Origin of the sequence: Streptomyces sp. NPDC058289, assembly GCF_042880975.1 — a bacterium.
GTDB classification, from domain to species: Bacteria; Actinomycetota; Actinomycetes; order Streptomycetales; family Streptomycetaceae; genus Streptomyces; species Streptomyces stoeckheimensis.
This window is the reverse complement of the sequence record NZ_JBHVYI010000067.1, coordinates 1-49,958: the sequence shown is the minus strand read 5'-3', so window position 1 is coordinate 49,958 and position 49,958 is coordinate 1. Positions and strand designations below refer to the sequence as shown.

At 71.5% G+C, this 49,958-nt stretch carries 45 protein-coding genes and 1 riboswitch; of the genes, 23 read left to right on the top strand and 22 right to left on the bottom strand.

Annotated features, from left to right (window positions below):
* Positions 1 to 153 precede the first annotated feature (153 nt).
* Entirely contained in the window at positions 154 to 612 is a 459-nt protein-coding gene (locus ACFVX6_RS28915) for a GNAT family N-acetyltransferase (RefSeq protein WP_389696335.1), read from the bottom strand.
* 93 nt (positions 613 to 705) lie between these two features.
* Positions 706 to 2,028, bottom strand: coding sequence for a glycosyltransferase family 4 protein (locus ACFVX6_RS28910; protein ID WP_389696333.1), 1,323 nt, complete (start codon positions 2,026 to 2,028; stop codon positions 706 to 708).
* 234 nt (positions 2,029 to 2,262) lie between these two features.
* Between ACFVX6_RS28910 and ACFVX6_RS28905 the strand changes: the two genes are divergently transcribed.
* Positions 2,263 to 2,955, top strand: coding sequence for a response regulator transcription factor (locus ACFVX6_RS28905; RefSeq protein WP_389696330.1), 693 nt, complete (start codon positions 2,263 to 2,265; stop codon positions 2,953 to 2,955).
* Entirely contained in the window at positions 2,948 to 4,468 is a 1,521-nt protein-coding gene (locus ACFVX6_RS28900) for a sensor histidine kinase (protein WP_389696328.1), read from the top strand. Before ACFVX6_RS28905 ends, ACFVX6_RS28900 begins: the two co-directional genes overlap by 8 nt.
* Before the next feature lie 25 nt (positions 4,469 to 4,493).
* Here the strand turns inward: ACFVX6_RS28900 and ligA are convergent, their stop codons facing one another.
* A complete protein-coding gene (gene ligA / locus ACFVX6_RS28895; RefSeq protein ID WP_389696326.1) occupies positions 4,494 to 6,560 on the bottom strand; it encodes an NAD-dependent DNA ligase LigA in 2,067 nt (688 codons plus the stop codon).
* 266 nt (positions 6,561 to 6,826) lie between these two features.
* Here ligA and ACFVX6_RS28890 point away from each other — a divergent pair, with 266 nt between their 5' ends.
* The 6 genes from ACFVX6_RS28890 to ACFVX6_RS28865 all read left to right on the top strand — a co-directional run bounded on the left by ACFVX6_RS28890 (position 6,827) and on the right by ACFVX6_RS28865 (position 14,081).
* A complete protein-coding gene (locus tag ACFVX6_RS28890; RefSeq protein WP_389696324.1) occupies positions 6,827 to 8,656 on the top strand; it encodes an RICIN domain-containing protein in 1,830 nt (609 codons plus the stop codon).
* A gap of 275 nt (positions 8,657 to 8,931) precedes the next feature.
* Complete coding sequence (gene ectA / locus ACFVX6_RS28885) at positions 8,932 to 9,501, top strand: diaminobutyrate acetyltransferase (protein WP_389696322.1); 570 nt, start codon at positions 8,932 to 8,934, stop codon at positions 9,499 to 9,501.
* Positions 9,502 to 9,567: 66 nt separating this feature from the next.
* Entirely contained in the window at positions 9,568 to 10,836 is a 1,269-nt protein-coding gene (gene ectB / locus ACFVX6_RS28880) for a diaminobutyrate--2-oxoglutarate transaminase (protein ID WP_389696320.1), read from the top strand.
* Between the two features lie 35 nt (positions 10,837 to 10,871).
* On the top strand, positions 10,872 to 11,276 hold the full coding sequence (locus tag ACFVX6_RS28875; RefSeq protein WP_389696318.1) for an ectoine synthase: 405 nt from the start codon (positions 10,872 to 10,874) through the stop codon (positions 11,274 to 11,276).
* 52 nt (positions 11,277 to 11,328) lie between these two features.
* Positions 11,329 to 12,231, top strand: a complete 903-nt coding sequence (gene thpD / locus ACFVX6_RS28870; protein WP_389696317.1) for an ectoine hydroxylase — start codon at positions 11,329 to 11,331, stop codon at positions 12,229 to 12,231.
* A gap of 398 nt (positions 12,232 to 12,629) precedes the next feature.
* On the top strand, positions 12,630 to 14,081 hold the full coding sequence (locus tag ACFVX6_RS28865) for a nucleobase:cation symporter-2 family protein (protein ID WP_389696315.1): 1,452 nt from the start codon (positions 12,630 to 12,632) through the stop codon (positions 14,079 to 14,081).
* 102 nt (positions 14,082 to 14,183) lie between these two features.
* Here ACFVX6_RS28865 and ACFVX6_RS28860 read toward each other — a convergent pair whose 3' ends face one another.
* Both ACFVX6_RS28860 and ACFVX6_RS28855 read right to left on the bottom strand, forming a co-directional pair.
* Positions 14,184 to 14,855: a transcriptional regulator gene (locus tag ACFVX6_RS28860; protein ID WP_389696313.1), complete on the bottom strand. Its 672-nt coding sequence runs from the start codon at positions 14,853 to 14,855 to the stop codon at positions 14,184 to 14,186.
* Between the two features lie 321 nt (positions 14,856 to 15,176).
* A complete protein-coding gene (locus ACFVX6_RS28855) occupies positions 15,177 to 15,500 on the bottom strand; it encodes a plasmid stabilization protein (RefSeq protein WP_389696311.1) in 324 nt (107 codons plus the stop codon).
* A gap of 253 nt (positions 15,501 to 15,753) precedes the next feature.
* Between ACFVX6_RS28855 and ACFVX6_RS28850 the strand changes: the two genes are divergently transcribed.
* On the top strand, positions 15,754 to 16,353 hold the full coding sequence (locus ACFVX6_RS28850; RefSeq protein ID WP_389696309.1) for a hypothetical protein: 600 nt from the start codon (positions 15,754 to 15,756) through the stop codon (positions 16,351 to 16,353).
* A gap of 199 nt (positions 16,354 to 16,552) precedes the next feature.
* Here ACFVX6_RS28850 and ACFVX6_RS28845 read toward each other — a convergent pair whose 3' ends face one another.
* Positions 16,553 to 17,320 carry a CAP domain-containing protein gene (locus ACFVX6_RS28845; protein ID WP_389696307.1) on the bottom strand — a complete coding sequence of 256 codons (768 nt, stop codon included), beginning with the start codon at positions 17,318 to 17,320 and terminating at the stop codon, positions 16,553 to 16,555.
* A 586-nt stretch (positions 17,321 to 17,906) separates the two neighbouring features.
* Here ACFVX6_RS28845 and ACFVX6_RS28840 point away from each other — a divergent pair.
* Complete coding sequence (locus tag ACFVX6_RS28840) at positions 17,907 to 18,104, top strand: hypothetical protein (RefSeq protein WP_389696305.1); 198 nt, start codon at positions 17,907 to 17,909, stop codon at positions 18,102 to 18,104.
* 86 nt (positions 18,105 to 18,190) lie between these two features.
* On the opposite strand, the gene ACFVX6_RS28835 is transcribed toward ACFVX6_RS28840, so the two are convergent.
* Entirely contained in the window at positions 18,191 to 18,943 is a 753-nt protein-coding gene (locus tag ACFVX6_RS28835; protein ID WP_389696303.1) for a class I SAM-dependent methyltransferase, read from the bottom strand.
* Between the two features lie 224 nt (positions 18,944 to 19,167).
* Between ACFVX6_RS28835 and ACFVX6_RS28830 the strand changes: the two genes are divergently transcribed.
* A complete protein-coding gene (locus ACFVX6_RS28830) occupies positions 19,168 to 20,514 on the top strand; it encodes a M20/M25/M40 family metallo-hydrolase (RefSeq protein WP_389696301.1) in 1,347 nt (448 codons plus the stop codon).
* Between the two features lie 58 nt (positions 20,515 to 20,572).
* On the opposite strand, the gene ACFVX6_RS28825 is transcribed toward ACFVX6_RS28830, so the two are convergent.
* The 3 genes from ACFVX6_RS28825 to ACFVX6_RS28815 are packed head-to-tail and all read right to left on the bottom strand — an operon-like array spanning position 20,573 to position 23,437.
* Positions 20,573 to 21,628: a tartrate dehydrogenase gene (locus tag ACFVX6_RS28825; RefSeq protein ID WP_389696299.1), complete on the bottom strand. Its 1,056-nt coding sequence runs from the start codon at positions 21,626 to 21,628 to the stop codon at positions 20,573 to 20,575.
* 57 nt (positions 21,629 to 21,685) lie between these two features.
* Positions 21,686 to 22,585, bottom strand: coding sequence for a LysR family transcriptional regulator (locus ACFVX6_RS28820; protein ID WP_389696297.1), 900 nt, complete (start codon positions 22,583 to 22,585; stop codon positions 21,686 to 21,688).
* Positions 22,586 to 22,588: 3 nt separating this feature from the next.
* A complete protein-coding gene (locus tag ACFVX6_RS28815; protein WP_389696295.1) occupies positions 22,589 to 23,437 on the bottom strand; it encodes an MBL fold metallo-hydrolase in 849 nt (282 codons plus the stop codon).
* A 98-nt stretch (positions 23,438 to 23,535) separates the two neighbouring features.
* On the opposite strand from ACFVX6_RS28815, the gene ACFVX6_RS28810 reads away from it, so the two are divergent.
* Positions 23,536 to 25,023, top strand: a complete 1,488-nt coding sequence (locus tag ACFVX6_RS28810; RefSeq protein ID WP_389696293.1) for a carboxylesterase/lipase family protein — start codon at positions 23,536 to 23,538, stop codon at positions 25,021 to 25,023.
* On the opposite strand, the gene ACFVX6_RS28805 is transcribed toward ACFVX6_RS28810, so the two are convergent.
* Entirely contained in the window at positions 25,020 to 27,128 is a 2,109-nt protein-coding gene (locus tag ACFVX6_RS28805; protein ID WP_389696291.1) for a SpoIIE family protein phosphatase, read from the bottom strand. The two genes, ACFVX6_RS28810 and ACFVX6_RS28805, sit on opposite strands and share 4 nt — an antisense overlap.
* 129 nt (positions 27,129 to 27,257) lie before the next feature.
* Between ACFVX6_RS28805 and ACFVX6_RS28800 the strand changes: the two genes are divergently transcribed.
* Positions 27,258 to 27,392: a hypothetical protein gene (locus ACFVX6_RS28800; protein ID WP_389696289.1), complete on the top strand. Its 135-nt coding sequence runs from the start codon at positions 27,258 to 27,260 to the stop codon at positions 27,390 to 27,392.
* A gap of 80 nt (positions 27,393 to 27,472) precedes the next feature.
* On the opposite strand, the gene ACFVX6_RS28795 is transcribed toward ACFVX6_RS28800, so the two are convergent.
* Positions 27,473 to 27,901, bottom strand: coding sequence for a hypothetical protein (locus tag ACFVX6_RS28795; RefSeq protein ID WP_389696287.1), 429 nt, complete (start codon positions 27,899 to 27,901; stop codon positions 27,473 to 27,475).
* Between the two features lie 211 nt (positions 27,902 to 28,112).
* On the opposite strand from ACFVX6_RS28795, the gene ACFVX6_RS28790 reads away from it, so the two are divergent.
* Positions 28,113 to 28,667 carry a YbaK/EbsC family protein gene (locus tag ACFVX6_RS28790; protein WP_389696285.1) on the top strand — a complete coding sequence of 185 codons (555 nt, stop codon included), beginning with the start codon at positions 28,113 to 28,115 and terminating at the stop codon, positions 28,665 to 28,667.
* A gap of 48 nt (positions 28,668 to 28,715) precedes the next feature.
* Here the strand turns inward: ACFVX6_RS28790 and ACFVX6_RS28785 are convergent, their stop codons facing one another.
* The 3 genes from ACFVX6_RS28785 to ACFVX6_RS28775 all read right to left on the bottom strand — a co-directional run bounded on the left by ACFVX6_RS28785 (position 28,716) and on the right by ACFVX6_RS28775 (position 32,276).
* On the bottom strand, positions 28,716 to 29,078 hold the full coding sequence (locus ACFVX6_RS28785; protein WP_389696283.1) for a transglycosylase family protein: 363 nt from the start codon (positions 29,076 to 29,078) through the stop codon (positions 28,716 to 28,718).
* Positions 29,079 to 29,369: 291 nt separating this feature from the next.
* Entirely contained in the window at positions 29,370 to 31,484 is a 2,115-nt protein-coding gene (locus tag ACFVX6_RS28780) for a hypothetical protein (protein WP_389696281.1), read from the bottom strand.
* 36 nt (positions 31,485 to 31,520) lie between these two features.
* Positions 31,521 to 32,276 (bottom strand): type 1 glutamine amidotransferase domain-containing protein, encoded by a 756-nt coding sequence (locus ACFVX6_RS28775; protein WP_389696279.1) that lies wholly within the window; start codon positions 32,274 to 32,276, stop codon positions 31,521 to 31,523.
* 296 nt (positions 32,277 to 32,572) lie between these two features.
* On the opposite strand from ACFVX6_RS28775, the gene ACFVX6_RS28770 reads away from it, so the two are divergent.
* The 3 genes from ACFVX6_RS28770 (at position 32,573) to ACFVX6_RS28760 (ending at position 34,898) form a co-directional block, all read left to right on the top strand.
* Positions 32,573 to 33,610 carry an AraC family transcriptional regulator ligand-binding domain-containing protein gene (locus ACFVX6_RS28770; protein WP_389696277.1) on the top strand — a complete coding sequence of 346 codons (1,038 nt, stop codon included), beginning with the start codon at positions 32,573 to 32,575 and terminating at the stop codon, positions 33,608 to 33,610.
* A gap of 46 nt (positions 33,611 to 33,656) precedes the next feature.
* Positions 33,657 to 33,725: riboswitch (guanidine-III (ykkC-III) riboswitch) on the top strand.
* Between the two features lie 75 nt (positions 33,726 to 33,800).
* The gene (locus ACFVX6_RS28765; RefSeq protein ID WP_389696275.1) at positions 33,801 to 34,253 is read left to right on the top strand and encodes an Ohr family peroxiredoxin; all 453 of its coding nucleotides are present in this window, start codon (positions 33,801 to 33,803) and stop codon (positions 34,251 to 34,253) included.
* A 69-nt stretch (positions 34,254 to 34,322) separates the two neighbouring features.
* Positions 34,323 to 34,898 (top strand): putative glycolipid-binding domain-containing protein, encoded by a 576-nt coding sequence (locus ACFVX6_RS28760; RefSeq protein WP_389696273.1) that lies wholly within the window; start codon positions 34,323 to 34,325, stop codon positions 34,896 to 34,898.
* Here the strand turns inward: ACFVX6_RS28760 and ACFVX6_RS28755 are convergent.
* From ACFVX6_RS28755 to ACFVX6_RS28725, 7 genes are all read right to left on the bottom strand, one after another.
* Complete coding sequence (locus ACFVX6_RS28755; RefSeq protein WP_389696337.1) at positions 34,888 to 36,297, bottom strand: aminobutyraldehyde dehydrogenase; 1,410 nt, start codon at positions 36,295 to 36,297, stop codon at positions 34,888 to 34,890. The two genes, ACFVX6_RS28760 and ACFVX6_RS28755, sit on opposite strands and share 11 nt — an antisense overlap.
* Before the next feature lie 25 nt (positions 36,298 to 36,322).
* Positions 36,323 to 37,639 carry a flavin monoamine oxidase family protein gene (locus tag ACFVX6_RS28750; protein ID WP_389696271.1) on the bottom strand — a complete coding sequence of 439 codons (1,317 nt, stop codon included), beginning with the start codon at positions 37,637 to 37,639 and terminating at the stop codon, positions 36,323 to 36,325.
* Positions 37,640 to 37,766: 127 nt separating this feature from the next.
* Positions 37,767 to 38,930: an ABC transporter ATP-binding protein gene (locus ACFVX6_RS28745; protein ID WP_389696269.1), complete on the bottom strand. Its 1,164-nt coding sequence runs from the start codon at positions 38,928 to 38,930 to the stop codon at positions 37,767 to 37,769.
* A 5-nt stretch (positions 38,931 to 38,935) separates the two neighbouring features.
* Complete coding sequence (locus tag ACFVX6_RS28740) at positions 38,936 to 39,847, bottom strand: ABC transporter permease (protein WP_389696267.1); 912 nt, start codon at positions 39,845 to 39,847, stop codon at positions 38,936 to 38,938.
* Positions 39,844 to 40,665, bottom strand: a complete 822-nt coding sequence (locus ACFVX6_RS28735) for an ABC transporter permease (RefSeq protein ID WP_389696265.1) — start codon at positions 40,663 to 40,665, stop codon at positions 39,844 to 39,846. Before ACFVX6_RS28735 ends, ACFVX6_RS28740 begins: the two co-directional genes overlap by 4 nt.
* A gap of 103 nt (positions 40,666 to 40,768) precedes the next feature.
* The gene (locus ACFVX6_RS28730) at positions 40,769 to 41,899 is read right to left on the bottom strand and encodes a spermidine/putrescine ABC transporter substrate-binding protein (RefSeq protein ID WP_389696263.1); all 1,131 of its coding nucleotides are present in this window, start codon (positions 41,897 to 41,899) and stop codon (positions 40,769 to 40,771) included.
* A gap of 201 nt (positions 41,900 to 42,100) precedes the next feature.
* Complete coding sequence (locus tag ACFVX6_RS28725; RefSeq protein WP_389696261.1) at positions 42,101 to 43,288, bottom strand: aromatic ring-hydroxylating dioxygenase subunit alpha; 1,188 nt, start codon at positions 43,286 to 43,288, stop codon at positions 42,101 to 42,103.
* Between the two features lie 399 nt (positions 43,289 to 43,687).
* Between ACFVX6_RS28725 and ACFVX6_RS28720 the strand changes: the two genes are divergently transcribed.
* From ACFVX6_RS28720 to ACFVX6_RS28695, 6 genes are all read left to right on the top strand, one after another.
* Positions 43,688 to 44,134, top strand: a complete 447-nt coding sequence (locus ACFVX6_RS28720; RefSeq protein WP_389696259.1) for a hypothetical protein — start codon at positions 43,688 to 43,690, stop codon at positions 44,132 to 44,134.
* Positions 44,131 to 45,459: an NADH-ubiquinone oxidoreductase-F iron-sulfur binding region domain-containing protein gene (locus ACFVX6_RS28715; RefSeq protein WP_389696257.1), complete on the top strand. Its 1,329-nt coding sequence runs from the start codon at positions 44,131 to 44,133 to the stop codon at positions 45,457 to 45,459. The genes ACFVX6_RS28720 and ACFVX6_RS28715 overlap by 4 nt, the downstream gene beginning before the upstream one ends.
* Positions 45,456 to 45,647: a ferredoxin gene (locus tag ACFVX6_RS28710; protein WP_389696255.1), complete on the top strand. Its 192-nt coding sequence runs from the start codon at positions 45,456 to 45,458 to the stop codon at positions 45,645 to 45,647. The genes ACFVX6_RS28715 and ACFVX6_RS28710 overlap by 4 nt, the downstream gene beginning before the upstream one ends.
* Before the next feature lies 1 nt (position 45,648).
* Positions 45,649 to 47,724 (top strand): acetate--CoA ligase family protein, encoded by a 2,076-nt coding sequence (locus ACFVX6_RS28705; RefSeq protein WP_389696253.1) that lies wholly within the window; start codon positions 45,649 to 45,651, stop codon positions 47,722 to 47,724.
* Positions 47,725 to 47,823: 99 nt separating this feature from the next.
* The gene (locus ACFVX6_RS28700) at positions 47,824 to 48,999 is read left to right on the top strand and encodes an acyl-CoA dehydrogenase family protein (RefSeq protein WP_389696251.1); all 1,176 of its coding nucleotides are present in this window, start codon (positions 47,824 to 47,826) and stop codon (positions 48,997 to 48,999) included.
* Positions 49,000 to 49,068: 69 nt separating this feature from the next.
* A partial coding sequence (locus ACFVX6_RS28695; RefSeq protein WP_389696249.1) for an acyl-CoA dehydrogenase family protein occupies positions 49,069 to 49,958 on the top strand: 890 nt, incomplete at its 3' end.

Below are 49,958 nucleotides of genomic sequence, written 5' to 3'. Positions count from 1 at the left end.
CGCACATCCTGGACAACATCCCGGTTCTGTCGGGCAACCTGTCGAACGGAAGCTGACACCCTCGTCCGCCCCGCAGACCGACCGACCCGGCCGCGGCCGCCCGCACGAGCGCCCCGCGGCCAAGGTCCTCGGTCCGCGGGGCCCCGCGTTCGATCAGCTGGCCGGCGCCATGTCGTAGGTGACCCACATCGTGCGGGTGGCCACCTGGTCGTACTTGGCCCGGGCGCGGTGGTTGTCGTCGGCCGTGATCCAGCGGACCACGCTCCAGCCGCGGTCGGCGGCGATCTCCCGCAAGGCCGTGAGCAGGTGATCGGCGGCGCCGGAACCGCGGTGTGCGGGGTCGACGAACAGATCGTCCAGGTACCCGCCGGTGGTGGCCGACAGGGGACGGGCGAACGGCCGGTAGTGCGCCAGGCCGATCAGCCGGCCGTCCGCGGCCTCGGCGACGAGGGCGCTCACCTCGTGGGCCGGGTCGTTCACCCACCCCCACACGCGTTCGGCGGCCTCCTCGGTCTGTTCGACCCGGTAGAAGTCCGCGTAACCGCGGTACAGGGCGCGCCACTGCGGGAAGTCGGCGTCGCGGACTTCCCGGACGGTGATGGTGGTCGGCATGATGCGCACTTTCGTCGTCGCGAACGGTCTTCGACAAAGGATCATGCCCGGTCCGCCCGGTCCCCGGCATCGCCGGAATGTCGAATCCCGCACTCACCCGGTGACGTGGCGTCCGCCTCCACCTCCGCCTCCGGGAGGCGCCGTGCCGTACTTCTCGAGGGCTCCGCGGGCCGTGGAGCGCAGGGCGTGTGCCGCGTCGATCGCGCCGACCCGCGCGCGGTGCGCGGCCTCCCGCGCGGGGCCGAGCGAGCGCCGGCCGGGGCCGCGCCGGAGCAGTTCCCGGTAGAGGTCGAGATGCCGTTCGGCGATGTGCGCCGGATCGAAGCGGGCCGAGTTCCTCAGCGCGGCTCCGCCCATGCGGCGGCGCAGCTCCTCATCGGCCACCAGCTCGAGCAGGGCGGTGGCGATGCCGTCGGTGTCGCCGGGGCGGACGAGGCGTCCGTCGACCTCGTCCTCGATGATCTCGCGCGGTCCCACCGGGCAGTCCGTGGAGACGACGGGGAGCCCGCAGCGCATCGCCTCGACGATGGTCATGCCGAAGGACTCCCGGTCGGACGTGGAAGCGGCGATGGATCCCTTGGCCCACTCCGGCTCCAACGGGTCGGCATTGCCCATGAGGTGCGCCCGGCCGCTCAGGCCGAGCTCTCCGATCAGGGCGGACAGGCCGGCCCGCTCGTTGCCGGTGGCGTCGCCGCTGCCGAAGATGCGCAGCTCCCAGTCCGGATGGTCGGCGACGACCTGCGCGAAGGCCCGTACGAGCAGGTCGTAGCGCTTCGCCGGAGTGAGCCGGCCCGCCGCCACGACCACCTTGCCGGTGCCGTCGGACGGTTCCACGGAGGCGGCGGGCACGCTGTTCGGTATGGCCTCCACCCTCATCGAAGGCGGCCCGAACCGCCGGTAGGCGTGCGCGTCGGCCTCGGTGACGGTGGTGAGGGCGTCCAGGAGCGGATAGCGGTGCCGTATCTCGTGGCGTACGCGGAAGCCGTGGTTCGACAGCGCGAGGTGTTCCTGTCCGACCCGGACGGCGGCGCGGTGCGCCTGTCGGGCGATGTGCACGTTCAGGCCCGGCCTGGTCCCCACGATCACATCGGCGTCCAGTGTCGACAGGTACCGTCCTACGCGCTCGTCGGTGAGCCGGCTGTACTGCCCGTGCCGGCCGTCCGCGCGGGGGAAGATCCCGGCGGGCAGCGCGTGACGCGGGTCCTCACCGTCGTAGTCCGGGGAGTCCGGACGCAGATCGACCAGGGGCGTCAGGCTCACCCCGGGAGGCGCGCCCATGACCGGCACGCCACGGTTGCGAAGAACCGAGATGATCTCCACGTCGTGGTGTTCCGCGAGCGCCGCGGCCAGGTTGAACGTCGACCGGATCGTGCCTCCGATGCCGTAGGCGTTGTGGAGCAGGAAGGAAATACGCATGCGGCGCCGGGCCTTTCGGTGACGGAGGCGGATCGGGCGACGAGCACGGGGTCGGGGTCCGGGGGCCGGGGGTGGGCCGCGGGTGGGCCGCGGGTGGGCCGCGGGTGGGCCGCGGGTGGGCCGCGGGTGGGCGGCCGTACTGCGGGTCGTGCCCCACTGTGCGCAGATCATGCTTAACCGTTCCTGAAGGCCTGTTCGCACTGGTCAGGGGCTCCTGGATGGCATGCTGACATCGTGGACATTTTGCTGGTGGAGGACGATCCGGTCATCGCGGCCGCGGTGCGGGAGGGTCTGGAGGGCGAGGGGTACGCGGTCACCCTCACGTCGGACGGCCTGTCCGCGGTCGAGCTCGGCGCCACGGGCGAGTTCGCCGCGATCGTCCTGGACGTCATGCTCCCCTCCTTGAACGGGTTCGCCGTGTGCGGGCGGCTCAGAGCCCTGGGCGTAGGCACCCCGGTGCTGATGCTGACCGCCAGGGACGGAGAGCTCGACCAGGCGCACGGCCTGGACATCGGCGCGGACGACTACCTGACGAAGCCGTTCTCCCTGCTCGTCCTCACGGCGCACCTGCGCGCACTGATCCGGCGCAGTGCCCGCGAGGCCGCGGGGTCCGGAGCGCAGGACGTGCTGCGGGCCGGTGACCTGTGGCTCGACCCGCAAGCGCGGACCTGTGGGCGCGGCGGTGAGCGCATCGAGGTCACCGGCCAGGAGTTCGCGGTACTGGAGTGCCTGATGCGCGAGCCCGGCCGGGTGCTGTCGAAGGAGACCATCCTCGGCGAGGCGTGGGACATCGCCTACCGGGGCTCCGCGAGCATCGTGGAGGTCTACGTGAGCCTCCTGCGCCGCAAGATCGACCAGCCCTACGGAACCCGGAGCATCGTGACCGTCAGGGGACACGGCTACCGGCTGGACGAAGCACGTGCCTGACGCCGCTCCCCGCAACCCCGCACGGATGTCCGCGTGGTGGCTGCGCCTGTCCACCCGGGCCCGTACGGCTCTTGCCGCGGGTACGGCCGCCCTGGTCCTCTCCGGCGCCGGCGCGTGGTGGCTGCACCACCACGTGTACACCACCGAGATGGACGCGGCACGGGGCCTCGCCCTGGGCCAGTCCCGCGCCACCGCCCTGGAGTTCGCCGGTGTCCAGGCCAGGGACCGGGAGGCCATCGGCGACATCCTCGCCGATTCGCCGGTCCTGATCATCGGCCCGGACGGCCCCTTCGCGTCCTGGCTCACCCGGGCGTTCCCCGAGGCCGTGAAGGAGCTCCCGCCCGCGCCCGCATCGGCGCGGCCCGCATGGGCGACCGTCCGGTCGGTCCGCTTCGGCGACCCGGCCCCCTCCTGCCGGCAGGACCCCTCCCACACCTCCACCGGGCAGCCCGTCCCCGGCTGCCTCTCCCAGGCCGCGGACCTGGCGCGGCAGACCGTCGACATGGCCGGCACCACCATCGAAGTCCGCTCCCCCGCCGCCCCCGGTCCGTCGGCGCCACCGGCCGGGCGCTACACCGTCTACGTCGCCATCACCCGCTCGGAGGCGGTCCGGGCCGCCGACGCTCTCGTCCCGGCCCTGGCCGGCGCGGTCCCGCTGGCCGCGCTGCTCGTCGCCCTCGCCGCCTGGGTGGCGACCACCCGCGCCCTGCGGCCCGTCGAGGCCATCCGTAGCCGCCTCGCCACCGTCGACCAGCCGGACTCCGGCACCCGCGTCCCCGTGCCCGTGGCCGAGGACGAGATCACCCGGCTCGCCCGCACGACGAACCACACCCTCGACGTCCTCGACGCCCACGCCCGCCGCCAACAGCGCTTCATCGCCGACGCGGCCCACGAACTGCGCAGCCCGGTCACGGGCCTGCGCACCGTCCTCGAGGTCGCCGTGGCCCATCCCGGGCGGCCCGCCGCCTTGGGCGACGCCCTTCAGGCCACGACGAGACTGCAGTACCTCGTCGACGACCTGCTGACCCTCGCCCGACTGGACAACGCCCCCGAGGCAGGGCCGGACCGGGCACCGGTGAACTTCACCGAGCTCGTCCGGGAACTCCTCATCGAACTGCCCCACACCCGGCCCGGAGCCACCGCGGACCTCACCCTCGATGCCCCGGCGGAGCCCGTCACCCTGCACGGTGATCGTGACCAACTGCGGCGCCTGCTGCGCAACCTCCTGGACAACGCGGCCCGCCACGCCGACACCCGGGTCACCGTGACGATCGCCGCACGGCCCGGATGGGTGGAGTGCACCGTCCACAACGACGGCGCCCCGATCGCCGAAAGCGACCGCGAACGCGTCTTCGACCGCTTCACGCGCCTGGACGAAGCACGCACCCGTGACACCGGTGGCAGCGGCCTCGGCCTCGCCATCGCCCGGGACCTCGCCCGCCACCACCGGGGAACCCTCGCCGTCGCCCCGGCCGACCGGGGAGCGGCGTTCCTCCTGCGACTGCCCCGGTAGCGGGGCGTCCCGGGGCCGTCGGCTCTCAGTTGTCGGCCATGTAGTCGGCGACGAGTTCCGCGAAGGCCTCCGGGGTGAGGACCGTGACGCCCAGCTCCGTGGCCTTGACGGCCTTGGAGCTCGGCTTCCCGCTCGCGGACGGAGCGCAGACCAGGTGGGTGGTCTTGGAGTTGACGCTACTGCCCGCCGTGCCGCCGGCCTTCTCGATCAGCGCGTTCACCTCCGAACGGCCCGCGCCCGCCAGCGGGCCGCTCATCTTGCCGGTGACGACGACGGTCTTGCCGGCCAGTGGGCCCTCACGCGTCGCTTCGGGCTGCTGCGGCTCCTGCATGTTCACCCCGGCCGCCACCAGCTTGTCGATGACGGCGGCCAGGGAGGCGACCTGTTCGACGATGACCGGGGCCTTCTCCCCGCCGATGCCGTCGACCTCCTGCATCCGTTCGGCGTCGGCCTGGCGGATGGCGTCCATGGTGCCGAAGTAGGCGGCGATGCGACGGGACATGCTGCGCCCGGTGCCGAGGACGCCCAGCGAGCAGAAGATGCGGCTGAGCGGCCTGGACTTGGCGACCGCGATCTGTTCGGCCAGCTTCGCCCCCCGCTTGGCGCTCCCGGAGGCGGTGGTGAGCTGCTCCTCGGTGAGGGTGAACAGGTCGGCGACGTCGGTCACGTCACCCGACTCGATCAGGGCCCTGACGTACGTCTTGCCCAGGCCGTCGATGTCGAGCATGTCGCGACCGGCGGCGTACTCGATGAGCGCGGGCAGCGCGCACGCCGTTCCCTTCGCGCAGCGCCAGCGCTCCTGGTCCTTGTTGATCTCTCCGCCGCACTGCGGGCAGACCGTGGGCAGCGGCACCTCGCGCGCGCCGTCCGGGCGCAGGCTCGTGACGGCGGCCTGGACGCGCGGGATGATGTCGCCCGCCTTGTACACCGTCACGGTGTCCCCGAGGTGGAGGGCGCGGCGGCGGATGTCGGCGGGGTTGTGGAGGGTGGCCCGGGTGACCGTGGATCCGTCGATGTCCACCGGGTCGAGGATCGCCGTCGGGGCGAGCACGCCGGTACGGCCCACTTCCCAGACCACGTCCCTGAGCACGGTCTGCCGCTCGACGGCCGGCAGCTTGAAGGCGATCGCCCAGTACGGGAATCTGCTCCCGAACCCGGCTTCGGCCTGCTCGGCCGCGTCGTTCGCCTTGATCACGACCCCGTCGATGCCGAACGGCAGTCCGGGGCGCAGCGCGGCGATCTCGTCGACCTTCTGCTGTGCCTCGGCGAGGGTGGCGACGACGTGCAGACCGGCGGGCGTGTCGGCCGTGGTCCCCACGCCCGCGCGGGCCACGGCGGCCAGGGCCTCGGCGTGCGTGGCTCCGGAGGGTGCGAGGGCGACACCGTCGAGCTCGACCGCTCCGTACGCCCAGAACGTCATCGCCAGTCGGTACGGCCGGTCCTTCGCCCGCAGGGTGCCGGCGGTGCCGTTGCGCGGGTTCGCGAAGACCTGCGCGCCATGGGCGGTGCGGACTTCGTTCGCGGTCTCGAACTGCTTCTGGGTGAAGAGGACTTCGCCGCGCACCTCGAAGGTGGCGGGGAGCGGCAGCCGCTCGGGCAGGCCCTCTATGGTGCCGATGACGTGGCTGACGTCCTCGCCGTGCGTACCGTCGCCGCGGGTGATGATCTGCTCCAGGCGTCCGTCACGGTACCGCGCGGCCACGGCGGCGCCGTCCATCTTCGGCTCGACGGTGAACCCGCCCGCGGGCTCGTGGCCCAGGCGGCGCTGGAGCGAGGCTCCCCAGGCGACCAGTCCGTCCGCGTCGAAGACGTTGTCGAGGCTGAGCAGCCGGGTGGTGTGCGCGATGTCGCCGACGGGGGCGGCCCCGTCCCCCACCAGGCCGGTCGGGGAATCTTGGGCGACCTCGTCCGGGTGCTCCGCCTCCCAGGCGAGCACGGACTGCCGCAGGCGGTCGTACGCGGCGTCGTCGAGCAGACCGCTCTCGCCCCCGTAGTACGCCCGGGACGCCTCGCGCAACTGCTGGAGGGCGGCGGCGTAGTCGGGGCGGCTGGACAGGCTGAACGGCGCCTCATCGGCGGAAAGGATCGTCATGGAAGGATCTTCTCCCGGGGCACTGACAACGCCCGTCGGCGCCGGGTTCACGCGGGACGGGTGCGGGGTCGTGGCGATCTCGGTGCCGAGCCTTGACAGCCGTTGATTAATTCGGCTTCTATTCAAATTAATTGACGGCCTGCCGCCCTGACGCCCCGTCGCGAGCAGGCGCGCAAACCCCCACGACCACGCACCACTCGCCACCCCGGGCCCCTCGTCCGCCGCCCCCACGCCCAGCGGACGGCCCGGGCAAGAGAGGAGTACCCGTGTCAGCCCCTTCCGGGACGAGGACCGCCATCGCGCTCGCCGCCACGGCCGCGGTCCTGTTCGGCACCCTGGCCACCGCTCCGGCGTCGGCCCGGTCGACCCAGTCCCCCACAGCCACGTACACCGTCTCCATCGGTGCGAAGGGCTCCTGGACCCACCCCGACGACACCCCCGCCGCCACGTACATCGACAAGAACGGCGCGTTCTACTACCAGTCGGCCCACGCCCTGTACGCGGCGAACGATCCCCGCAAGTGGACCTTCTACACCGGCAAGGACTTCGACTCCGCCACCCGCTCCGCCTCGCTGAGCACCGCGGTCAATCCGGCGAACGGCAACGACCGCAACGACGACACCACTTGGCGGTGCAACAACAGCCCGACCGGTCGCGAGGCCACGTACGCCCCGGACACCTCCCACTACGCGCAGAAGAACTACTGCGACCTGATGGGCGTTTGGGTGGATCCCGACACCGGCGACTGGTACGGGCTGGTCCACAACGAGTTCACCCCGCGCCCCTTCGGCGACGGCCTGCACTACGACGCGATCGACTACGCCGTGTCCAAGGACCAGGGCAGGACGTGGGCCATCAAGGACCACGTGCTCACCTCGCCCTACAGCACCCTTCGGGGCGACACCGCGGCCTTCCCGCACGAGACGTACCACTACGGGAACGGTGACGCCCGCCTGTTCGTGGACACCGCATCCGGCTACTTCTACGTCTACTACAACTCCCGCGTCATCCCGAAGGGCGGCGTCCCCGGTTCGTGGACCGCGGGCAGTCGGGCGCACGTGGCCCGCGCCCCCATGTCCGGGAAGATGGCGCCCGGTTCGTGGCAGAAGTGGTACGACGGCTCGTGGTCCCAGCCCGGAACGGGCGGCCTGGAAAGCAACATGGAGCCCGTCGACGCCACCCACACCACCGGGTACACCCCCGTGGCGAAGGATTACGACCCGTCGAATCCCGGCAACGTCCAGGAACAACAGGCCGCAGGCGAACTGCCCGCCAAGTCAGACCTGTTGACCATGAACATCGCCTACAACGCCTACCTGGGCGTGTACGTGGGCCAGCCCGAGGCGGTCAACCAGGACGGCAGCGAGCCGCAGCGCTTCTACGTCACCGACAACCTCGCCACCCAGAAGTGGCGCCTCGCCGGCGACTCCGGCGCGTACCGCACCGGCTCCTGGTACCGCTGGGTCCTGGACGCGGTGAACAAGACGGGCTCCACCATCGTCGGCAAGAAGTTCCGGTCGTACTGTTCGTTCTTCTGCTCCGGGGGCGCCGACGGCGAGTACTACGACACCGTGATCGACACGAACGCCCCTGCCGCGGTCATCGATCCGAGCACGTCCTACACGATCGCCGGCGGCACCGGCCGCCACCTCGCCCAGGTCCAGGGCAGTACGGCGACCACGTCCCTCCCCTCCGCCGGCGGGTCGGCCCTCAGCAAGTGGGTGTTCACCCCCAACGGCGACGGCTCCTACCGCATCGCCAACGCCTCCACCCGCCAACTCCTCGGCGTGGACTCGAAGGCGAACGCGGGGCGCGCCTGGGCGGCCAAGCCCACCGCGACGAAGGCACCGCAGAGCGGGCCCACCGTGGGGCAGCAGTGGTTCGTCATCCCGAACTCCACGGCCGACGGCAAGCCCACCGGCACCCATCGGCTCGTGAACCGCTACAGCGGACTCGTGATCGGCCTCTCGGGCACGCCCGGCCGCCTCGCCGAGACCACTCCCACCCGCGCCTGGACCGACACCACCGGCAGCCCGGTCGGTGGCGCCCGCACCTCCGCGGAACAGACCCTCACGCTCACGGCGGCCGCCTTTTGACGGCGCAGCTTAACCGCGCAGCCGTGATCGAAACCCCGGTCTGCCGACGAAGACGTCACATTCAAGTGGAAAATATGAGACAAGGCAAAGACGTTATCTGCTCGTTATGAAATCGAGGGTGGGGTAGAAATGTCAGCATTCTTCGGGTGAAACCGGGCGCATTGCCGGCACTTTCACGACCCCGGGGAGGCGTTGCCATATATCACGGGCAACGCCCTCCCCGTAACCCCTTAGGGCCGTGCAATCTGCTCCAACCCTAGGTAGCTTCGGCCCGCATGACTGCTCATGCAGAACTGGCCCATTACCGGAAGACACCGCCGACCGCCTCGTCCACCCCGACCGCCCCGTCGACCCCGTCGACGCGCATCGACCGCCCCCGCCCCGGTGACGGCCGTCTGCTGTGGCGCCTCGCCCGCGACTCCGGGACGCTGGACCTCAACTCGGCCTACAGCTATCTCCTCTGGTGCCGTGACTTCGCCGGCACCTCCGCGGTGGCCCGCGACGCGTCCGGTCGCGCCGTCGGATTCGTCAGCGGATACCTGCGGCCCGAGAGCCCCGGCACCCTGCTCGTCTGGCAGATCGCCGTCGACGAGTCCGTCCGGGGCCTGGGCATCGCCGGGGCCCTGCTCGACGACCTGTCCGCCCGCGTGGCGGCAGAACACGGCCTGAGCTCGCTCGAGACCACCATCTCCCCCGGCAACCTCGCGTCGGAGCGACTGTTCGCCTCGTACGCCGCACGGCACGGCGCCACGCTCACGCGCGAAGTGCTGTTCGCCCCGGAGGAGTTTCCGGACCGCGGGTACGCCCCGGAGGTCCTGCACCGCATCGGGCCGCTCCACTTCTGATCCCGGCCCGCACGCCCGTACCGAATCACACGCACCCAACACCCCCACGCTCATTGGAGAGTTCCCTTGACCATGACCGAGCCGGTCCTGTCCGTCTTCGAGACCCTGGAGTCCGAGGTGCGCAGCTACTGCCGCGCCTGGCCCGTCGTCTTCGAGCGCGCCACGGGAAGCCGGCTGTACGACGAACACGGCAGCGGATACCTGGACTTCTTCGCGGGCGCCGGGTCCCTGAACTACGGGCACAACAACCCCGTCCTGAAGCGGGCCCTGCTCGACTACCTGGAGCGGGACGGCATCACGCACGGGCTCGACATGGCGACGACCGCCAAGCGGGCCTTCCTCGAGACCTTCCGGTCCCACGTCCTCGAACCCCGCGCACTGAACTACAAGGTGATGTTCCCGGGGCCCACCGGGACCAACGCCGTCGAAGCGGCGCTCAAGCTGGCGCGCAAGGCCAAGGGCCGCGAGTCGGTCGTGTCCTTCACCAACGCTTTCCACGGCATGTCGCTCGGCTCCCTCGCCGTCACGGGCAACGCCTTCAAACGGGCCGGCGCCGGCGTCCCCCTGGTCCACGGCACCCCGATGCCCTTCGACAACTACCTCGGGGGCAGGGTCCCCGACTTCCTCTGGTTCGAGCGCCTGTTGGAGGACCAGGGATCCGGCCTCAACCACCCGGCGGCGGTCATCGTCGAGACGATCCAGGGCGAAGGCGGGATCAACGTGGCGCGCGCGGAGTGGCTCCGCGCGCTCGCGGACCTGTGCCGGCGTCGCGACATGCTGCTGATCGTCGACGACATCCAGATGGGCTGCGGCCGGACCGGCGAGTTCTTCTCCTTCGAGGAGGCGGGCATCACGCCCGACATCGTCACGCTGTCGAAGTCCATCAGCGGCTACGGACTCCCCATGTCCCTGTGCCTGTTCAAGCCCGAGCTGGACCTGTGGGAGCCGGGCGAGCACAACGGCACCTTCCGCGGCAACAATCCGGCCTTCGTCACCGCGACGGCCGCCCTGGAGACCTACTGGGCCGACGGCGTCCTGCGCGAGCGGACCCTCGCCCAGGGCAAGCACATCGAAGGCGCGCTGCGCGAGCTGTGCGCCGAGCACGTCCGGCTGGGCGCCACGTACCGCGGCCGCGGACTGGTCTGGGGCGTCGAGTTCGCCCACAAGGAGCGCGCGGCGGCGGTGAGCCGGAGGGCTTTCGAGCACGGTCTCCTCATCGAGACCTCGGGCCCCGAGGGCGAGGTCGTGAAGCTGCTCCCGCCGCTCACCGTCACCGCCGACGAACTCGACGAGGGCCTCGACATCCTCGCCCGCTCGGTCCGCGAAACCGCCTGACCGGCGCCCCGCCACACACCACGAAGGGCACCATCATGATCGTCCGCTCGTTCCGGGACCTCGAGGGAACCGACCGCCACGTCAGGGCGGCATCCGGCACGTGGGAGAGCAAGCGCATCGTCCTGGCCAAGGAACGCGTCGGCTTCTCCCTGCACGAGACCGTCCTGTACGCCGGCACCGAGACGTCCATGTGGTACGCGAACCACGTGGAGGCCGTGGTCTGCACGGAAGGAGAGGCCGAACTCACGGACGAGGAGACGGGCCTGACCTACACGATCACGCCGGGAACCATGTACCTCCTGGACGGCCACGAACGGCACACCCTGCGCGTGAAGCAGGAGTTCCGCTGTCTCTGCGTCTTCAACCCGCCCGTCACCGGCCGGGAGGACCACGACGAGAACGGCGTGTACCCGCTGCTCACCGAGCCCGATCACGGCTGAGTCGCGGAAACGCACGGAGAGCAAAGCACAGAGAGGAGAGGCAGGCACCACCATGACCTACGCATCCACCCGCACGGCGAAGGACCTGTATCCGACCCGGGGCTCCGAGGAGGTGCTCACCGGCCGCGTGGACCCCGTCGTTTGGTCCGAGCCCGGCACACCGGGCCCGATATGGGCCCACGAGCTGGAGAGTTACGAGCGCGACGGCTTCCTGCCCGTCGACGAACTCATCACGCCCGACGAGACGGACGTCTACCGGGCCGAGATGGACCGACTGCTCCGTGACCCCTCGACGCTGGCCGACGACCGTTCCATCGTGGAGCCGAAGTCCCGGGAAGTGCGCTCCGTTTTCGAAGTCCACCGGATCAGCGAGGTGTTCGCGGCCCTCGCCTCCGATCCGCGCGTCGTGGGGCGCGCGCGACAGATCCTGGGCTCCGACGTGTACGTGCACCAGTCCCGGATCAACGTGAAGCCCGGTTTCGGAGCCAGCGGCTTCTACTGGCACTCCGATTTCGAGACCTGGCACGCCGAGGACGGCCTGCCGCACATGCGCACCGTATCGGTGTCCATCGCCCTGACGCCCAACTACACGACCAATGGCGGCCTGATGATCATGCCTGGCTCCCACCGGAGCTTCCTGGGCTGTGCCGGCGCGACGCCGAAGGACAACTACAAGAAGTCCCTCCAGATGCAGGATGCGGGCACCCCGTCGGACGAGGCACTGACCAAGTTCGCCTCGGCCTGCGGCATCAAGGTCTTCACCGGCAAGGCGGGCTCGGCCACCTGGTTCGACTGCAACGCGATGCACGGCTCGGGTGACAACATCACGCCCTACCCGCGCAGCAACGTGTTCCTCGTCTTCAACAGCGTCGAGAACCGCCCCGAGAAGCCCTTCGCCGCCCCGGTGCGCCGCCCCAAGTACATCGCTTCACAGGACTTCACCCCGGTGCGCTGACGCGCCCGGCCGACCCGACCCGACCCGGCACCACCCGACCCGGCACCTGCCCGGTCGGGTGGTGCCGGGCGTTCGCGGTGGCGTGGCGAGCGCGATCCGGCGGGCGAATTGAGAGGCCCGGCTCCGGTTACTCGCGAGGAAACCCAGCCTTTGGCTATGGTGAGCGCCTTCCGATCGAAATCCCTTCGGATCCAATGATCAATCCTTGATCCGATCCACCGATCGAAGGACGTCCTGCCAACTCAGGACACATGTACTTGCAGAGCGACGTGCTGTCGGCAACACCGCCCGGCGTCGGCTCCGTGCGAGCCGGCCTGCCCTCGCCCTGTCATCCAGGGCTGGAGAGCGGCGGTTTTCTCATTCACCTACCTCGTGAAGGCAAGGCAGAGATGGCAAGAATGCCCCGACAGCCCTCCCGGCAGTCCTCCTCCCGGCAGCCCTCCCCACATCGCTCCTCCCGGCAGAAGCCCCACCCCGTCGACGAGCTGCTCCCGATCCCCAGGCTCGCCCTGTACGGCTTCCAGCACGTGCTCGCGTTCTACGCCGCGGCCGTCATCGTCCCGGTCCTCCTCGGCAACGCCCTGGGCCTCACCCGCCAGGAGCTCGTCCACCTCATCAACGCGGACCTCCTGACCTGCGGCGTGGCCTCGATCATCCAGGCCCTCGGGGTCTGGAAGGTCGGCGCCCGGCTGCCGTTGGTCCAAGGCGTGACCTTCACGGCGGTCTCCCCCATGATCGCCATCGGCACGGGGGCGGGCGGCGGTACCGCCGGGCTCCTCGTCGTCTACGGAGCGGTGATCACGGCGGGCACGGCCACCTTCCTGTTCGCCCCGCTCTTCAGCAAGCTGGTGAAGTACTTCCCACCGGTCGTCATCGGCACCATCCTCACCATCATCGGCATCACCCTGATACCCGTGGCCCTCCAGGACGCGGCCGGCGGCGCGCACCTCATCGGAACACCCGACTACGGGGCCCCGAAGAACCTCGCGTACGCACTGGGCACCCTGCTCTTCATCCTGGTCCTGGTCCGGGTCGGCAAGCCGCTCCTCAGCAGCCTGGCCGTGCTGCTCGGGCTAGTGGCCGGCACGACGGTCGCGTGGCTCTTCGGAGACGTGGATTTCGGTGTGGTGGAGCAGGCGGACTGGTTCGGGGTCACCACGCCGTTCCACTACGGCATGCCCCGGTTCGAACTGTTCCCGATCATCGCGATGCTCGTCGTCATGCTGATCACGATGGTGGAGACCACCGGGGACGTCTACGCCATCGGGGAGATCACCCGCAAGAAGGTCGACGCCGACACGGTCGCGCGGGCCCTGCGCGCCGACGGCGTGGCGACGGTGCTGGGCGGCGTCCTCAATTCGTTCCCGTACGTGGCGTTCGCGGAGAACATCGGCCTCGTCCGCATGTCCAGGATCATGAGCCGCTACGTGGTGGTGGCGGCCGGCGTGTTCATGATCGCCCTCGGCCTGCTGCCGAAGGCCGGCAGCCTCGTCGCCTCGATCCCCCACCCGGTACTGGGCGGGGCGGCGGTCTCCATGTTCGGCATCGTCGCCGCGGTCGGCGTCCAGATCCTGGGCAAGGCGGATCTGCGCGAGGAGCGCAACACCCTGATCCTGGCGGTCAGTCTCGGCGCCGCACTGCTCCCGACCACGGTCGCGCCGTTCTTCGACCGGATGCCGGACAGCGTCCGGGCCGTACTCGACAGCGGGATCACCCTGGGCGCCCTCACGGCCATCGCCCTGAACCTGATCTTCAACGTCTTCACCAGCCGCAGCACGATGGACATCGACTGGGACGACATGGAGGACGGCGCCGGCGCCCGACCGGGCACAGGAGCACTCGCCCACTGACCTGGGTGGCCGGCTGACTGAACTGACCACGGCAGCAAGGCCGGAGCGGATTCCCCCGTCCGGCCTTGCTGCCGCGGCGCGCGAGCGCCGCCGTGCTCCGCCTCAGTCATCCACCCCGAGGTACGGCGCGGCCTCGCCCTCTTCGCCGATCAACTCCCAGAACCGGTCGGCCAGACGGCGCAGGTACGCCGCACGCTCCGCCGCGATCTCCTTGAGCCTGGAGTCGTCATTGCGGGCCACGAGGTTGCCCATGTACCGCTCGGAGAACTCGGAGAACTCCCCGTGCATCGTTCGCAGCGCATCGCCCACGCTCGTCGCGTCCACAGCGACGATCTCCACCACCGGATCGACATGAACCTTCCACCGCCCCGCGATGGCCGACCGCAGATGGTCCTCCAACTCGCCGTCCCGGCCCACGATCCCGGTCAGCTTGCGCAAGGACAGCCCCAAGGCCTCCACCAGAACCCGCGTCTGCCGGGCATCACCATGCCACTGGCGTGCCGACTCGGCCGCACGGTACTCGGACGGGTCCATGCCCAGGCGGTACGCCAGCCCCTCCACACCGAGCCGGCGGGCCAGCCGGAACTCGACGAGCGTCCTCGGCCCGGTACCCATGAGGGTGACCGTGTCGCACCACAACACATCGGCCAGCACGAAGAGGTGCTGGTCGGAGGGCACGTGGGAGCCCCGCTCCCACGCCAGGACCAGCTCGGGGTCGACCGGGGTGCCGCAGGACGCCATGGCGGCGGCCACCTGGGTCACGGTCAGACCCATGCGGGCTCGCGCGGATCTGGCCTCGGCAGGGGAAAACGGAGCGCTGTACACGTACAAGACACCTCGCAACACCCCTCGGACGCTCCGCGCACGAGGGGAAACGGAATGATGGACGAACACCAAGCGCGGGCACACTAACAGACGTTAGGAAGGTTGAAACCACCCCATCCCGTTCAATTCAAAGGCCACATGGGGCTTCAAGGAGACGATCCCGGCGTGACCGTGTCCTTCACTCGGACGCCACCGCGGAGAACGGACTGTCGGCCGACACGGCCGGCAGGTCGGCCGGGTCCCGGTAGGCAGCGGCGACATATCGCCTGGTCAGTGGCCGAGGGCCCGCTTGAGTTCGGCCTTGTCCATCTTGGAACGGCCCTCGATGTTCCGCTGCTTCGCCTCGTTGTACAGCTGCTCCTTCGTGGGACCCTGCGAGCCGCTGTGAGAGCGCAGGCCGCCCCGCCTCGAGGAAGACATGTCGTGCGTCGAGGACCGGCTCGCGGTCTTCGACTCGCCGGAACGCGCGCGTTCCTTGTTGACCGTGCGGGCCGCGATCTCCTTCGCCCGCTTCGTGCTCTCACCGCGCTGCTCGGCGCTCTCCTTGATGTGCTCGTACTGCCGTTCGCGCTTGGGACTTGAACCGCGAGGCATGGCCGCTCCTCGTTTCGCGTCGGTCCCGTGGCGGATCCACCGGACCCGCACGGCGCCTGCCCCCACGCGTGCGACTCACACCAGGAACGCCTCGACGCCTCGACGCCTCGAAAAGACGACCCGGGCGCGTCGAAGTCGCGACGGCCCCGCTCCGGAACCGGTGGATGCATCCGTGTGCCGGGCTCCTGAGCGGGAAGGCGCCGGACGGGCCGACGGACCGGCCGAGAACGAGCAAGGAGCAAGGAGCAGGGCCATGGAACACCGCCGATCGGGCACCTCCCCCAAGAAACGCAGCGCACCGGACCCCCACCGCCTGCTGGGCATCTACCTCAATGACCACCTCACCGGGGCGGGGGCTGGTCTGGCCCTCGTCAAGCGGACGGCGCGTGCCCACCGCGACACCGACGCGGGGCCGCGCTTGGCCGCCCTCGCCGAGGAAGTCGCCGAGGACCGCGACAGCCTGCGCGAGGTCATGTTGGCTCTCGACGTTCCCGCGAACAATCTCCGCATGCTCATGGGCGCCGCCGTGGCCCAGGCGGGGCGGCTGAAGCCGAACGGCAGGCTGCTCTCCCGCTCGCCCCTGAGCGACGTCCTCGAGCTGGAGGCGATCAGGCTCGGTGTCGAGGGCAAGAAGGAACTCTGGCGGGCCCTGCACACGCTGGCCCGCTCGAACCCCTTGCTGGACGCGGAGGCCATGGGCCGGCTGCTGGCACGTGCGGAACGCCAGGCCGACACCGTGGAGGCGCTGCGGCTGAAAGCCGTGGGTCGTGCCCTGCGCGGCGCACCCGGGGCGGCACCGGCCCCTCCGCGCCACAGCGCCGGGCGGACGCCGAAGGCGGGGTGGGCGTCATGACGGCCGTGGTGACCGGGAGCGACGGGCAAGGCGGGGCACCAGCGTGATCCACGCGCCGGCCGGCGATCCGGCCGTGTCCCCCACCTGAGGGATGTTGCCCGCCGCCGGCCCGGCCACCGGGTAGTCGGGCTGCGCCAGGCCCCGCTGGGGCTCCTGGGCGCGGTGCTCAGGCTGCCGCTGCTCGACGCCGACGAGGACTTCAGCGGGTGGCGCCGAAGTCCTGTGTCCAGTACTGGCCGGGCTGCGCGAGGCCGATGCCGATCTCCTTGAGGTCGCAGTCGAGGATGTTCCGCTTGTGCCCCGGGCTGTTCATCCAGCCCTCCATGACCTTGGCGGCGGTGTCGTAGCCGTACGCGACGTTCTCGGCGTACGTACTCCACTGGTACCCGGCGCGAGTGATCCGCCGGCCCGGGTCGGATCCGTCGGAACCGGTGTGGGACATGTTGGAGTGGGCGGCCATGTCCTCGCTGTGGTCCTGCGCGGCCTTCGCGAGCTTCGCGTTCACGGTCAGTACGGGGCAGCCGACCGCGGCGCGCTCCTTGTTGACGAGCGCGAGGACCTCGGCCAGGGCGCCGGAGGGTGCCGCGGAGTCCGAGGTCCCGGGGGTTCCGGCAGGCTCGGCGGGCGGCTCCACCGGCTGCTGCGGCTCGATCTGCGCGGGAGGCGCGCTCTCGATGACCGGCTCCTCGACGGGCGGCTCGACGACCGGCTGTGCGGGCGGCCGGACGACCGAGTCCTCGACGATCTCGGCGGGGGCGTCGGCCTGAACCGGGGCCTCCGCGGGCTGCTGCGCGCCGGGGTCGCCGTACCAGGGACGGCGGTCCTGCTCGGCCGCTACGGGCCGCATCGGATCGGTTGCCTGCGGGTCGAGGCAGGCCATGGCCGTGGTGGGTACGGCCACGAGGGCCAGTGCCCCGACGGCGATGGCTATCTTCCTGTGGTGCGTCTTCTTACGGTGCTTCTTCATGCGGGACCTCACTCGGTGATCGCGAAGCTCCCGGCGCCGGACCGCGAAGGCGCCGGAGGAATCGCCATTCTTAGAAGCCCTCCCGCGACCTGGCAAGGGGCCGCTGCTCAGCCGCGAGGGAGGTTCGGGACAGTGCTTGAAACAGCCGGAAGATCGTGCATCCCCCTTTCGCGGCGGCTCCGGCAGCAGCCTGGCCTGCCGCCAGAATCCATCCCCGTCAGCCCTGTTGGAGCCGGAGAGAAAGGAGCGTCAGATTCCGTTTATGCCGGAGTACGGCATGTCTACGCCAAACAGGGACATACGCGGAAATGTGCCGAGGCAATGGATCTCCACGGAGGCCCACAGGTCGACCTGCCGGTCGTGACGCATGTCACGACCCGAAGGAGGAACCGGACGGCGACGGCGTCCCCGTCAGTGCGCCACGCCCGCCGAGCAGGTCAGGCCGAGGGCCGAGAGGGGCGACGGGAAAAGGATCTCCGTATTGCAACCCTCGCGCCCCGAAGAACGCGCCGTCCACTCGGACGCCGGTAGATCAAGCGGACCACTGCACATGCACAGAGTGGGACGGCGTGGTGGGATCGGCCGAGTGAAGGATCCCTTTGGCTGTGACGAGCCGGCCCTCCTGGCGCATTCCGGGACCACCGACCGTGCGGCAGCGCGCCGCTTTGTCGCCTCACGGGCCGCCGGCGCGAGTGAGCTGGCGCTTCTGCTGGACGTGCTCGGGCTGCTGCCCGAGACCGACCCGCATCCTGCGCGGCACGCGCAGCGGCACAGCCCGCCCTGACGCGTAAGGCAGTGGTCCGGGGCCGAGCCGGGCGGGCGACGCAACGGGCTGTGGACGGATGCGGTCAGGCGCTCGGCGGGGCGCCCTCAGGTTCGTGGTTGCGCTTCGACCAGGAACCGGTGGTCGTGCACCGTTAATCCGCCTGTGGCACTGAGGTGCCGGTCGAGTCGGCGTAGCGCCGGTTCGTGCTCGGAAGGCTCGAAACCGGGGAACTGCCAGGGGATGGCGCGTACCTGAAACACCACCGCCCCGATGTCATGGAAGGTGTAGGGGATCATCTCCTCTCGCGCCGTGGTCACGTGAAGGCCTGCGCCTTCCAGTGCCCGTACGGCGACATCCAGGGTCCACGTGCCAAGGTTGCCCGGTGCGGGGATACCGAGTGCTTCGTTCAGTTCCAACTGGTTGCGGCTGCCCACCTGTTGGGTGAGGAACCGGCCACCCGGCGCGAGTGCCGTGCAGATGCTTGTCGCATCCAGCGATCCGTGGCGGTTGAGGATCACGTCGAAGGGGCCGGGCGGCAGATTCGAGCCCGATGCCTGGTGGACCTCTACCCCCAGCGGGGCGAGGCGTTGCCGCGCCAGGGGGAGGTTGGGCGCCCAATTCTCGGTGGCCGCGCACTGCGGAGGCAACGGGGCCAGCGAGGCGAGGAGTTCGCCGCCGCCGGTGTCGATGTCCAGGAGGCTTCGCGCGTGCGGAAACAGGGCCCGGGCCTGCTGTTCGTAGTCCCACGAGGTGCCCTCGCCTGCGGCCCGGCCGTTCAGCCAGCCGAAGTCCCAGCCCGACATGGTCGCCTGCAGGGCTTCCTCGATGCGCTTCTCGTAGCCATTGGCGGTCGTCATGGGAGGCACGCTAACCGCACGGCCGCCGAGGAAGCGTACGGATTTCCCTTCGGCCGGACGCCTCCACAGAGGTACCAGTGGTCACGATTCGCAGCCCACCGAGCACTCGGGCCGGCCCGGAGCACGCAACGATGCCAAAAAAGAACTTCACCTCTCGGTTACACGTGTAACATCTCATAGCGGCAAGCAGTGTCAAGCCAAGCCACGGAGGCTTCGAAGCCAAGATGTCCACCTCACCGCGGCCGATTCCCCTGCCCTTCTCCTGGGCCGACCAGGAACGCCACCTCGTCGGCCACCTTTCCGCGCTCATCCGCCTGGACACCTCGAACCCGCCGGGCCATGAGATCGCCGTCGCGCAGTACGTCTCCCGCGAGCTGTCCGCCTCCGGGATCGCACACGAGGTTCTGGAGTCCGAGCCCGGACGGGCCAACCTGGTCGCCCGGCTGCCCGGGACCGGACAGGAACCGCCGCTCATGCTGCTGGGCCACGCGGACGTGGTCGGGGCCCAGCCCGGCGGATGGAGCCGTCCCCCCTTCTCGGGCGAGGTTGCCGACGGCCGAGTGTGGGGCCGCGGGGCACTCGACATGAAGGGGCAAGTCGCCGCGAGCCTGCTGATCATGCAACTCCTCGCAGCGCACCGGACCAAGCTCCGGCGGGACGTGCTGCTGGTGGTCACCGCCGACGAGGAAGCCGGCAGCCGGTTGGGGGCGTACTGGCTGTGGGAGCACCACCGCAGCCTCGTCGAGGCCGAATTCGCGTTCAACGAAGGCGGCGGCCAGCGCTTCGTGACGCCCGGCGGCCCCGTCTACACCGTGCAGGTGGCCGAGAAGGGCAGCGCCCGGATGCGGATCACCGCCCGCGGGCCGGGCGGACACGCCTCCGTCCCGCGCACGGAGTCGGCGGTCTTCACCTTGGCCGAGGCCCTGCTGAGGCTGCGCGCGTTCGCCCCGGAGTCGGTGCTGCATCCGGCCTCGCGGCGGATGCTCGACACCTTGGCGGACCTGCATCCGGGCCCGGGCGCGGAGGCGATCGAGCAGCTGCGGGAGGAGCCGACCTGGGCCCGGGCGCACAGCCTGCCCATCGATCCCGTCCTGCGGGAGTTCGTCGTCGCCGGGCTGCACAACACCGCGACCCCCACCATGCTGTCCGCGGGGCAGCGTCCGAACGTGGTGCCCGTCGAAGCCGAGGTGGTACTGGACGGCCGTCTCCTTCCGGGCCAACTGCCCGACAGGTGGGTGGCGGAGGTCCAGAGGGCGGTCGGCGATCGTGTCGAGGTGGCGCTGCTGCACGGACGGGTGAGCCACGGCATGCACGACGACCCGGAACTCCTGCGCGTCCTGGGCGACACCGTCGCAGCCCACGAACCGGGTGCGCGGGTGCTGCCGTACATCAACCCGGCCGCCACGGACGCCCGGGCCTTCCCCGACACGAAGGTCGTCGGGTTCTTTCCCTCCGCGAGCGACGCGGACATCATGCGGCTCATCCACGCGCCGGACGAGCACACCCGCATCACCGACCTGATGTTCGGCGGGAAATGCCTGCTCGACGCGGTCCTCAGACTGTCCGCGTAAAGGGACGTGCGACCGTCGCCGCCCTGCGGATCGCCACGATGCTCCGCCTCGGTGTTCGTCAGAGGTGCTGAAGGACGGCCGAGGTGAATGCGGCGGTGGAGGCGCTGCCTCCGAGGTCGCGGGTGCGTACCGGAGTGGTGGCGAGGACGCGGGCGATGGCACCGGTGATCTCGGCAGCGGCCCGGGGGTGGCCGAGGTGGTCGAGCATCATGGCGGCGGACCAGATCGCGCCGATCGGATTGGCGATGCCCAGCCCGGCGATGTCGGGGGCCGATCCGTGGACCGGCTCGAACATGGACGGGTACTCGCCCTGCGGGTTGAGGTTGGCGGACGGGGCGATGCCGATGCCGCCGGCCACTGCCGCTGCCAGGTCGCTGAGGATGTCCCCGAAGAGGTTGGACGCGACGACGACGTCGAAGCGTGCGGGGTCGAGTACGAACTTGGCGGCCAGTGCGTCGATGTGCTCCTGGTTCCACTCGACCGCAGGGTGCTCGGCGGCACGCTCGGCCACCAGCTCGTCCCAGAACGGCATGGTGTGCACGATGCCGTTGGACTTCGTCGCCGAGGTGAGGGGGCCGCCGCGCCGTTCGGCGAGGCGGAAGGCGAAGTCGAGGACCCGGGTCACACCCGTCCGCGTGAACACGGCCTGCTGCACGGCCATTTCATCGGGGAACCCGCGGTTCATCCGGCCGCCGATCTCGCTGTACTCGCCTTCGGTGTTCTCCCGGACGACCACGAAGTCCACCTCGCCGGGCACGGCCGAGCGAACGGGGCTGGGAAGTCCGTCGAACACGCGGATGGGGCGGAGGTTGACGTACTGGTTGAAGGCCCGGCGGATCGGGATGAGCAGGCCCCACAGGGAGACGTGGTCCGGCACGCCCGGGTAGCCGACGGCGCCGAGCAGGATCGCGTCGTGACGGCGGAGCTGCTCCAGCCCGTCCTCGGGCATCATCGACCCGTGGCGGAGGTAGCGCTCGCAGGACCAGTCGAACTGCTCGTAGGCGAAGGTGATGTCGTGGCGCTTCCCGATGGTGTCGAGGACCTCGCATGCCGCCGGAAGGACTTCAGTGCCTATCCCGTCGCCGGGGATGAGGGCGATGTTGTGGTTCGTCATGGTTCGCATTCCAGCAATCGGGGGCCGCCCGGGTCCAACACGTATCCCCGATGCGACTCATAGGCTGCCCCTATGGGCCGGTGGTACGGCGATCTCGAGGAAGGCACGGGCGGCCGGTGTCGGCTGCGCCTTGCGGCTCAGCAGGACGTTGCGCTGGACGCAGGCCGGTTCCAGGTCGAGGACGAGGGCTCCCGCCCGCTCCGCGAGGTCGGCCCAGGATTCCGTCACCACCGCCAGTCCGACGCCGCCGAGCACCAAGGGCAGGAAGGCCATCCGGTGTTCGGTCTCCACCGCGATGCGGACGTCGATGCCCTGCGCCTTCAGGTCGTCGACGTAGGAGCGGATCCCGGTCCCCCGCTGCCCGACGATCAAGCGGTGCCCTTCGAGCTGTTCGCGTCGCACTGCCCGGCCGGCCGGGAACGGGCCGCCCGGTGGGGTGACCAGGACCAGCCGGTGATCTCCGACGTGGTGCGGGACGACGTCCGCATGCGGCAGCGGCGACGCGGTGGTGGTGGTCAGCAGCCCGAGTTCGCAGGCTCCCGTGCGCACCCTCTCGACCACGTCCTCGCGGGTCAGGGCTACGCGCAGGCTGATCGACACCGCCGGATAGTGCTCGGTGAAGCGCTGGAGCATGGTGCTGAGGGGTTCGATCGTGGGTGAGGCCATCGCGGCGATCTCCAGACGGCCGGCGCGCAGTTCCCGGACGGCGCCGACGCCGGCCCTGGCCAGCTCCAGGGCGTGCAGGGCGTCGCGTGCCGGCGCGACCAGCGCGGCGCCGGCCTCGGTGAGGACCACCTTCCTGCCCATCCGGTGGAACAGGCTGCTGCCCACTTCACGCTCCAGGACGTGGATCGCCTGCGACAGGGACGGTTGGGACACGTAGAGGGCCGCGGCCGCGCGGGTGAAGCCGCCGTGGTCCACGATGGCGAGGAAGTAGGTCAGCTGCCGGAAGTCCACGGGTCAGCGCCCACCGTCCACGACGAACCGCACGCCCCCGTCGCCTCCGCGCCGGAGCAGGCCGGCCGTGGGAGCGGGGAAGTGGGTGCCGATCACGAGGGTTCCCGTGTCGGCGTACCGGTCGACGAACGCCCGCCGGGTGGCGGCGGCCTGCGTCGTGTCGGTGTCGGCGAGGCCTGCTACGTCCGGTTCGGTGAACTGCACCGGATGGTGCACGAGGTCACCGGTGATCACGGCGCGTTCGCCGCCGGATTCGACCACGACCGCGACCTGGCCCGGGGTGTGCCCGGCGGCGGCTTCCAGGCGCACGCCGTCACAGACCCGGTGGTCGCTCCCGACGAAGTCGACGAGACCCGCATCGATCAAGGGCTGCATCGTGTCGTGGAGGTCGGTGTCCGCGTCGTGCGCCCAGTGGTCCCATTCCACCCGGGTGACGAGGTGGCGGGCACGGGGGAACGTCGGCACCCAATTCCCGTCCACCAGGCGCGTGTTCCACCCGATGTGGTCGAAGTGGAGGTGGGTGCACACCACCGTGTCGATCGACTCCGGAGGGTAGCCGAGGTCCGCGAGGTCTTCGAGCCAGGTCGAGTCCAGCATGCGCAGGAACGGCACCGACGGCCGGGCGTTGCCCACGCACGTGTCCACGAGTATCCGGCGCGCACCGGTGTCCACGACCAGCCCGTGGACCGAGAGCACGAAGGTGCCGTCGGCCCTGCTGAAGTCGGGAGCGGGCCACGCGTATCTCTTCAAGAGCGCGGTGTCGTCCGTCCGCAGCACCTCCGCGAGAGTCACGGTGACTTCCGCCTCCAGCACCTTGTGAATCTCCGTCGTACCGATGCGCCACGCCGTCATACGAGCCTCCCCTTGATGATGAATAGAAGAATATTGACGTTCGCAAGAAATACGCAATAACGTGAGCCTCCCGATCCCGGCCTGGAAGGACGCACCCGATGGGTTTCGCTCAGGACCGCACCGCGCCCGTCGTGCACACGCGATCGGGCCCGGTCCGTGGCGTCGTCGAAGACGACCTGGCCGTGTTCAAGGGCGTGCCGTACGCGGCGCCGCCCGTCGGGCCCCTCCGGTGGCGCCCCGCGCAGCCGCACCGGGGATGGAGCGACACCCTCGACGCGACGGCGTACGGCCCGAGCTCGCCGCAGATCGTCCGCGAGGTCGACCCGATCCTCGGCGGCCACGGCTCCCCACCCTTCGACGAGGACTGTCTGACGCTCAACGTGTGGACACCCGGCCTTGATGACGCCCGCCGTCCCGTCCTGGTCTGGATCCACGGCGGCGCCTTCATCTCCGGGTCCGGGGCGATGCCGAACTACTCGGGCGAGACGTTCGCGCGGGACGGCGACCTGGTGGTGGTGAACCTCAACTACCGGCTCGGACCGCTCGGCCTGCTGCACTTCGCTTCGGAGGATGGCATCGAGGGCGACGCGGAAGGCGGCAACGTCTGGCTCACCGACCAACTCGCGGCGCTGCGCTGGGTGCAGGACAACATCGCGGCCTTCGGCGGGGATCCCGGTAACGTCACCGTCGCCGGCCAGTCCGCCGGCGCCCTGTCCGCGACGGCGCTCGCGGGCCACGCCGGTGGCGGCCGGCTCTTCCGCCGGGCCATCCTCCAGAGCGTCCCGCTCGCCATGCCCCTCGCCACACCCGCCCAGGCCCTGGCCCGCACCGCCGACTATCTGGAGATCGTCGGCGCGAAGGACGTGGACGAACTGCGGGCGGTGCCGTGGCCGCGACTGGTCGAAGCCACCGCCGGACTCCTCGCGGCCACCACGGAATGGGGGCACTGGACCACGCCGTTCATGCCGGTCCTCGACGGCGTGACGGCGGCGCGGCAACCGGTCGAGAACCTGCTCGACGGTCCCGGCGCGGCCATCGACGTACTCATCGGCTGGACCGGGGAAGAGACCTCTTTCGTCTTCGCGCTGGGCGAGGCGTACGCGTCGACGACCAGGGAACAGGTGCTCCGGCGGGCACGGGACGGCTTCGGTGACGGCGCGGCCGAAGCGTACGCGGCGTACGAGGCCGCCCGCCCGGGTGGCCGGCCTGTCGACGTTCTCATCGACCTGACCACCGACGAGCTGTTCCGCAAGCCCACCGTGGCGTTCGCGGAAGCGCGGGCGGCACGAGGTCGCCCGGTCTGGGCGTACGAGTTCGCCTTCCCCACCCCCGCCCACGACGGCCGGCTGGGTGCCCCGCACTGTCTGGACCTGCCGTTCGTCTTCGACAATTTCGACACGTGGTCGCACGCGCCGTTCCTGGCGGGAATGGACACCCGGAGCAGGGACGGCCTCGCCAGGACCGTGCACCGGGCCTGGATCTCGTTCGTACGCACCGGCGACCCCAACCACCCCGCCATGCCGCGCTGGGAGCGGTACGACCTGCGCTCGCGCGCCACGATGCGCTTCGGGGTCGCAGGAGCCTAGGCGAGGGGCCCGGCCCCGCCTATGGGCTGCTCCGTCCAGATCGTCTTGCCGGTACTGGTGAACCGGCAGCCCCACCGGTCGGTGAGCTGGGCCACCAGGAACAGGCCGCGCCCACCTTCGTCCGACTCCCGTGCACGGCGCAGGCGCGGCTGGGTACTACTGGGGTCGGACACCTCGCAGACGAGCACTCTGTCGCGGATGAGGCGGAGCCCGACCGGTCCCCCGGCGTAGCGGATCGCGTTCGTGACCAGCTCGCTCGCGACGAGCTCCGTCACGAAGCCCAGTTCGTCCAACTGCCAGCGGGACAGCTGGCCGACCACCAGCTCGCGGGCTTGCGCGACGAGGGACAGGTCGGCTGCGAGCTCCCACTCGGCGACCTGATCGGACGAGAGGGCATGGGGGCGGGCGAGCAACAGGGCGACGTCGTCGGAGGGCTCTCGGGGCAGCACGCTGTCGAAAATGCTCTGGCCGATCTCGCTCAGGGTGCGGCTCGAGTCCGCGCCGGCGAGCGCGCTCCTCAGTCTCTCCATCCCCTCCTCGATGTCGCCGCCGCGGCTCTCGAGGAGTCCGTCCGTGAAGAACGCGAGGGTGCTTCCGGGCCGTACGTCGAACTCCGTCACCTCGAAGGGCATTCCGCCGAGCCCCAGGGGCGGTCCCGGCATCGTGTCGACGAAGACCGGTTCCTCACCGGGCGCCAGCAGGGCCGGCGGCGGATGTCCCGCCGTGGCAGCGGTGCACTTCCTCGTCACCGGGTCGTAGACGGCGTACAGGCAGGTCGCGCCGAGCACCGCCGTCTCCGAGCGGGAGTCGCCGGCCGTCTCCTCGCTGGAGAGACCGAGCACCAGGTCGTCCACGTGCGTGAGGAGCTCACCCGGATCCAGATCGAGGTCGGCGAGGGTCTGCACCGCGGTCCGCAGGCGTGCCATGGCCGCGGTGGCATCCAGGCCGTGGCCGACGACGTCGCCGACGACGAACGCGACGCGCAGCGACGGCAGGGGGATCACGTCGAACCAGTCCCCGCCGACTCCCAGACCGCCGCCCGCCGGCTGGTAGACGCCCACGGTCTCCGCGGCGGCGGAGTCCAGGGCCGAGCGCGGTAGCAGGCTGCGCTGCAGGGCCAGTACCGACTGGTGTTCCTTGGTGTAGCGGCGCGCGTTGTCCACGCCCAGGGCGGCCCGGGAGACGACGTCGTGCAGCAGGGCGGCGTCCTCCTCGCCGAATGCGGAGGGCAGCTGGCTGCGCCAGACGGTGACGCAGCCGAGGATCAGACCTCGTGCGTAGAGCGGCACCGCCACGGAGGAGTGAGCCCCGCTCGGGACGAACAACGGCAGGCTCTGCGGATCCACGCCGAGCTTCGCGTACAGGACGGCGACGTCCGGGACCAGCACGGGCTGCCCCTTCATGAGGGGACGCATCAACGCACTGTCCGCCACCGCGGGAAGCGCCTCTCCCACCGCCAGGAGGTCCTCGGCGGATATCTCCGGGCTCTGTGCGGCAGCGATCCGGCGCAGGCGAACGTCACCGCTGGTGTCGAGGTGCGGGGGCTCGTCGCCCACCAGCACCTGTTCGGCGATGTCGACGGTCGCCAGGTCGGCGAAATCGGGGACGAGCAGATTCACGAGGGTCTCGGCCATCTCGGACACGTCCAGGGAGGTCCCGATGCCCGCGGCGGCGGCGTGGGACAGCCCCTTCCGGCGTCGCCCCGCATCGCGCTCGGCCGCCTCCGCCTCGGTTTCCGACGGGGTGACCAGGACCAGCCACTGCGCCTCGGCGCCGGAACCGCCTGGGGTGCGGGCTGCGAGCCGGACAACGGTGCAGGCCAGCGTGACCGTGTGACCCGCATCGCCGCCACCACCGGCATCACCGTCGGCATCACCCGGAACGGTTACCAGGCGCCCGCCCGGCCCCCCCTCCGTTCCGGCTCGCGGCAGCACCCCCAGCAAGGGCGCACAGGTCTGCCCCGGCGCACATTCCAACAAGGTCGCAGCCCGCTGCGACCGCGCGAGGACCACGCCTGCGTCGTCCAGTACGACTGCTGCCGTTTGGCTGACGAGGCCGACGGGCACCGAGGCCCGCCCCGGGCCGCGACGCTCCGGTTCACGCATGTCGCCTCCACGCACCGTGACCTTCAGTATCGTCCCCGAGGCCGCGCCCGGCGACCCAGCAGCACGTCAGGGCCTCCACGGGCCGGTCAGGCCCACCTGGCCCTCGAACTGGAGCACCCGGACCCGCTGGTGCTGCGCGGCTTGTGCGCGGTGCTCGCCCGACACGGCGCCCGCCCGGAGGACACCGAGAACGCCAAGATGCTGCTCGACCACACCCCGCTCCCGCTGGAGGCGTACGTCCTGCACGCCCGCAAAGCCCGGTAGGCCGGAGCGGGGCGCTCGTTCCGCGCCCCGCCCGGCGGTGCGTCCGGGTCGGTCGGTCAGCCGGTCGGTCGGTCAGTCGGTCAGCCGCACTGCAGGCCGGTCTGGGCGCTCGCGACGGCCGTGTCGAGCTTCTGCAGGTCAGGGGTGAGCTTGGTCAGGGCATCGGCGCCGGTGGTGTCGCCGGGCAGGTCGTCGTACGTCTTCTTCAGGTCGTTGGTCGCGGTCTTGACCGCGTCCTTCTGGGCGGCGTTGAACTGCGCGGTGGACTCGGCGACGGTCTTCCAGTCGTCCTGGACGGCCTTGTGGGCGTCCTTGATCTGGTCCTTGGTGGCTGTCGCCGGGTCGAGCGCGCGCAACTTCGCGTTGTCGGCCTTGAGTTCGGTCAGACTGCTGCACAGCTTGTCGGTCGCGTCGTCGGTGGGCGCGGCGGCGAAGGCCGAGGCGGCCCCGCCGGCCACGAGAAGCGCTGCGGCGGCCGTGCTCACGGCCGTGGCGAGAAGTCGGTTCATCTGTGATGCACCCCTTCGGGGAAGACGCCCCCCCGGTCCAGCCCCCACTCGTTCCAAGCTGACACAGGGGCCCCGGGCCCGCATCCGCAGACCATCGGCATTCCGGACGAAAGAGCAGGTCAGCCCGGGTGTGCGACGCACCGAGTGACGGCGAACGCCTCCCGGGCAGATCCCGACGGGGGGCCGGCGGGCACAGTGCTAGCGTGCGGCCATGCGCACTCCCATCGGGCCGTTCGACAACGCCCTGCCCGCCCCCGATTGCCTCGCCGAGCTCACCCCGCCCGTGGCACGAGCGGTCGGCGGCTGGAAGGGAGACGTACCTGCCGCACAGATCCTCTACGTCGACACCGACCCGGCCATCGCCGACACCACCGCCTTCGTCGCGCACTTCGGCCGGGAACTGCTGGACCAGTCGGCGAACTGCGTGGTGGTGGCCGCCAAGCGCGGCGGCCAGACCACCTTGGCGGCCTGCCTGGTACCCTCCGCCGCCCGGGTCGACGTGAACGGCGCCGTCCGCCGTCATCTGGGGGCGCGCAAAGTCTCCTTCGCCCCGATGGAGACGACCGTGGAGCTGACGGGCATGGAGTACGGCGGCATCACCCCGCTGGGGCTTCCGGAAGACTGGCCCCTGCTGGTGGATACGGCCGTCCGTGACATGCCGTACGTGTTGATCGGCAGCGGGCGCCGCCGCGGGAAGCTCATCGCGCCCGGGAAGCTGTTCACGGAGATCCCCGGTGCGGAGCTCATCGAAGGCCTCGCCATCTGACGTACCCCTCCAACAGGGCGGCGGAGCCGCCCTGTTGGGGCGCTTCCGTCAGCTGCGGCGTGCGCAGGTCCAGGCCCCCATTCCCTGGATCTTGGCCAGCCTCCTCGCCGTGGCGATCTGCTCCGCCTTCGTGGCGAGATCGGCGCGCGGTGCGTACTTGCGGCCTCCCGCCGCCTTCCAGCTCGACTGGGTGAACTGCAGCCCGCCGTAATGGCCGTTGCCGGTGTTCGCCCGCCAATTCCCCCCGGATTCACACCGGGCGATGGCGTTCCAGTCGGGGCCCTGTTTGGAGTGGACCGCGGCGGCATGGGCCCCGGAGACGTCCAAGAGCGGAACTGCCAACACCGTCACCAAGAAAAGCAGTTGGGCGAACCTGCTCCGGCTTCGCCGGTCCTTCCGGTAGCGCGACATCAGTCCTCCTTCGCTGTTGGGGGCCATACCTGCCGCGAACAGCGGGCGGGCCCGCATACGACGACCCCGCCTTCGGGCCGTTGCCACAGCACAGCACGGACCGGTGCGCTTCCAGGCGCACTTACCACCATAAAAGGGACAACGCCACCCGAACGGACGCTCTACGCCCCTCGCGCGCCCACGAGTACTGGCTTCGTGGAGCACCGGCCGCCCCTTCCGCGGCATATCGGGGTCGGGGTGGGGCGAGCGCCCCCGGGTCGCACGAGCCGGGGGCGCCTTGGGGTTGTGCCGCTACGGCGCAGCCACCGGCATGACGTAGCCGAGCAGGCCCTCCTTCACATAGGGCCCTTCGCAGTCGGCCCTGCCGGAGACGAAGTGGTCGAACACGGAAGGTGCGTAGCATCGGTAGAGGGGGACCGAGCCCGGCACCGCCTTGGTGTACGCGTATCCGACCGCGCCGAGGGGCTGTTGGTTCTCGCACCCCGCGTCGGGGGTCAGCAGCGAGTGGTTCGCCACCTTGCACTCGTAGAGCCGGACCGTGCCGGGCGCGGGGTCCCGCAGCAGCTTCCAGACCCCCTCGTGGGTGAACCCTGCGGGCAAGGGGCGCGAGGACGCCAGGTGCCCGGCGTAAGGGCGGTGGCCTCGGACCAGCGGTACGTACGGGGTGGTGTGGCCGCCGGCTCCCACCCAGGTGCGCAGGTAGCCTTCGGCTCCCTGCATGAGTTCGTCCACCACGTCCTGGCCGCCGGTGACCCGGATGTCCTCGATCCAGTCGGGTACCAGGCCGTAGTGGGTGCCGCCGCCGTCGGTGTTGACGTCCCAGACGCGCGAGCCGGTGACCTGGCGGTCGAGGACCGAGCCTCCGTCGGGGCCGCGGAAGGGGTAGCGGACGGGGTTCCCGGCCGCCGCCCGGGGACCGGGGAGCCAGGCGAATCCGTTCATGTCGGTGCCGATCCCGTAGCCGGCACCGTACTTGGCGCGCAGGGCGGCGTGCCTGCGCGCCTCGGCGGTGAAGGCGGGCGCCTCGTACATGTGGCCCGTGATGAACCCGCCCAGGCGGTAGACCCGTTCGGTCCAGCTGTCGTCCATCCAGCCGTGGGTGGAGAGCACGCCGGAGTAGCGTTCGGCTTCGAGCACGCGCAGCGCCCGGTCGGCCGCCTTGACGCTCATGTGGTCGATCTCCAGCATCATGTTGCGCTTGGTCATGCCCAGCACCGCGTACTCGCCCAGTGCGGTCAGGCCCCGCCGGTTGCACTGAGCCCCCTGCAAGGAGGCTCCGTACTGCGGCAGTTCGGCACCTTCCGGCAGGGCGTCCCGGATCCGGGCCTCCGCCTCCGCCCGGGAAGTGCCGGTGTTCTCGGCCGTCACGGCGGCGCCCGCCTCCGCGTGGCCCTCGGCGGCCAGTCCGAAGCCGATCGGGTTGTCGTGCTCGGCGCCGGGGCAGGGCTCCGTGCTCCAGAAGGTGCCCGTCGACAGGAACTGGCCGACGTTGATGGCCATGCCCTGGGTGCCCGAGTCGAAGCGGACGCCGCACAGGGCGTTGTCGAACTTGTGGCACAGGAACATGCTGCGCACGCCCAGCCGGTGCAGTTCGTCGAGGCCGCGGTCGATGTCGGCCATGGTGCAGCGGGCACCGTCCAGCACCTGCTTGCAGCCGAACGGTTCGGAGGTCTCCACCCCGAGGACGACGGCGAGCTTGCCCTCCTGGATGACCTTGCGGGCCTGGTCGGGCTCGGTGACGACCCGGAACCAGCCCTTGCCGGCGCCTCCGTACATGGCGTCGACGTAATCCTGGAGCTCGTACGTCTTCTGGATCTGGAGCCTGATCGCGGTCATCTCGTCGCAGCCGCGGTCCTTGAAGAAGTAGAGCGAGCAGATGACGTCGTTGGTGACCATGTCGTTCACCAGGATCCGCTGGCCGCCCCGCCAGGCCCGCTCCACCCAGGCGTAGTACGTCTGCTGGTGGGTGGAGGAGTCGTGGGCCGGCCAGTCGCGGAACGTCGGCCAGCCGGTCGGGTCGTGTCGGCCGTCACCACCCTTGGTGATCATGTCGAAGAGGGCGAGGACGCCGTTCGGGTAGTGCTCCGGGCAGTCCTTGAGGGCGTCCGCCGCCCCCGCCGTGGAGAAGACCTTTCCGCAGACCAGACGCCCTCCGAAGCCCTCGTTGGACATCAGGTGGACGTGCCCGTCGACGTAGCCGCGGACCCGGCCTTGGGCGTCGGTCCCGGTGAACGGTTCCCCCGTGACGTTGACCTGCGAGTCCGGGGCCGGGCGCGCCACGGGCTCCCACCACTGCGGGCCCGCCGACGCGCCGGCGGTCGAGGGGCCGAGCAGCACGGTGACCAGTGCGAGGACCAGGCCGGTTAACAGGTACCGGCTTCGCCCGAGGGCTCTTCGTCGGTTCATCCCCATCCCTTTCTCCTTTTCTCGTTCACGAGGCGTTCATGACATGACGTGGGCACGGATCAGGGCCAGGTAGTCGGCCGCCAAGCGATGGCAGTCGCCGGGCCACCGCGCGGAGACGTAGTTGCCGTCCGTGACGGTGAAGCCGCGTCCGGGCCGGGCGGCGCTGTCGCGGACGGGCAGCGGCGGGCCGGCGAGGAAGTGGGCCGGATCGGCGAGCGCCGCGGTGACCTCCTGCTGAACGGTGGTGCGGTAGGTGCGGTAGTAGCGCCCCAGCCAGAGCCGGGTGAGGTTCCACCCGGTCAGCTCCAGCAAGGACGTCAGGGCCGTCGTCCGTCGGCCGTGGAGGACCGAGCGCCCGGTGGCGGGATCCTTGGCCCGCGCGGCGAGCAGCACTCCGTGGCAGACGGCCCCCACCGGCAGCCCCTGGGTGAAGACCCGGGCGAACAGGTACTGGGCGGTGGCGTCCTCGAGCAGCGTGCGCATGCCCGCGGCGTGGCCGCCGGGGACGAACAGGCCCGTGATGTCGGCCGGGTCCACCTCCTTGTAGGAGGAGGGGGCGAGGAAATGGGGGTCCTCGGTGAGGTCCCGGTAGGCGGCGAGCTCGGCGCGGCGGGTCATCAGCCACGGTGACAGCCAGGAGAAGCCGAGGTCCGTGAGCCGGGGGTCGGCGTATGCAGCCCTGCCGTCCGGGGTCGCGAACCGCACCTCGAAGCCGGCGTCCCGCAGCGCCGCCCAGGGCACGGCCGCCTCGGTGGGGTCGTAGTCGCCCGCGGGGAGCAGGAAGAGAATCACGGCGTACTCCTCTGAGCGGTGGTGATCGGGACGGCGACGAGGGCAGCACGCTTCCCCGGCGCTGCGGAGGCCCTGAGCCCCTCGCTGCCCGCAGGCCGACCTTAGGAGCGGCCCGCGGCCCCGTCATTGACTCCGGCGGCCAACCCGTTGACTCTCCGGACCCGCCCCGGCAGTCGTCCCGCGGGCCGTGTCGCCGAGCCGGTGTCGAGGGGCCGGTGTTGAGGGGCCGGTGTTGAGGGGCCGGTGTTGAGGGGGCGGTGTTGACGGGGGCGGTGCGCCCGCATTGACTGACCGACGTGTCAGCCATCGAGCCGCCCTCCGTCACCGCGTGCTACGCCCTCGCCGTCCTGAGCGCCACCGCGGAGGGCGCCGACGGGTCGGCTTCCTGGAGCTTGCCCACGGACCGGCTGGAGTTCGGCGAGATGCGCGCCCTGTGGGACGAAGTGCTCGGCGCCGTGGGCGCCGGCCCGCACACCGGGCTCCTCGTGGGTGACCGCATCAGGCCCGAGGGCCTGCACATCCTGGGCCACCTCGTCCTCACCTGCGCCAGCCTCGCGGACGCCGCGCAGGCGGCCGAGCGCTACCACCCCCTGGTGAGCCAGGCGGGCACGGTGACCCTGCACCGCGACGGCGGCGTCGGCCGGGTCTGTTACCGGCCGACCGTCGCCCCTGCGGCCATGCACCCCCAGCAGGTGGAGGCGGTCGTCAGCAGCATGGTGCGGGCGGGCCGCTGGATCGCCGGCGACGGCTGGGCTCCCCTGGCCGTGTCGTTCGCCCACCCGCGCAGGGGCGCGGCGGAGCCGTACACCGAGGTCCTCGGTTGTCCCGTCGCCTTCGACGCCCCGGAGACGGCGATCACGGTCGCCGACGAGGACCTCGACCGGCGCCGCCCCCTCTACGACCCGGCGCTCAACGCCCTGCACCGGTCCTACGCCGACCGGCTGCTGCACCAGCTGTCCGCCGCCGGGACCGTCGCCGAGCGCGTACGGCAGTGGCTGGAGGACGCCTCGCTCGAGGCCGCGGGCCCCGAGGGCCCCGCCGGGGAGCTCAGCCTCAGCGTCCGCACCCTGCGCAGGGCCCTGCACGCGGAGGGCACGTCGTGGCGCGCGCTCCTCGACACCGCCCGCCACGGCCGGGCCGGGCGGCTGCTGGAGACCACCGACCTGCCGCTGGACCGGATCGCGCCGCTCGTCGGCCTGAGCGGCGCCACGGCCTTGGTCCGTGCCTTCACCCGGTGGGAGGGCATGCCTCCCGGGGCGTACCGGACCAGGCACCGGCCCGCATCCGCTGATCGCGCCGGGGCCGTCGGCGGTGAGGAGGGTGACCGCGGGTGAGGAGGGTCACCGCGGGCGGCGCCCCGGACGGCCGCCCCCGTTGCTAGATTGTCCGGCGGCCGACCCGAGGCCCCGGACGAGATGCGCCGTACCCGGTTACGCACGACGACGCGCGAGGTGCCGCACGAGCGGCGCCTTCCGCTGTCCGCGCCCGGGCAGCGTCCTCGTCGAGCAAGATGGGCCGAACGCCATGACCGTGCCACTCACCCGCAGCCTGTACCGGACGACCGCGCACGCCGCCGGGGGCCGTACCGGGTCGGTCCGCACCGACGACGGGCGCCTGGACGTCCGCCTCGCCCCGCCGCGCAAGAAGGTCCCGGGCACCACCAACCCCGAGCAGCTCTTCGCGGCCGGTTTCGCCGCCTGCTTCACCTCCGCGCTCGCGGAGGTCGCCGCCGAGTTCGGGGCGGACGCCTCCGCCGCGCGCGTGGCCTGCGAAGTACAGCTCGGCACCACGGACACGCCCGCGGGCTACGGCCTCGCGGTGGCCCTCACCGTCAGCCTGCCCGGGTGGCGGGCCGCGGACCTGCAGCCGCTGCTGCACCGGGCGGACGCGGTATGCCCCTACTCGCAGGCGGTACGCGGCAACGTACCGCTGACGCTCCTGGCGGTGGACGACCCCGCCCCCGGTGACGGGGCCTGAGCCCGGCGCGACGCGGACGGACACCGTCGGCTGCCGGCCGGGCACCGCTCGGGCGGATACGGTGACGGCATGAGCGGATCCCGGCGCCTCGTGCGCACCTGGGAGGTCTTCCCCGGCTCGGGTTGCTCGACCGCGTGGGTCGACCTCGGTCAGGGCGCCCTGACCGCCCGCGGGCGCGCCGTCGGTCTGGACCCCGAGCCGTACTGGCTGGCGTACGCGCTCGAAACGTCCGACGGCTACGTGACCTCGCGCCTCCACGTGACGGTCGAGTCGGCGGCGTCGACCCGCGAGCTGGACCTGCGGCGCGACTGCGGACGCTGGACCGTGGACGGCGCGTACCGCCCCGATCTCGACGGCGCGCTCGACTGCGATCTGGGCCTCTGCCCCCTGACCAACACCATGCCCGTGCTCCGCCACGGCCTGCACCGGCGTCCCGGAACCGGACCGCACCACTTCCTCATGGCCTGGGTCTCGGTCCCGGACCTCGCCGTCAGTGCGAACCGGCAGACGTACACGCATCTCGCGCGCGCCGAGCACGGCGCGCGCGTGCGCTACGAGTCCGACGGCTTCCGCGCGGACGTCGACTTCGACGAGGACGGCCTGGTCCTGGACTACCCCTCCTTGGCGGCCTCGCTCACAGCATGACGTGCTTGACCTGGGTGTAGTCCAGGAGGCCCGACAGGGAGAGGTCGCTGCCGTAGCCGGAGTGTTTGACTCCGCCGTGTGGCATCTCGGAGACCGTGGTGCCGTGGGTGTTCACCCAGACGATTCCGGTGTGCAGGGCGCGGGTGGCGCGCATCGCGCGGTCGTGGTCGGTGGTCCATACGCTCGCGGCCAGGCCGAAGCGCACTCCGTTGGCGAGGTGCAGGGCCTCGGCCTCGTCCGCGAAGGACTGGACGGTCACGACGGGTCCGAAGATCTCCTCCTGCACGATCTCGTCGTCCTGGCGGACGCCCGCGACCACGGTGGGCTCGTGGAAGAAGCCGGGGCGCGGGAGCCGGCTACCGCCGGTGACGATCCCGGCGTGGGCCGGCAGGCGGTCCAGAATCCCCTGTACGGAGGCCAGTTGGGCGGTGTTGTTGAGGGGGCCGAAGTCGGCGCCGGCGCGGAGCCCGGCCGCCCGGGCGGCGAAGGCCGCGAGGAACGCGTCGTGGATCCGGCGGTGGACCAAGATCCGGGTGGGTGCGGTGCAGTCCTGGCCGGCGTTGTAGAAGGCGACCGCCGCGAGCGCGGTGGCGGTGGCCTCGACGTCCACGTCCTCGTGGACGATGACGGGTGCGTTGCCGCCGAGTTCCAGGTGGACCCGTTTGAGGCCGGCCGCGGCGGCTGCCGCGATCTCCTGCCCGGCGCGGACGCTGCCGGTGACGGCGATCAGGGCGACCGCCGGATGGGCGGTGAGGGCGCGGCCGGTGTCGCGGTCCCCGCAGACGACGTTGAGCACGCCCGGCGGCAGGTGGTCCGCGGCGATCCGGGCCAGGAGCACGGACGAGGAGGGGGTGGTGTCGGCGGGCTTGAGCACGGTGGTGTTGCCCGCGGCGATGGCCGGAGCGATCTTCCATGCGGCCATCATCAGCGGGTAGTTCCAGGGGGTGATCTGGGCGCAGACCCCGACCGGTTCACGGCGTAGCAGGGAGGTGCGTCCTTCCGTGTACTCGGCCGCGGCGGCGCCCGGGAGGTTCCGGGCGGCTCCGGCGAAGTAGCGGAAGGTGTCGGCGATCCCGGGCAGCTCGTCGTCCCTGAACTGCTCGGCGGGCTTGCCGGTGTCCCCGGTCTCGGCGGCCGTGAAGGCCTCCGCGTGCGCCTCGATGGCGTCGGCGATGCCGAGGAGGGCGCGCTGCCGGACTGCCGGGGTGGTGGTGGACCAGTGCCCGTACGCGGCGGCCGCCGCGAAGCAGGCCGCGTCCGCGTCGGCGGGGCCCGAGCGCGGGGCGTGGCGGTGCACGCGGCCGGTGGCGGGGTCGGTGAGGGCCATGGTTTCGCCCGAGGCCGCGGGCTGATCCACTCCCCCGATGTGGTTGTAGAGGGGCCCGATGTGATTGTGCAGGGGCTCGCCGTGGTCGTGCGGGGCGTCAGCCACGGCGCAGGGCCTCCTCGGCGGCGGCGCGTCCGGTGCGGACGGCGCCTTCCATGTAGCCGGCCACCCACTGGTCGGACCCGCAGACGTAGAAGGGGGGTTCGTGGGCGCCGTGCCGGGGGCCGACGGCCATGACGTCACCGGGGGTCCACTGGGTGACGTACCCCTGGGTCCACGGGTCGGTGCCCCACATCCGGATGAACGTGGCGAGCGGCCGGTGCGCCTCGTCTCCGTAGAGGCGCGCGATGTCGGCCAGCAGTTCGGCGGTGCGCCGGTGGGCGGGCGCGCCGAGGAGGACGCCGTAGCGTTCGGGCGGGACGAGGGCGGAGAGGATGCCTTCGCTCTGCGGCCAGGTGCTGCCGAGGAGGCCTTCGCTTTCGGAGAGGCCGCTGAGGCCCTGGTCGCGCCAGAAGGGTCGGGCGTATGCGGCGGTGAACTTGGCTGCGAGAGCGTGGCGTTGGCGGTGCAGGGAGGAGAGGCGTTCTTCGGAGACCCCGGTGACGGCGACCGAGCGGAGCGGGCCGACCGGGAGGGCGCTGACCACGACGGCGGCGGTGAGGGTTTCGCCGCCGGCCAGGCGTACGGAGCTGCGGCCGGGCCGCCGTATCGCGACCTCCTCGACGGGGGATCCCGTACGGATCCGGCCACCGAGGGCCTCGGCCATGCGCAGGGCCACGGTCGCCGAGCCCTCGGCCACGCGCAGGCCCTCCCACGCCTCGTACTCGTAGTGGCCGGTGCCGGGTACGGCGGCGTGTTTGCGGAGGGCGGCGAGCAGCGAGGTCCGTTCGCAGGAGCCGTCGGCGAGGGCGAGTTGGCCGATCTCCCAGAGGCGTACGACGGCCCGGGTGGCGCCCTGGGCGCGGAGCCAGTCGCCGACGGACAGCCGGTCGAGGTGCGCGGCTTCGGGGTGGGACCAGGGGTCGGCCGGGTCGACGCCGGCGGCGAGCGCCGTGAAGGCGTCGGTGACCTTGGCGTGGCAGGAGTCGTCGCCGGGGCCGAACCAGTGGGGCGGGTCCGCGGCGGAGACTCCTTCGGGGGTGGCGCGGGTGAGGGCGCCGGGCTCGGCGACGTAGCTGGGGACCAGGGTGAGGCCCAGTTCCGCGGCCAGAGCGGTGTAGGCGGTGTGGGCCCGGCCCACCACCTCCCCGCCGAGCTGGACCAGCCGGCCGTCGGGGAGGGTGGTCTGCTCGACGCGTCCGCCGACGCGGTCCCGGGCCTCGACGACGAGGACGTCGGCCCCGCCCGCGGCCAGGTCGCGCGCGGCGGCGAGACCTGCCAGTCCGGCGCCGAGCACGATGACGTCGTGGTTCATGGGGTGTGCTTCCTTCGGTCGGTGCCGGATGGCAGCAGGGGGCGGGGCTCTGGGGTGCGGGCCCGCTGGGGGGACAGGGCCGCTGCGGATGCACGGCCGCCGGCGATGCACGGCCGCTGGGGATCGGTCAGTCGAGGACCAGGCAGTGTTCGGGGTTCCAGCCGATCTCGACCTGCTCGCCACCGCTCCAGCGGTCCTCCATACGGGACCGGACGGTGTTCTGCTCCAGCACGGACACCGTGACGCCGGGGGCCAGTTCGATGAGGTAGGTGGTGGTCGGGCCGCAGTACACGGTCTCCCGGACGACTCCGCTGACCTGGGCCATGCCCGGTTCGAAGCCGGAGAGCCAGATCTTCTCCGGACGGATCGAGAGGCTGACCCGGCTGCCGTCGGGGACGCCGGACCGGGGACCCACGGGCAGGGCGGGGCCCTGGTCGAGGACGACGCGGCCGGAGCGATAGGTGCCCGGGACCAGGTTGGAGGTCCCCATGAAGGAGGCCACGAAGCTGCTCGTGGGGCGCTCGTACACGTCTTCCGGCGTGCCGCACTGCTCGATGCGGCCCTCGTTCATGACGGCGAGGCGGTCCGACATGGTCAGGGCCTCGTCCTGGTCGTGGGTGACGAAGACGAAGGTGATGCCGACCTCGCGCTGGATCTGCTTGAGCTCGACCTGCATCCGGCGGCGCAGTTTCAGGTCGAGGGCGGCCAGCGGCTCGTCCAGGAGCAGGACTTGGGGCCGGTTGACCAGGGCGCGGGCGAGGGCGACGCGCTGGCGCTGGCCGCCGGAGAGCGTGGGCGGTTTGCGGCCGGCCAGTTCCCCGAGCTGTACGAGGTCCAGCATGTCGCCGACCCGTTGGCGGATCTCGGCGCGGGGAACGCCGCTGCGCTTGAGGCCGAAGGCCACGTTGTCGGCGAGCGAGAGGTGGTCGAAGAGGGCGTAGCTCTGGAAGACGGTGTTGACGTTGCGCTTGTTGGGCGGCAGGCCCGTGACGTCCTCTCCGTCGAGCAGGACGCTGCCCTCCGTGGGGTCGACGAAGCCTCCCGTCATGCGCAGCAGGGTCGTCTTCCCGCAGCCGGAGGGGCCGAGGAGGGAGAAGAACTCGCCCGGGGCGATGTCGAGGGTGACGTCGTGGACGGCGTAGGTGTCCGTGTTGCGGTACTGCTTGGCGACCCGGTCGAGCCGGACTGCGGGGTTCGGGGCGGCGGGGTTCGGGGCGGCTGGGCGCAGGTCCGTAGGGTGCGGGTCGGCAGGGTTCGGGTCCGCCGGCGGATGCGGGTTCGGGTGCTGCATGGGTGTCACTTCCCCGGGAGCAGGTCGAGGCCGCCTCGGCGGCCGAAGAGGCGCGGGATGGAGAGGGCGAAGGCGATGAGGGCGATGGACCCGACGAGCATCAGGGTGCCGACGGCGTTGATGGTGGGCTGGACGCCGAACCTGATCGCCGAGTAGATGCGGACGGAGAGCGGTTGCGGGTCGACGCCGGTGGTGAAGTAGGCGAGGACGAAGTCGTCGAAGACCAGGGCGAAGATCAGCACTCCGGACGCGAGGATGCCGGGCAACAGCGCGGGCAGGGTCACCAGGCGCAGGGCCTGTCCGCGGGTGGCGCCGAGGTCCATCGCCGCCTCCTCGACCTCCGGATTGAGGGCGGCGATGCGGGAGCGCAGGATGACCGTGACGTAGGAGATGGAGAAGGTGACCTCGGCGAGCATCACGGTGGTGGTGGACAGGGTGATGCCGAGGCCCTTGAAGAGCATCATCGATGCGACGCCGGTGACGATCTCCGGGGTGATCAGCGGTACGAGCATGACCAAGCCGGCGAAGGAGCCGAGGCGGCTGCGGCCGCGGACCAGGCCCAGGGCGAGGGCCACGCCGAGGACGAGCGAGACGGTCATCGCGACCAGGGACACTCGCAGGCTCATGCCGAGCGAGCCGACGAGCACGTCATCGCGGAGGAACGCGCGGTACCAGCGCAGGCTCACCCCGTCGAAGACGGTGAGGGACTTCTGCGCGTTGAAGGAGAACAGGACGACGACGCCGACGGGGAGGTAGAGCAGCGCGAAGAAGACCGCGGTGACGGCGATGGCGAACCGGGGTCGGCGGTCGGCTCCGCGGCGCCGCCTCCTGCGCGGCGTACGAGGTGACGGTGCCGTACGAGGTGACGGTGCCGTACGGACCGACGGTGCCTTACGGAGAGCGGGGCGCGGGTTCATCGGACCGCCTCCGCCTCGTCCTTGCGGGTGCGCCTCAGGTAGCCGAGCATCCCGAGCAGCAGGACCGCCATCAGCAGGATGGTCAGGGCCGAGCCGAGCGGCCAGTTCTGGCCCTGGAAGAACTTGTCCTGGATCAGGTTGCCGATCATGATCTGGTCGGGGCCTCCCATGAGCTGTGCGCTGACGAAGTCGCCCATGGCGGGCAGGAAGACGAGGACGCAACCGGCCGCCGCGCCCTGGCGGGTGGCGGGCACGGTGACGAAGAAGAAGGTCCTCAAAGGACCGCCGTAGAGGTCCCGTCCGGCCTCGATGAGTGAGGTGTCCATGCGTTCCATGGCCGCGTACAGCGGGATGACCATGAAGACGACGAAGCCGTAGACGAGTCCGGCGATGACCCCCGGGGCGGTCTGGAGGATCTTGGTGTCGCCGTCGGCGAGCCCCATCGCGCGCAGGGCCCTCAGCACCGGCCCGTCGTCGGAGAGCACCACGGACCAGCCGTACATCCGTACCAGGTAGTTGGCGAAGAACGGGACGACGATCGCGGCGATCAGCAGGCTCTTGAACCGGCCGCCGCGCAGGGCGATGGCGTAGGCCACGGGGTAGGCCACGGCCAGGCAGATGAGGCAGGTGATCAGCGCGTAGCCGAGCGAGCGCAGCAGGACGGTGCGGTAGGCCGGATCGGCGAGCGCGGCGAAGTTCTCGAAGTTGAGCCCGAAGCGCGGGTTTCCGAGCGGGTCGGTGGTGCCGAGGGCGAGGGTGGCCACCAGGAGCAGGGACGCCACGAGGAACCCGGTCATCCAGAGGGTGCCCGGGAGCATGAACCAGGTCCACAGCCTCGCCTCCTTCCCGGCCCGTCCCCCGCGCGGCGGACGGGGCGGGACGGATCGACCCCGCGGACCCCGAAGATCAGGTCGTGACATGTCAGCCGGCCTTCACATCGGTCCAGGCGGCGTCGCGGTGCTGCTCGCCCTTGGCCGTGCCGTTGCGGAAGTAGAGGTCGTCCTTGAGGTCGGCCGCCGTCACCTGGCACTGGGGGAACGGCTCCACGAGCGCGGTGTACGCGTCCTCGCTGCCGCGGACCGGCATGGGGTAGCCGATGTACTCGATGTTCTTCTTCACGTTCTCCGGGCGGAGCATGTAGTCGATGAAGAGCATTGCGGTGCCGGGGTGCTGCGCGTTGGCGGGGATCGCGTAACAGTCGGAGTTGAGGGGGGCGCCCTCGCGGGCGACCTCGAAGCCGAAGACGGCGGGGTCCTCGGCCTGGGCGAGCATGGCTGCCATGTCCCCGCTCCACGCCTGCGTCATGTCGGCGTTGCCGTTGAGCAGGTTGTTGTAGCTGTCGCTGGAGAAGCCGCGCAGGCGGGGGCGGAGCGAGCGCAGGGTGTCGGTGACGCGCGCGAGATCGCCCTCGTCGTCGGTGGTGAGGTCGAGGCCGAGCTTGAGCGCGCCCATGCCGAGCACCTCGTCGCGGTCGTCGAGTACGAAGACCTTGCCCTTGGCCTGCTCGTTCCACAGGTCGTCCCAGGAACCGGTCAGGTCACCGAGCCGGTCGCGGCGCCAGCCGATGCCGGTCTTGTACATGGTGAAGGGCACGGTGTGCCGGGAGCGGGGGTCGTACCAGGGGTCGGCGAAGTAGTCGTAGCCGGCGAACACGGCCTCGGCGTTCTTCAGCCGGGTGTGGTCGATCGTCCGCAGCCTGCCCCCGGCGGCGAGGCGCTGGGACCATTTCGCCGTGGGGAAGATGATGTCGTACTGGTTCCCGGAGTTGAGCTTGGCGGCCATGCCTTCCATCGAGTCGAAGTTCGACTGGACGACCTTGACGCCGTACTCCTTCTCGAAGCCTTCGAAGACGGCCGGGTCGACGAAGTCGGCCCAGTTGAAGTAGACGAGGTCGCCGTCGACCTTGACGTCGATCGGCGTCTCCTCGGATGCCTTGCCGGCCGGGTCGTCACCGGACGCGAACCCGCAGCCTGCTGCCGCGAGGCCGAGTGCGGCGGCGGTACCGGCGCGGAGGAGGGAGCGTCTGGACAGGGGGTGTGCCTCGGGGGACATGCGGGGTCCTCTCCGTAGGGGGGCCGTGGGGAGACGGCTGGTGGGAAGACGTGCACGGGCGGAGGGTGGGGGGGCGGGGAAGGGCGGGGGAAGGGCAGGGGCAGGAGCAGGAGCAGGAGCAGGGCCAGGGGCAGGGGCAGGGGCAGGGGCAGGGGCAGGGGCGGGGCCAGGGGCACGAAACGTGCCTGTCTCAGGCGCGGTTCAGTGCTCGGCGTCGGCCGCGTCGGGATCCACGGCGGCGTCCAGGTCCGCCCGGATGCGGCCGGCGAACCATCCGACCGCCGCCTCGCGGCGGGACAGCGGGCCGGGCTCGAAGCCGGGGGTGGAGAGCCCCTTCTGTACGCGGGCGACCAGCTCGACGTCCTCGTCGTTGGTGATCCAGCCGATGTGGATGTTCAGGCGGCGGGCGATGCGGGTGCGCAGGCTCGTACCGCGACGGGTGTAGAACGCGCCGGGGACGGCGACCCGGTCCACCGCCGTCGGGATCGCGGTCCAGGCCAGGACGTGGTCGGGGTAGAAGTCGATGAGGGTGTTCGGGTAGATGACCGCGTAACGCCAGACCCGCCGGTCGGCTTCGGTGAGGCCGGGCATGGGGGCGGCGATGCGCTGGTAGAGGCGTTCGACCCAGTTCGAGGACGGCTTGTCCCGCAGGGGCGAGGCGAACAGCGCGTAGGACTCCTCGATCTCGCAGGTGTAGCCCTGGTAGTCGAGCAGCCGCATCAGCCCCGGGTGGGCCACCGGTACGTGGTAGCCCTCCAGGTAATTGTCGACCGTCACCTTCCAGTTGGCCTCCTGCACCTCGGCTGCGGCCAGGTCGTGGATCCGGGCGCGGCCGACCGGTGCCAGGTCGGCCCCGGCATAGTGGCCTACCGCCTCGGCGAGCCCGGCGCACTGCTGCGCCAGGGGCACGGCGTCGAGGTCGAGGTTGACGAACACAAAGCCGAGGAAGGATTCGACGCGGGCCGGGAACAGGCCGAGCGCGGGCTTGTCGAGGCAGGGGATCTGCCGCGCCTCCGGGGCTCCGACCAGGCTTCCGTCGAGGCGGTAGGTCCAGCCGTGGTAGGGGCAGCGGATCGCTTTCCCCTCCGGTTCGGGGGCGGTGACCAGGCGCGTTCCGCGGTGGCGGCACACGTTGAGGTGGGCGGCGAGGGTGCCGTCCTCGGTGCGGACGACGAGTACCTCGCGGCCGGCGACGGTGGCGGCGAGCCGGGCGCCCGGGTTCGGCAGGTCGGACTCGTGGCAGACGAGCTGCCAGGCCTTGGCGAAGACCTGCCGGATCTCCTCGGCGGCCGTGTCGGGATCGGTGTAGTAGCGGGCTGCCAGGGCGGGCCCGGGGACGTCCGGGACCGGCTGGTCGACCGGGGGCTTTTCGGGGGCTCTGGAGTGCATCGGGTGGCTCCTCCGTACCGGTGGTGCGGTGATCGGTCTCGGCGAGGGCATCGAGACGACCCGGCGGTGGGCAGCGGGCCGGGGCGGACGCCGAGGCCTTGCTGACCGATTGGACAGTCAGATTGCTGGCTGATTTCCGCCGGGTCAAGACTTGTACGCTGACCGATCGGTCAGCTAGCGTAATTCTCGTCGCTGCACCGGCGTTCGGCCCCTTCTGGGCCTTTTGTCGGCCGGATGCAGCCCCGCAGCCCCGGCACCCGCCCGGGCCCGCACCCCCTCCTCCTCCCCTGCCGCACGCCATCGGCGTCCCTGCGGTGAGCCCCGGGCATCCCCACACCGCCCCCGGCTCCCGGCACCGGCCCGGTCGCTCACGGCACCCCACTCCTCCCGGAGGCACGCATGAGCGGTCGTCGGCGTCTGGACTGGCTCGGGCTCACCCCCGAACCGGAGCGGGAACTGCCCGCTGCGGTCGCCGCCCTGCGCGCTTCCTCGCACCACCCCCCTACGGGGCCTGCGGGACCCACCGAACCCACGAAGCCCGCACCGCCGGCAGAGCTGATCGCCTCCGAGCAACGCCGCCTGGAGCGCCTGATCCTGCGGGGCAGCCGACGCGGCTGGCTGCGCTACCTGGCCGAGGTCACCGCGCTGGTGACCGCCGCGGCAAGCAGCCCCGGGCAGGGCGACCGCGTGGCCGCCCTGATCGCCGGCGAGGTGGTCCTCGACCACCACCACATGCTCATCGGCCTCCCGGGAACGGGATACGCCCGCACCGCCGCAGACCGCACCGCACTCGAGAGCGCCGTACGGACCCTGCGCGCCAACCCCCGGACAGGAAGCAGCCGATGACCACCATCCGATTCCCGACGGGACGGCCACCGGGCTCCGTACTCGGCGCCGTACGCGACTCCGTACTCGGCGCCGCGCCCGGCGCGGCCGAAGACCTCGAGGCGTACCTCGCCACCGGCGGCTACACCGACGCCACCGGCCCGGACGAGCTGCTGCGCCACCTCGCCGCATCCGGTCTGCGCGGGCGCGGCGGGGCCGGCTTCCCGGCCGCCGTCAAGCTTCGCTCCGTCCGCGAGCGCGGCGGCGTCCCGGTGGTGGTGGCGAACGGCGAGGAGGGTGAGCCCGGTTCGGTCAAGGACCGCTGGCTGCTGCGGGCCAGGCCCCATCTGGTGCTCGACGGCCTCGCCCGCGCCGCGGCGGTCACCGGCGCCGTACGCGGCTACGTCTACCTCTCGGACCCGGTGGCCGCCGACCGCGTCCGCCGGGCCCTCGCCGAACGGGATCCGTGCCTGCCCGTCGAGGTCGTCGAGACCGCCCACACCTACGTCGCCGGGGAGGAGAGCGCGGTCGTCCGCCGGATCGACGGCGGGCCGGCCCTGCCCACGTCCAAGCCGCCCCGCCCCTTCGAGCGCGGTGTCGGCGGCGCGCCGACCCTGGTGTCCAACGTCGAGACGCTCGCCCGCATCGCCCTCACCGCCGCCCTCCCCGGCCTGCGGCAGGCGATCGCCCGGTCCACCCTGGTGACCCTGTCCGGCGGGAGCGCGACTCCCGTCCTCACCGAGGTCCCCTACGGAGTCCCCCTGCGCACGCTGGCCGCCGAGCTCGGCGCCCCGGACGCGGCCGGGGCGCTGATGGGCGGCCTGTTCGGCGGGCTCGTCGACGCCCGCACCCTGGACCTCCCGCTCGAACCCGGCGCGCTCGCCGCGGCGGGCACCGCGCTGGGCTGCGGAGCGATCCGCTTCCTCGCCGCCGGAGCCTGCCCGGTGAGCACCGCCGCCGACGCCGTCGGTCACCTCGCGGCGGAGAGCGCACGGCAGTGCGGGGTCTGCGTCTCGGGCACCGCGGCGGTCCGCGACGCCGTGTACGCCCTCGCCGCGGGGACTGCCGGACCCGACACCCTCGTTCACCTGGACCGGTGGTCGCGGGGCCTGCCCGGGCGCGGCGCGTGCGGCCTGCTCGACGCCGCAGCGGGCCTGGCCGGCAGCCTCCTGCGCGCCTTCCCCGAACTCGTCCGGTCCCATCTGCGCGGGCCCTGTCCCGGCTGCGCCTCTTCGCCCGCGAGCGGTCCCGGGCACCGCCTCACCGTGGCCGTCCCGGACGTTTGCGACGCGGCCGCGGACGACCGGACCGAACCCCGCTTGCCCGCCCTGAAGGGAACACCGTGAAACTCCTGCTGGACTCCACCCGCTGCCAGGGCTACGGACTGTGCCAGGAACACGCACCGCACCTGGTCGAACTCGACGAGTGGGGCTACGCGAAGGTCCTCTCCGTCACCGTCCCGCCCGGCGCCGAGGAAGCGGCGCGCGCCTGCGCCGCGAGCTGCCCCAACTCCGCGCTCAGAGTGGAGAAGTGACATGGAACGTGATCTGAGCGCTCTCTTCGACCCCCGCTCGGTCGCCGTGGTCGGCGCCAGCGACGACCCGGCGAAGTACGGCCACGCGGTGGCCTCCCAGGCCTTGCGCGCCGACGGGCGGCGCCCGGTGCACCTGGTGAACCGGCGCGGCGGCACCGTCCTCGGCAGGCGGGCCGCCCCGTCCCTCGCCGCGATCGGCGAACCCGTCGAACTGGTGGTGATCTCCGTCCCCGGCAGCGGCTTCGAGACCGCCGTGGAAGAGGCCCTGGCCTGCGGGGCGAAGGCCATCGTCGGCATCACCGCCGGCTTCGCCGAAGCCGGCCCGGAGGGAGCGGCCCGGCAGCGCGCGATCGTCGCCCGGGTCCGGGCGGCCGGAGCCGTGCTCGTCGGACCCAACTGCCTGGGCATCGCCGACAACACGACCGAGCTGTACCTCGCCTCGGACCGTTTCGCACCCGGCGGCGTCGCCCTGCTGAGCCAGAGCGGCAACCTGGCCCTCGAACTCCAGCTCCGCGGCGCTCCGCACGGCCTGGGCTTCTCCCGGTTCGTCTCCCTCGGCAACCAGGCCGACGTCACCCTCGTCGACCTCGTCGAGGACTGTGCCCGCCACGAGGCCACCACGGCGATCGCCGTGTACGCCGAGGACTTCGGCGACGGCAGGGCCTTCGCCCGGGCCGCCGCCGCAGCGGGCAAGCCGGTGGTCCTGCTCACCGCCGGGCGCGGCTCCGCCTCGGCCCGCAGCGCCCGGTCGCACACCGGGGCGCTCACCACATCGGCCGATGTCGTGGCTGCCGCCTGCCGCGACGCGGGGGTGGAACTCGTGCGCACGCCGAGGGAGATGACCGTCGTACTGGCCGCCGTGAGCAGCCGCCCCGGGCCTCGTACGGGAGGGGGCCGGACCGCGGTCTTCACCGACGGCGGCGGCCACGGGGCGATCGCGGCGGACGCCGTCGAGGACGCCGGGCTCGACGTGCCGGAGCTCGCAGAGGCGACCCAGGCAGGCCTGCGGACCGTGCTGTGGCAGCAGTCGGCGGTCGCCAATCCGGTCGACCTGGCGGGGATGGGCGAGCAGGAGCCCCTGTCGTACGCCGACACGGTCGGGCACCTGCTCGCCGCCGACGAGGTCGACGCCGTCCTGATGACGGGCTACTTCGGCGGGTACGCGGCCTCCGAGGGCGGCCTGGGCGGCGGGCAGGCGGGCGGCTCCGCGCTCGCGGAGGGGGAGGCGCGGGCCGCCGAGAAGATCGTCACGCACGTCGCGGGCTCCTCGAAGCCCCTGGTGGTGCAGTCGATGTATCCGGGGTCGCCGAGCTGCCGGGTACTGGCCGGGGCCGGGATACCCGTGTTCGCCGCCACCGAGGACGCCGCCCGCGCGCTGTCGGCGATGACCGGCCGCGCACCGGGCTCCGTACCGGGGCTCCCCGCGCTGCCCGCTGCCGTCGCAGCGTTGCGGGATCCGGGGTACCACGGGGTACGCGTCCTGCTCGGCGCCGCCGGGGTGCCGTTCCCGGCCGCGCGGGAGGTCACCGACGAGGCCGGAGTCCTGGCCGCGGCCGGGGAGTTCGAGGGCCCGTACGTACTGAAGGCCCTGCACCTCCTGCACAAGTCCGACGCGGGTGGCGTGGCGCTGCACCTGGCGGATCGGGACGCGCTCCTCGCCGCCTACCGGGACATGCGCGCCCGGCTCGGCGCAGGCTCGTACTCGGTCGAAGCGATGGCGGACCTCTCGGACGGCATCGAGCTGATCGTGGGCGTGAACCGCGACCCCCGGTTCGGACCGGTGGCCATGGTCGGGCTCGGCGGGGTCCTCACCGAGACCCTGCGCGACGTGGCCTTCGCGCTGGCGCCCGTACCGGCGGTGCGGGCCGAGGAGTTGCTGCGGGGGCTGCGGACCGCGGCCCTGCTCGCGGGCGTCCGCGGCAGGCCGGCCGTCGACGTGGCCGCCGCGGCAGCCGTGATCGAACGCATCACGACGGTGGCCGCCGCGCATCCGGAGATCGCAGAGCTGGAGGTCAACCCCCTGCTGGTCCGCCCGGACGGCGCCTTGGCGCTCGACGCACGGGCCGTCCTGGGCTGACCGACCGGCCCGCCCTCCCGCACCTCTCACATCCCTTCCGTCCCTTCAGACCCTTCCGTCCCTTCCGACCCTTCCGACCCTTCCGTACCGGAGAACGTCATGGACTTCCGCTACACGCCCGAGCAGGCCGACCTCAAGGCCCGCGCCGCCGCCTACGCACAGCTCCTGATGGGATACGAGGACCAGTCCGAGGAAGCGGGCGGCCCCCTGCCCGCCGCGACGGTCCGCGAACTGACCCGCGCCGCCATGGACGCCGGCGTCTACGCGATCAACATGCCCGCAGCCTGGGGCGGGGCCGGCCTGTCCCTGCTGGACCAGGTCATCGTCGAGGAGGAGTTCGGCAAGGTCACCAACTGCCTCTGGGACATCCCCTGGCGGCCCGCGAACGTCCTCGCCCACGGCACCGAGGAACAGCGCGAGAAGTACCTCCTGCCCGTCATCCGGGGCGAGCGGTTCGACGCGTTCGCGGTCACCGAACCCGGTGCCGGCTCGGACCCCGGCTCGTGCACGAGCACCGCGACCCGCACCGAGGGCGGCTGGCTGCTGAACGGCGAGAAGTGGTTCGTGACCTGCGGTGACATCGCCGACTTCCTGCTGGTGCAGGCCGATGCGGGCCCGGAGCGGGCGGCAACCCTGTTCTTCGTGGACAAGGGGGCGGCGGGCGTCGAGATGACCCGGGTCCCCCGCTTCATGCACTCCGCGGTGAACGGGCACCCCGAGTTCACCTTCACCGACGTCTTCGTCGCCGACGAGGACGTGCTCGGCGGTGTCGGCAACGGCTACGAGCTGACGAAGGAATGGTTCACGGACGAGAGGCTGATGATCGCGGCACGGACCGTCGGAGCCGCGGAGCGGGCCCTGGAACTCGCCCGCGACTGGTCGGTGCGGCGCCGCCAGTTCGGCTCGCCCATCGCCGACTTCCAGCTGATCCAGGGCATGCTCGCCGACTGCGCCGTCGACATCGCCGTCAACCGCGCCTACACCCACCAGGTCGCCTGGGAAGCCGACCAGCCGCACACCGACCCCAAGACCCTGCACGCCAAGGCGTCCACGGCCAAGCTCGCCGCGAGCGAGGCCGCGGGACGGGTCATCGACCGGTGCGTGCAGATCTTCGGGGGCCGCGGCTACGACCGCTCGTACCCCGTCGAGCGGATGTACCGGGAACTGCGCGTCGACCGGATCTGGGAGGGGACCTCCGAGATCCAGCGCCTGATCATCGCGAACGAGCTCGTCAAGCGGGGTACGCGGGCACTCGCACTGCCCGGCCGCTCCTGACGGGTCCCCTTCGCCACGACGACCACCACCACCTGCCCCCTCACCCACGATCACGAGGACGAACAAGACATGGACTTCCGCCTCACCGCCCGTCAGGAAGAGCTCCGGGACGCGGCGCGCGCCCTCACCGGGTTCATCACGAAGTACGAGCTCGACTGCGAGGAGAACAACGGCCTGCCCCCGCAGGCCCACACCGAGATCCGCGACGCCGTCCTCGACAGCGGTCTCCAGGCCGTCAACATGCCCGTGGAGTGGGGCGGCGCCGGCCTGAGCATCCTGGAGCAGGTCACCGTCCAGGCCGAACTCGGCCGGCTCACCGGCGCCCTGTGGGACATGGTGTGGCGTCCGGCCAACGCACTGTCCTTCTGCACGCCGGAGCAGCGCGAGCGGTACCTCGTCCCGGTGATCCGGGGGCAGCGCCGCGACTGCTACGCGGTGAGCGAGCCGGAGGCCGGCTCCGACCCGCAGAGCCTGCGGACCACGGCGACGCGGACCGGGGACGGCGGCTGGGTGCTGAGCGGCGAGAAGTGGTTCGTCACCGTGGGCGACCACGCCGACTTCATGATCGTGCTCGCGGCCGCCGGGGAGGAGCGGGCACCGACCCTGTTCCTCGTCGACAAGGACACCCCGGGCATCGAGATGACCCGGGTGCCCCGCTGGATGCACACCTTCGTCTACGAGCACCCCGAGTTCACCTTCACCGATGTCCGTCTGCCCGCGGACGCCGTGCTCGGGGAGGTGGGCACCGGCTACGACATCACCCGCTCCTGGTTCACCGAGGAACGGCTGATGATCGCCGCGCGCACGATCGGAGCGGCGGAGCGGGCCCTCGAACTCGCCCGCGACTGGGCGGTCGAGCGCCGCCAGTTCGGCTCCCCCATCGCCGACTTCCAGCTGATCCAGGGCATGCTCGCCGACTGCGCCGTCGACATCGCCGTCAACCGCGCCTACACCCACCC

Coding starts and splice junctions, on each gene's coding strand:
- ACFVX6_RS28915 (WP_389696335.1), bottom strand. CDS start 612: ATGCCGACCACCATCACCGTCCGGGAAGTCCGCGACGCCGACTTCCCG.
- ACFVX6_RS28910 (WP_389696333.1), bottom strand. CDS start 2,028: ATGCGTATTTCCTTCCTGCTCCACAACGCCTACGGCATCGGAGGCACG.
- ligA (WP_389696326.1), bottom strand. CDS start 6,560: ATGACGATCCTTTCCGCCGATGAGGCGCCGTTCAGCCTGTCCAGCCGC.
- ectA (WP_389696322.1), top strand. CDS start 8,932: ATGACTGCTCATGCAGAACTGGCCCATTACCGGAAGACACCGCCGACC.
- ACFVX6_RS28875 (WP_389696318.1), top strand. CDS start 10,872: ATGATCGTCCGCTCGTTCCGGGACCTCGAGGGAACCGACCGCCACGTC.
- thpD (WP_389696317.1), top strand. CDS start 11,329: ATGACCTACGCATCCACCCGCACGGCGAAGGACCTGTATCCGACCCGG.
- ACFVX6_RS28865 (WP_389696315.1), top strand. CDS start 12,630: ATGCCCCGACAGCCCTCCCGGCAGTCCTCCTCCCGGCAGCCCTCCCCA.
- ACFVX6_RS28860 (WP_389696313.1), bottom strand. CDS start 14,855: ATGGGTCTGACCGTGACCCAGGTGGCCGCCGCCATGGCGTCCTGCGGC.
- ACFVX6_RS28855 (WP_389696311.1), bottom strand. CDS start 15,500: ATGCCTCGCGGTTCAAGTCCCAAGCGCGAACGGCAGTACGAGCACATC.
- ACFVX6_RS28850 (WP_389696309.1), top strand. CDS start 15,754: ATGGAACACCGCCGATCGGGCACCTCCCCCAAGAAACGCAGCGCACCG.
- ACFVX6_RS28845 (WP_389696307.1), bottom strand. CDS start 17,320: ATGAAGAAGCACCGTAAGAAGACGCACCACAGGAAGATAGCCATCGCC.
- ACFVX6_RS28835 (WP_389696303.1), bottom strand. CDS start 18,943: ATGACGACCGCCAATGGCTACGAGAAGCGCATCGAGGAAGCCCTGCAG.
- ACFVX6_RS28830 (WP_389696301.1), top strand. CDS start 19,168: ATGTCCACCTCACCGCGGCCGATTCCCCTGCCCTTCTCCTGGGCCGAC.
- ACFVX6_RS28825 (WP_389696299.1), bottom strand. CDS start 21,628: ATGACGAACCACAACATCGCCCTCATCCCCGGCGACGGGATAGGCACT.
- ACFVX6_RS28815 (WP_389696295.1), bottom strand. CDS start 23,437: ATGACGGCGTGGCGCATCGGTACGACGGAGATTCACAAGGTGCTGGAG.
- ACFVX6_RS28810 (WP_389696293.1), top strand. CDS start 23,536: ATGGGTTTCGCTCAGGACCGCACCGCGCCCGTCGTGCACACGCGATCG.
- ACFVX6_RS28805 (WP_389696291.1), bottom strand. CDS start 27,128: ATGCGTGAACCGGAGCGTCGCGGCCCGGGGCGGGCCTCGGTGCCCGTC.
- ACFVX6_RS28795 (WP_389696287.1), bottom strand. CDS start 27,901: ATGAACCGACTTCTCGCCACGGCCGTGAGCACGGCCGCCGCAGCGCTT.
- ACFVX6_RS28790 (WP_389696285.1), top strand. CDS start 28,113: ATGCGCACTCCCATCGGGCCGTTCGACAACGCCCTGCCCGCCCCCGAT.
- ACFVX6_RS28785 (WP_389696283.1), bottom strand. CDS start 29,078: ATGTCGCGCTACCGGAAGGACCGGCGAAGCCGGAGCAGGTTCGCCCAA.
- ACFVX6_RS28780 (WP_389696281.1), bottom strand. CDS start 31,484: ATGAACCGACGAAGAGCCCTCGGGCGAAGCCGGTACCTGTTAACCGGC.
- ACFVX6_RS28765 (WP_389696275.1), top strand. CDS start 33,801: ATGACCGTGCCACTCACCCGCAGCCTGTACCGGACGACCGCGCACGCC.
- ACFVX6_RS28760 (WP_389696273.1), top strand. CDS start 34,323: ATGAGCGGATCCCGGCGCCTCGTGCGCACCTGGGAGGTCTTCCCCGGC.
- ACFVX6_RS28750 (WP_389696271.1), bottom strand. CDS start 37,639: ATGAACCACGACGTCATCGTGCTCGGCGCCGGACTGGCAGGTCTCGCC.
- ACFVX6_RS28745 (WP_389696269.1), bottom strand. CDS start 38,930: ATGCAGCACCCGAACCCGCATCCGCCGGCGGACCCGAACCCTGCCGAC.
- ACFVX6_RS28740 (WP_389696267.1), bottom strand. CDS start 39,847: ATGAACCCGCGCCCCGCTCTCCGTAAGGCACCGTCGGTCCGTACGGCA.
- ACFVX6_RS28735 (WP_389696265.1), bottom strand. CDS start 40,665: ATGCTCCCGGGCACCCTCTGGATGACCGGGTTCCTCGTGGCGTCCCTG.
- ACFVX6_RS28730 (WP_389696263.1), bottom strand. CDS start 41,899: ATGTCCCCCGAGGCACACCCCCTGTCCAGACGCTCCCTCCTCCGCGCC.
- ACFVX6_RS28725 (WP_389696261.1), bottom strand. CDS start 43,288: ATGCACTCCAGAGCCCCCGAAAAGCCCCCGGTCGACCAGCCGGTCCCG.
- ACFVX6_RS28720 (WP_389696259.1), top strand. CDS start 43,688: ATGAGCGGTCGTCGGCGTCTGGACTGGCTCGGGCTCACCCCCGAACCG.
- ACFVX6_RS28715 (WP_389696257.1), top strand. CDS start 44,131: ATGACCACCATCCGATTCCCGACGGGACGGCCACCGGGCTCCGTACTC.
- ACFVX6_RS28705 (WP_389696253.1), top strand. CDS start 45,649: ATGGAACGTGATCTGAGCGCTCTCTTCGACCCCCGCTCGGTCGCCGTG.
- ACFVX6_RS28700 (WP_389696251.1), top strand. CDS start 47,824: ATGGACTTCCGCTACACGCCCGAGCAGGCCGACCTCAAGGCCCGCGCC.